General features: G+C 60.7%; 51 protein-coding genes. 11 read left to right on the plus strand and 40 right to left on the minus strand.

Going from position 1 to position 55,594, the window contains the following annotated elements:
* Positions 1-77: 77 nt before the first annotated feature.
* From cspE to DYL61_RS21940, 36 genes are all read right to left on the minus strand, one after another.
* Positions 78-287 carry a transcription antiterminator/RNA stability regulator CspE gene (gene cspE, locus DYL61_RS21765; RefSeq protein WP_135310041.1) on the minus strand — a complete coding sequence of 70 codons (210 nt, stop codon included), beginning with the start codon at positions 285-287 and terminating at the stop codon, positions 78-80.
* A 121-nt stretch (positions 288-408) separates the two neighbouring features.
* Positions 409-1,545: a flagellar biosynthesis protein FlhB gene (gene flhB / locus DYL61_RS21770; protein WP_135310042.1), complete on the minus strand. Its 1,137-nt coding sequence runs from the start codon at positions 1,543-1,545 to the stop codon at positions 409-411.
* Between the two features lie 3 nt (positions 1,546-1,548).
* On the minus strand, positions 1,549-2,334 hold the full coding sequence (gene fliR / locus DYL61_RS21775) for a flagellar biosynthetic protein FliR (protein WP_105694874.1): 786 nt from the start codon (positions 2,332-2,334) through the stop codon (positions 1,549-1,551).
* Positions 2,335-2,338: 4 nt separating this feature from the next.
* Positions 2,339-2,608 carry a flagellar biosynthesis protein FliQ gene (fliQ, locus tag DYL61_RS21780; protein ID WP_003214552.1) on the minus strand — a complete coding sequence of 90 codons (270 nt, stop codon included), beginning with the start codon at positions 2,606-2,608 and terminating at the stop codon, positions 2,339-2,341.
* A 4-nt stretch (positions 2,609-2,612) separates the two neighbouring features.
* Positions 2,613-3,356, minus strand: a complete 744-nt coding sequence (gene fliP / locus DYL61_RS21785; RefSeq protein WP_105694873.1) for a flagellar type III secretion system pore protein FliP — start codon at positions 3,354-3,356, stop codon at positions 2,613-2,615.
* A complete protein-coding gene (fliO, locus tag DYL61_RS21790) occupies positions 3,356-3,787 on the minus strand; it encodes a flagellar biosynthetic protein FliO (protein WP_135310043.1) in 432 nt (143 codons plus the stop codon). Before fliO ends, fliP begins: the two co-directional genes overlap by 1 nt.
* 1 nt (position 3,788) lies before the next feature.
* Positions 3,789-4,256, minus strand: coding sequence for a flagellar motor switch protein FliN (gene fliN / locus DYL61_RS21795; protein ID WP_135310044.1), 468 nt, complete (start codon positions 4,254-4,256; stop codon positions 3,789-3,791).
* A 38-nt stretch (positions 4,257-4,294) separates the two neighbouring features.
* Complete coding sequence (gene fliM / locus DYL61_RS21800) at positions 4,295-5,263, minus strand: flagellar motor switch protein FliM (protein WP_029292532.1); 969 nt, start codon at positions 5,261-5,263, stop codon at positions 4,295-4,297.
* 9 nt (positions 5,264-5,272) lie between these two features.
* Positions 5,273-5,773 carry a flagellar basal body-associated protein FliL gene (gene fliL, locus DYL61_RS21805; protein ID WP_135310045.1) on the minus strand — a complete coding sequence of 167 codons (501 nt, stop codon included), beginning with the start codon at positions 5,771-5,773 and terminating at the stop codon, positions 5,273-5,275.
* A gap of 222 nt (positions 5,774-5,995) precedes the next feature.
* Positions 5,996-7,318: a flagellar hook-length control protein FliK gene (locus DYL61_RS21810; protein WP_135310046.1), complete on the minus strand. Its 1,323-nt coding sequence runs from the start codon at positions 7,316-7,318 to the stop codon at positions 5,996-5,998.
* 164 nt (positions 7,319-7,482) lie between these two features.
* Positions 7,483-7,827 (minus strand): Hpt domain-containing protein, encoded by a 345-nt coding sequence (locus tag DYL61_RS21815; RefSeq protein WP_135310047.1) that lies wholly within the window; start codon positions 7,825-7,827, stop codon positions 7,483-7,485.
* 30 nt (positions 7,828-7,857) lie between these two features.
* On the minus strand, positions 7,858-9,576 hold the full coding sequence (locus tag DYL61_RS21820; RefSeq protein ID WP_135310048.1) for an ATP-binding SpoIIE family protein phosphatase: 1,719 nt from the start codon (positions 9,574-9,576) through the stop codon (positions 7,858-7,860).
* Positions 9,573-9,878 (minus strand): STAS domain-containing protein, encoded by a 306-nt coding sequence (locus DYL61_RS21825; RefSeq protein WP_105694866.1) that lies wholly within the window; start codon positions 9,876-9,878, stop codon positions 9,573-9,575. Before DYL61_RS21825 ends, DYL61_RS21820 begins: the two co-directional genes overlap by 4 nt.
* 186 nt (positions 9,879-10,064) lie before the next feature.
* Positions 10,065-10,514: a flagellar export protein FliJ gene (gene fliJ / locus DYL61_RS21830; RefSeq protein ID WP_135310049.1), complete on the minus strand. Its 450-nt coding sequence runs from the start codon at positions 10,512-10,514 to the stop codon at positions 10,065-10,067.
* A gap of 3 nt (positions 10,515-10,517) precedes the next feature.
* Positions 10,518-11,876 (minus strand): flagellar protein export ATPase FliI, encoded by a 1,359-nt coding sequence (gene fliI, locus DYL61_RS21835; RefSeq protein ID WP_105694864.1) that lies wholly within the window; start codon positions 11,874-11,876, stop codon positions 10,518-10,520.
* Positions 11,866-12,630, minus strand: coding sequence for a flagellar assembly protein FliH (fliH, locus tag DYL61_RS21840; protein WP_135310050.1), 765 nt, complete (start codon positions 12,628-12,630; stop codon positions 11,866-11,868). Before fliH ends, fliI begins: the two co-directional genes overlap by 11 nt.
* 10 nt (positions 12,631-12,640) lie before the next feature.
* On the minus strand, positions 12,641-13,660 hold the full coding sequence (gene fliG, locus DYL61_RS21845) for a flagellar motor switch protein FliG (protein ID WP_010563975.1): 1,020 nt from the start codon (positions 13,658-13,660) through the stop codon (positions 12,641-12,643).
* On the minus strand, positions 13,653-15,428 hold the full coding sequence (gene fliF, locus DYL61_RS21850; RefSeq protein ID WP_105694862.1) for a flagellar basal-body MS-ring/collar protein FliF: 1,776 nt from the start codon (positions 15,426-15,428) through the stop codon (positions 13,653-13,655). Before fliF ends, fliG begins: the two co-directional genes overlap by 8 nt.
* A 16-nt stretch (positions 15,429-15,444) precedes the next feature.
* Positions 15,445-15,774 carry a flagellar hook-basal body complex protein FliE gene (gene fliE, locus DYL61_RS21855; protein ID WP_105694861.1) on the minus strand — a complete coding sequence of 110 codons (330 nt, stop codon included), beginning with the start codon at positions 15,772-15,774 and terminating at the stop codon, positions 15,445-15,447.
* Positions 15,775-15,906: 132 nt separating this feature from the next.
* On the minus strand, positions 15,907-17,283 hold the full coding sequence (locus DYL61_RS21860; protein WP_135310051.1) for a sigma-54-dependent transcriptional regulator: 1,377 nt from the start codon (positions 17,281-17,283) through the stop codon (positions 15,907-15,909).
* 6 nt (positions 17,284-17,289) lie between these two features.
* Complete coding sequence (locus DYL61_RS21865) at positions 17,290-18,501, minus strand: sensor histidine kinase (RefSeq protein ID WP_135310052.1); 1,212 nt, start codon at positions 18,499-18,501, stop codon at positions 17,290-17,292.
* Between the two features lie 110 nt (positions 18,502-18,611).
* Entirely contained in the window at positions 18,612-20,087 is a 1,476-nt protein-coding gene (locus DYL61_RS21870) for a sigma-54 dependent transcriptional regulator (protein ID WP_135310053.1), read from the minus strand.
* A gap of 170 nt (positions 20,088-20,257) precedes the next feature.
* Positions 20,258-20,554, minus strand: a complete 297-nt coding sequence (locus DYL61_RS21875) for a flagellar protein FliT (protein WP_135310054.1) — start codon at positions 20,552-20,554, stop codon at positions 20,258-20,260.
* A gap of 25 nt (positions 20,555-20,579) precedes the next feature.
* A complete protein-coding gene (fliS, locus tag DYL61_RS21880) occupies positions 20,580-20,969 on the minus strand; it encodes a flagellar export chaperone FliS (RefSeq protein WP_135310055.1) in 390 nt (129 codons plus the stop codon).
* 120 nt (positions 20,970-21,089) lie between these two features.
* Entirely contained in the window at positions 21,090-22,454 is a 1,365-nt protein-coding gene (fliD, locus tag DYL61_RS21885) for a flagellar filament capping protein FliD (protein ID WP_135310056.1), read from the minus strand.
* Positions 22,455-22,536: 82 nt separating this feature from the next.
* Complete coding sequence (locus DYL61_RS21890; protein ID WP_135310057.1) at positions 22,537-22,881, minus strand: flagellar protein FlaG; 345 nt, start codon at positions 22,879-22,881, stop codon at positions 22,537-22,539.
* Between the two features lie 72 nt (positions 22,882-22,953).
* Positions 22,954-24,693 carry a flagellin N-terminal helical domain-containing protein gene (locus tag DYL61_RS21895; protein WP_135310058.1) on the minus strand — a complete coding sequence of 580 codons (1,740 nt, stop codon included), beginning with the start codon at positions 24,691-24,693 and terminating at the stop codon, positions 22,954-22,956.
* A 266-nt stretch (positions 24,694-24,959) separates the two neighbouring features.
* A complete protein-coding gene (locus tag DYL61_RS21900) occupies positions 24,960-25,889 on the minus strand; it encodes a ketoacyl-ACP synthase III (RefSeq protein WP_105694853.1) in 930 nt (309 codons plus the stop codon).
* 278 nt (positions 25,890-26,167) lie between these two features.
* A complete protein-coding gene (locus DYL61_RS21905) occupies positions 26,168-27,751 on the minus strand; it encodes a flagellar hook-associated protein 3 (protein ID WP_135310059.1) in 1,584 nt (527 codons plus the stop codon).
* A 14-nt stretch (positions 27,752-27,765) separates the two neighbouring features.
* Positions 27,766-29,814 (minus strand): flagellar hook-associated protein FlgK, encoded by a 2,049-nt coding sequence (flgK, locus tag DYL61_RS21910; protein WP_135310060.1) that lies wholly within the window; start codon positions 29,812-29,814, stop codon positions 27,766-27,768.
* A 10-nt stretch (positions 29,815-29,824) separates the two neighbouring features.
* Entirely contained in the window at positions 29,825-31,090 is a 1,266-nt protein-coding gene (gene flgJ, locus DYL61_RS21915) for a flagellar assembly peptidoglycan hydrolase FlgJ (protein ID WP_135310061.1), read from the minus strand.
* Between the two features lie 4 nt (positions 31,091-31,094).
* Positions 31,095-32,183: a flagellar basal body P-ring protein FlgI gene (locus DYL61_RS21920; RefSeq protein WP_135310075.1), complete on the minus strand. Its 1,089-nt coding sequence runs from the start codon at positions 32,181-32,183 to the stop codon at positions 31,095-31,097.
* A gap of 27 nt (positions 32,184-32,210) precedes the next feature.
* Positions 32,211-32,906, minus strand: a complete 696-nt coding sequence (flgH, locus tag DYL61_RS21925) for a flagellar basal body L-ring protein FlgH (RefSeq protein WP_135310062.1) — start codon at positions 32,904-32,906, stop codon at positions 32,211-32,213.
* A 52-nt stretch (positions 32,907-32,958) separates the two neighbouring features.
* Entirely contained in the window at positions 32,959-33,744 is a 786-nt protein-coding gene (gene flgG, locus DYL61_RS21930) for a flagellar basal-body rod protein FlgG (protein WP_005790105.1), read from the minus strand.
* Positions 33,745-33,802: 58 nt separating this feature from the next.
* The gene (locus DYL61_RS21935; RefSeq protein ID WP_105694848.1) at positions 33,803-34,543 is read right to left on the minus strand and encodes a flagellar basal body rod protein FlgF; all 741 of its coding nucleotides are present in this window, start codon (positions 34,541-34,543) and stop codon (positions 33,803-33,805) included.
* A 329-nt stretch (positions 34,544-34,872) separates the two neighbouring features.
* Positions 34,873-36,435, minus strand: a complete 1,563-nt coding sequence (locus DYL61_RS21940) for a sigma-54-dependent transcriptional regulator (protein WP_105694847.1) — start codon at positions 36,433-36,435, stop codon at positions 34,873-34,875.
* A 257-nt stretch (positions 36,436-36,692) separates the two neighbouring features.
* On the opposite strand from DYL61_RS21940, the gene phhA reads away from it, so the two are divergent.
* From phhA to DYL61_RS21955, 3 genes are all read left to right on the plus strand, one after another.
* The gene (gene phhA / locus DYL61_RS21945; protein WP_135310063.1) at positions 36,693-37,484 is read left to right on the plus strand and encodes a phenylalanine 4-monooxygenase; all 792 of its coding nucleotides are present in this window, start codon (positions 36,693-36,695) and stop codon (positions 37,482-37,484) included.
* Between the two features lie 97 nt (positions 37,485-37,581).
* Positions 37,582-37,938, plus strand: a complete 357-nt coding sequence (locus DYL61_RS21950; RefSeq protein ID WP_105523117.1) for a 4a-hydroxytetrahydrobiopterin dehydratase — start codon at positions 37,582-37,584, stop codon at positions 37,936-37,938.
* A complete protein-coding gene (locus DYL61_RS21955) occupies positions 37,938-39,131 on the plus strand; it encodes an amino acid aminotransferase (RefSeq protein WP_135310064.1) in 1,194 nt (397 codons plus the stop codon). Before DYL61_RS21950 ends, DYL61_RS21955 begins: the two co-directional genes overlap by 1 nt.
* Before the next feature lie 124 nt (positions 39,132-39,255).
* On the opposite strand, the gene DYL61_RS21960 is transcribed toward DYL61_RS21955, so the two are convergent.
* Positions 39,256-40,065: a UDP-2,3-diacylglucosamine diphosphatase gene (locus DYL61_RS21960; RefSeq protein WP_135310065.1), complete on the minus strand. Its 810-nt coding sequence runs from the start codon at positions 40,063-40,065 to the stop codon at positions 39,256-39,258.
* A 137-nt stretch (positions 40,066-40,202) separates the two neighbouring features.
* Here DYL61_RS21960 and DYL61_RS21965 point away from each other — a divergent pair, with 137 nt between their 5' ends.
* The 4 genes from DYL61_RS21965 to DYL61_RS21980 all read left to right on the plus strand — a co-directional run bounded on the left by DYL61_RS21965 (position 40,203) and on the right by DYL61_RS21980 (position 45,219).
* Positions 40,203-40,952 carry a helix-turn-helix transcriptional regulator gene (locus DYL61_RS21965; RefSeq protein WP_135310066.1) on the plus strand — a complete coding sequence of 250 codons (750 nt, stop codon included), beginning with the start codon at positions 40,203-40,205 and terminating at the stop codon, positions 40,950-40,952.
* A gap of 99 nt (positions 40,953-41,051) precedes the next feature.
* Complete coding sequence (locus DYL61_RS21970; protein WP_135310067.1) at positions 41,052-41,936, plus strand: DMT family transporter; 885 nt, start codon at positions 41,052-41,054, stop codon at positions 41,934-41,936.
* Between the two features lie 133 nt (positions 41,937-42,069).
* Positions 42,070-44,778, plus strand: a complete 2,709-nt coding sequence (locus DYL61_RS21975; RefSeq protein WP_135310068.1) for a S8/S53 family peptidase — start codon at positions 42,070-42,072, stop codon at positions 44,776-44,778.
* 159 nt (positions 44,779-44,937) lie between these two features.
* Positions 44,938-45,219: a hypothetical protein gene (locus DYL61_RS21980; protein ID WP_105694841.1), complete on the plus strand. Its 282-nt coding sequence runs from the start codon at positions 44,938-44,940 to the stop codon at positions 45,217-45,219.
* Positions 45,220-45,256: 37 nt separating this feature from the next.
* On the opposite strand, the gene DYL61_RS21985 is transcribed toward DYL61_RS21980, so the two are convergent.
* A complete protein-coding gene (locus tag DYL61_RS21985) occupies positions 45,257-45,544 on the minus strand; it encodes an Rdx family protein (protein ID WP_135310069.1) in 288 nt (95 codons plus the stop codon).
* A gap of 84 nt (positions 45,545-45,628) precedes the next feature.
* Between DYL61_RS21985 and DYL61_RS21990 the strand changes: the two genes are divergently transcribed.
* Entirely contained in the window at positions 45,629-47,818 is a 2,190-nt protein-coding gene (locus tag DYL61_RS21990) for a patatin-like phospholipase family protein (RefSeq protein ID WP_135310070.1), read from the plus strand.
* Between the two features lie 89 nt (positions 47,819-47,907).
* On the opposite strand, the gene DYL61_RS21995 is transcribed toward DYL61_RS21990, so the two are convergent.
* Entirely contained in the window at positions 47,908-48,342 is a 435-nt protein-coding gene (locus tag DYL61_RS21995; RefSeq protein WP_105694838.1) for a MarR family transcriptional regulator, read from the minus strand.
* A 121-nt stretch (positions 48,343-48,463) separates the two neighbouring features.
* Complete coding sequence (gene recQ / locus DYL61_RS22000; protein WP_135310071.1) at positions 48,464-50,590, minus strand: DNA helicase RecQ; 2,127 nt, start codon at positions 50,588-50,590, stop codon at positions 48,464-48,466.
* Positions 50,591-50,855: 265 nt separating this feature from the next.
* Between recQ and DYL61_RS22005 the strand changes: the two genes are divergently transcribed.
* The 3 genes from DYL61_RS22005 to DYL61_RS22015 all read left to right on the plus strand — a co-directional run bounded on the left by DYL61_RS22005 (position 50,856) and on the right by DYL61_RS22015 (position 55,436).
* On the plus strand, positions 50,856-51,443 hold the full coding sequence (locus DYL61_RS22005; RefSeq protein ID WP_135310072.1) for a UPF0149 family protein: 588 nt from the start codon (positions 50,856-50,858) through the stop codon (positions 51,441-51,443).
* 20 nt (positions 51,444-51,463) lie between these two features.
* Positions 51,464-51,847, plus strand: coding sequence for a YbaN family protein (locus tag DYL61_RS22010; protein WP_135310073.1), 384 nt, complete (start codon positions 51,464-51,466; stop codon positions 51,845-51,847).
* 118 nt (positions 51,848-51,965) lie between these two features.
* Positions 51,966-55,436 (plus strand): hybrid sensor histidine kinase/response regulator, encoded by a 3,471-nt coding sequence (locus DYL61_RS22015; protein ID WP_135310074.1) that lies wholly within the window; start codon positions 51,966-51,968, stop codon positions 55,434-55,436.
* Positions 55,437-55,594: the final 158 nt, after the last annotated feature.

Consider the following 55,594-nt stretch of genomic DNA (forward strand, 5'->3'; position numbering starts at 1 on the left):
GAAAGCCGCTCATCTGCTGCTTCCTTAACTGACAGGCATTAGGACAAGCCCCCTCCCACACTTAGACCGTGCGCGGCTCAGATCACCCGCACATCATCGGCCTGAGGCCCCTTCTGACCTTCCTTGACCTCGTATTCCACCTGCTGCCCTTCTTCGAGGGTTTTAAAGCCATCACTCAGGATTGAGGAATAGTGGACAAAGATATCGGAGCCGCCCCCCTCCGGCGTGATAAACCCAAAGCCTTTTTCCGCGTTAAACCATTTAACCGTGCCCGCTGCCTTTGCCATCGCCTTACTCCCACTGCTCTTTTGCCTAGTCAAACGCAGCCGTGCACGGGCTGGCTACTGTCAAAGTTGACAGGTAGGGAGCGGTTTACGACGAGCGGTTATACGTTAAATGACTAGCCAATCAGGCGTCGCGGCGCAATTCCGGCGGAATCGGCAGGTCTTTGAGCGGATCCGGCCGCTTGCCCTTGCCCGCCCGGTATTGGCGAATCTGATAGACATACGCCAACACCTGGGCCACGGCCAGGTAAAGCCCGGCCGGGATTTCCTGGTCGAGTTCAGTGGAATAGAAGATCGACCGCGCCAACTCCGGCGACTCCAACAGCAGGATGTCGTTGGCCACCGCAATCTCACGGATTTTCAACGCGGTAAAGTCACTGCCCTTGGCCAGCAACATCGGCGCGCCGCCCTTCTCCGGGTCGTACTTGAGGGCCACGGCGTAGTGGGTCGGGTTGGTGATGACCACGTCGGCGTCGGGCACCGAGGCCATCATCTTGCGCTGGGACATTTCCCGCTGCAGTTGGCGAATGCGTTGCTTGACCTCGGGGCGACCTTCCTGGTCCTTGTGTTCGTCGCGCACTTCCTGCTTGGTCATCAGCAGTTTCTTGTGGCTTTCCCACAGCTGGATCGGTGCATCGATGGCCGCGATGATGATCAGCCCGAGGGCCATCCACAGCGCGCTCCAGCCCACCACCTGCACGCTGTGGATGATCGCCGACTCCAGCGGTTCATGGGCGATGCGCAACAGGTCATCAATGTCCGACGTCAATACCACCAGCGCCACGACCAGAATCAGGATGAACTTGGCCAAGGCCTTGAGCAGCTCTATCAACGCCTTGGCCGAGAACATGCGCTTGAGCCCCGCACCCGGGTTCATCCGGCTGAACTTGGGCGCCATGCTGCCGGCGGCAAACAGCCAGCCGCCCAAGGCCACCGGGCCGATCAGCGCAGCCAGCAGCAAGGTGATCAACACCGGCTGCACCGCCAGGATCGCGATTTTGCCCGAGTGCAGCAGGTACTGGCCCATGGCGCCGGGGCTGAGCAGCACTTCGCGGGGCAAGGTGAAGTTGAGCTTCATCAGCTCCATCAGATCCAGCGCCAGGCCACCGCCATAGATCAGCAAGGCGCCCGCTCCGGCCATCATAGTGGCGAAGGTGTTGAGCTCTTTGGAGCGCGCAATCTCGCCCTTTTCCCTGGAGTCCTTTTTACGTTTCTCCGTGGGGTCTTCTGTTTTGTCCTGACCACTCTCGCTTTCGGCCATGGCTTAGCGCGCCCGTGCCAGATCACGTAAGAACTGCAAGGCGTCGGTCGCCAGCGGTTGATACTGATTGAGAATGTCGGCCAGGCCGATCCAGAAAATCCCCATGCCCAACACCAGGGTCAAGGGGAAGCCGATGGAGAAGATGTTCAACTGCGGCGCCGCACGGGTCATCACGCCAAACGCGATATTGACCACCAGCAGCGCGGTGATCGCCGGCAGCACCAGCAACAGCGACGCGCCCAATACCCAACCGAGGCGTCCGACCATTTCCCAGAAGTGATTGACCACCAGCCCCGAGCCCACCGGCAAGGTGGTGAAGCTCTCGGTCAGCACTTCGAACGCCACCAAGTGGCCGTTCATGGCCAGGAACAGCAAGGTCACCAGCATCGTCAGGAACTGCCCGATCACCGCCGCCGACACGCCGTTGGTAGGGTCGACCATGGACGCGAAGCCCATGCCCATCTGGATCGAGATGATTTGCCCGGCAATCACGAACGCCTGGAAAAACAACGTGAGGGAAAACCCCAGCATGGCGCCGATCAGGATCTGCTCGGCAATCAGCAGCAGCGCACTCAGGTCGATGGCATTGACCGGCGGCATCGGTGGCAACCCTGGCACGATCACCACGGTAATCGCCACTGCGAAATACAGGCGCACGCGGCGTGGCACCAGGGTCGTGCCGAACACCGGCATGGCCATCAGCATCGCCGTCACGCGAAACAGCGGCAAGATGAAAGACGCCACCCAGGTGCTGATCTGGACGTCGGTCAAGGCCAACAAAGACTGCATCGGGTCAGCCGATCAACTGCGGAATACTGCCGTACAACTGCAGGATGTATTCCATGAAGGTTTGCACCAGCCACGGGCCGGCGACGATCAGGGTGATCAGCATCACCAGCAGACGTGGCAGGAAGCTCAAGGTCTGTTCGTTGATCTGGGTCGCGGCCTGGAACATCGCCACCAGCAGGCCGACCAACAGGCTCGGCACCACCAACACGGCGACCATCATGGTGGTCAGCCACAGCGCTTCACGGAACAGGTCGACGGCGACTTCTGGCGTCATGGCGCTATACCCCTCCGAAACTGCCGGCCAGCGTGCCGATAATCAGCGCCCAGCCGTCCACCAGCACAAACAGCATGATCTTGAACGGCAACGAAATAATCAGCGGCGACAGCATCATCATACCCATGGCCATCAGCACGCTCGCCACCACCAGGTCGATGATCAGGAACGGGATAAAGATCATGAAGCCGATCTGGAATGCAGTCTTCAATTCCGAAGTGACGAACGCCGGCACCAGGATGGTCAGCGGCGCCTGATCCGGGGTGGCGATGTCGGTGCGCTTGGACAAACGCATAAACAACTCAAGGTCGCTGGAGCGGGTTTGTGACAGCATGAAATCCTTGATCGGGCCCTGAGCCTTGTCGATGGCGTCCTGGGCCGTGAGTTTTTCCGCCAGGTACGGTTGCAGGGCTTGCTGGTTCACCTTGTCGAACACCGGCGCCATGATGAACAGCGTCAGGAACAGCGCCATGCCGGTGAGGATCTGGTTCGACGGCGTCTGCTGCAGGCCCAGGGCCTGGCGCAGGATCGAGAACACAATGATGATCCGCGTAAAGCTGGTCATCAGCATGACGAACGCCGGGATAAAGCTCAGCGCGGTCATGATCAGCAGGATCTGCAGGCTGACCGAGTACTCCTGCGCGCCCGCCGCATTGGTGCCCAAGGTGATCGCCGGGATCGACAACGGGTCGGCGGCCATCGCCAGCGGCGCGGCCAGCAACAGCATGAGCGTCAATAAAACGCGCATTACTTCTTATCCTTCTGATCCTTGCCCAGCAACTCCATCAGGCGCTGGGCGAATTCTGGCGTGGCGGGTTGGGACGAATCCACATTCACCGGGGTCTTGAGCACATGCAGCGGGGTGATACGCCCCGGCGTCAGGCCCAGCAGGATCTGTTCCTCACCCACCTGCACCAGCACCAGCCGATCACGTGGGCCGAGGGCGCGGGAGCCGACCAGCTCGATCACCTGGCCATTGCCCGGGCCGACGCGCTGCACGCGGCGCATCACCCAGGCCAGCACGAAGATCAAGCCGACCACCAGCAACAGGCCCAGCACCAACTGCGTCAGTTGCCCGCCGAGGCTCGCCGGGGCGGCGGCCGTCGCCTGCGCCACGGGCTCCGCCGCCAGAACGTCCAATGGCAGCGTCGCCAACAGTCCTACCATCAGCCGTTTCATATCAGCGCAACTTCTTGATGCGTTCGCTCGGGCTGATCACGTCGGTCAGGCGGATGCCGAACTTCTCGTTGACCACCACCACTTCGCCGTGGGCAATCAGGGTGCCGTTGACCAACACGTCCAGCGGCTCACCGGCCAGGCGATCCAACTCGATCACCGACCCCTGGTTGAGTTGCAGCAGGTTGCGGATGTTGATTTCGGTGCTGCCCACTTCCATGGAGATCGATACCGGAATGTCGAGGATCACATCCAGGTTCGGGCCGTCGAGGCTTACCGGGTCGGTGTTCTTCGGCATGCTGCCGAATTCTTCCATCGGCAGGCGGTTGCCCGCCGGCGCGGTGGCGGCGTCAGCGGCCAGCAGCGCGTCGATATCGTCCTGGCCAGCATCGCCGGTTTCTTCCAGGGCAGCCGCCCATTCGTCAGCCAGGGCCTGGTCTTCGGCGGAAGTGTTTTCGTGTTCGGTAGCCATTACATGTCCTCGGCGAAGCAAACATTCATAAATAGGGATTAGCGGCGGTTGATCGGCTCAACCACTTGCAGCGCCAGGTTGCCCTTGTGGGAACCCAGCTTGACCTTGAACGACGGCACGCCGTTGGCGCGCATGATCAGTTCGTCCGGCAATTCCACCGGGATCACATCCCCCGGCTGCATGTGCAGGATGTCCCGCAGGCGCAATTGGCGACGGGCCACGGTGGCACTCAGCGGTACATCGACGTCCAGCAGGTCTTCGCGAAGGGCCTTGACCCAGCGCTCGTCCTGGTCGTCGAGGTCGGACTGGAAACCGGCGTCGAGCATTTCGCGCACCGGCTCGATCATCGAATACGGCATGGTCACGTGCAGGTCGCCGCCGCCGCCGTCGAGTTCGATGTGGAAGGTGGACACCACGATGGCTTCGCTGGGGCCGACGATGTTGGCCATGGCCGGGTTCACTTCCGAGTTGATGTACTCGAAGTTGACTTCCATGATCGCCTGCCAGGCTTCCTTCAAGTCGATGAAGGCTTGCTCCAGCACCATGCGCACCACCCGCAGCTCGGTAGGCGTGAACTCACGGCCTTCGATCTTGGCGTGACGGCCGTCGCCGCCGAAGAAGTTGTCCACCAGCTTGAACACCAACTTGGCGTCGAGGATGAACAACGCAGTGCCGCGCAGCGGCTTGATCTTGACCAGGTTGAGGCTGGTGGGCACGTAGAGCGAGTGCACGTATTCACCGAACTTCATCACCTGCACGCCGCCCACCGCCACGTCCGCCGAGCGGCGCAGCATGTTGAACATGCTGATACGGGTATAACGGGCGAAACGCTCGTTGATCATCTCCAGGGTCGGCATGCGCCCACGGACGATGCGATCCTGGCTGGTCAGGTCATAACTTTTGACGCTGCCGGGTTCGGCAGCCATTTCGGTCTGTACCAGACCGTCGTCGACGCCGTGGAGCAACGCGTCGATTTCATCCTGGGACAGCAGGTCTTGCACGGCCATGTCGTGTTCCTACTGCAATACGAAATTAGTGAAGAGCGCCTGCTCGACCACGACTTTGCCAAGCTCTTTCTGGGCCACTTCCTGCACGCTGGCAGTGACCTTCTGGCGCAGCATTTCCTGGCCCACCGGGGTGGCCAGGGTGTCGAAGCTCTGCCCGGAGAACAGCATCACCAGGTTGTTGCGGATCACTGGCATGTGCACCTTGAGGGCCTCCAGGTCCGACGGGTTACGCGCCAGCAAGGTGATGCTCACCTGCAGGTAGCGTTGACGACCGTTTTGATTGAAGTTGGCGACAAAGGCCGGAAGCATCGGTTCGAAGATTGCCGGTTGCTTGACGTTAGTGGCGGTTTCGGCGGCGGGGGCCGATTTGCTGGCACTGCTGTGCATGATGTACCAAGTGCCACCCACCGAGGCGCCGATGGCCAGGAGCAGGCCTACGACTATCAACAGGATAAGCTTGAGCTTGCCTTTGCCTGCGGGTGCTTTTGCTGCGTCGTCGCTCTTCGCCATGCCAATAATCCGTCACTATTCGGGGATTCATAGATCTACGGAAAGGCAAGAGCAAGTGTTATGCCAGAGTTGTCTGGCAATCGGAGACTATGGGGCAACACAAATCAAATGTGGGAGGGGGCTTGCCCCCGATAGCGGTGGGTCAGTCAAGAAATTTGCTGCTGACACACCGCCATCGGGGGCAAGCCCCCTCCCACATTTTGTCCTGGGCCAGGCTTAGGGTCAGGCGTAGTAGTCGACGGCGCTGGAGCCGATCACAGTAGATGTCACTGGTGCGACCGCTTCAGCGACCTCGACATGGGAACCACTGTCGCTATCCCCGCCACGCCCAGCATTACCACGCACACCTTGTGTCTGCGCCTGCTGCTGTTGCTGCTCCTGGCCACGGGACTGGTCTGACACATTCACATCCACCTGCCCCATACCCTGCTGGGCGAACATTTCCCGCAAGCGACCCGACTGGCTTTCCAGCGCTTCACGCACCACCGGGTGGGCGCTCATGAAATTGACCTGGGCCTGTTGGTCGGCGGTCATGTTGACCTTGATATCCAGGCGACCCAATTCAGCGGGTTGCAACTGGATCTCCGCCGACTTGAGGTTGGCGCTGGACAGGTACATCACGCGGTTGACGATTTCGTCGGTCCAGCCGCTCTGGTGCATGGCCAGTGGCGTGTTGGTCACCGGCGGCAAGGCATTGGCGGTCTTCGGCGTGGCGGCCTGGGTCAGCGCGGCCAGGCGGTTGGCGAAGTCATCCACGCGCGTGTCGCTGCTGGCGTTCTTCAAGTCCTTGAGGCCGTCTTCGATCAGTCCGCTGAAAGCTTTGTCGCCGCCATCGGTGCTGTCCTTGGTGGCCTGCTGGTCGACCATATTGGCCAGGCCAGCGGCGAAATTCTGCGCGGCGGTCGGCTGATCCAGGGCCGGCGGCGGTGCGCTCTTGACCGGGGCCTGGCTGCTGGCCGACACGTGACCACCCTGCTCCATGGCCAGGCGCACGGTGGGCATGGCATCCAGCGGGTCGGCTTCGGGATCGAAGGCTGGCGTGGCTTCGTCGGTTGCAGCAACCGGCGCGGTGGCGACTGGCTGGGCCTTGTCATCCTTGGCAACTGGGGCTGGCGTCGGGGTTTCCACCGGAACCGGCACGGCCACCGGGGTGACGGCGGCAATGATCGCCGGATCCACGACAGGATCAGTCGGCGGCTGTTGCGCCAGGGTCGGGTCGACGGGAGCGTCGTCGTCCTTGTTGGCGCTGTCGTCGGGCTTGGCAGGCAAGGTATTGCCGCTATCGGCAACCGCTGGCTTGTTGGCGGCAGGCTTGTCGTCACTGGCAGCCGGTTTGGCGCTGGTGTCGGCGGGCTTGTCACGCGAGGGTTTGGCCGTGCTTTCGTCAGTCTTGACCGAGGGTTTTGGACCCTGGTTGGCGAACACCTGAGCGAAGCCAGGGCCCTTGTCCCGTGGGTCCGCAGCCGCCACCGGTTGATTGGCGGCGGGCGCTTGAGGCTTGGCCGCGGGGGCAGCCTGAAGGAGCGAATTCGGGGCGACTGGCATAGGTAAAGGTCTCCACTGCATGGGGATCGGGGATGCAGTAACTGGAGGTAGAGCAAGAGTTGGGCCAGGTTTTTGGGGGATTGCGCTTTCTACATGTATGAGAGCCCCCTCCCACATTTGATCTCTGAACGACCCACCTGACCGGTCTGCTCTAAGGCGCGAGCTCAAACCCCAAACCGCTGCCGCTCCAACTCATACATCGGCCGAACCACCGCAAACTCCCGATCAATCTGATCCACCAACGCCCCAAGGTCCGCCGCAGCCTCAACCGACTCAGCCTCGAGCCGCTGACACAACTGCGCCAACCGCACCGCCCCAAGGTTGCCACTGCTGCCCTTGAAACTATGGGCAATCCGCCCCAGCGCCTGGGCATCGTCCCGCGCCTTGCGCAGCGCTTCGACGCGCTTTTGCGAATCATCGAGAAAGGTATCGAGCAACTTGGGATACTCGCCTTCCATGACCTCCTGCAAACCCGACAACACTTGCGGGTCCAGATGAATATCAACCACTTGCTCGCTCCTTGATCAAGAATCGGCGGATTATGCCAGAGCCTCCCAGCAAAACTCCACGCAGACACTGCGCCCGCCGTCGGACCAGCCTACCGCGCTGCTCAGCTGACGTACCAGGCTCAAGCCTCGACCTGACAGGCGGTCGATATCCACAGGCCGCGCCAGCATTTTTTCCACGTCAAACCCCGCGCCGCTGTCTTCAATGTGCAGGATCATCTTGCCGCCCGCCGCCATGGGCACCACCTCCACATGCACGCGGATGTAGCCGCTGTCCAACTGCGCCAGCCGCTCATTACGTTGGCGGTAATACTCGGCAAACCCGTGGGCATCACGCTTGAGCCGCGAATCCAGGCCCAGCACGCCATGTTCCAACGCATTGGAATACAACTCGGCCATGACGCTATAAAGCGCCCCGCTCTGGCCGCGCAGCCCGTGGATCTCCAGCAGCAATTGCAGCAGGTATGGCAAGGGGTTGTAGCACTTGAGCGTCTCGGCGCGAAACTCGAAACTCACCGCCCAATCCACCGGCGACGATTGGCCGCTGTCGGCATACACCGGCCCCGACGAATGCAAGGACAGGTCCGACGCCAGCGTGATCTCCACCATGCTCACGTCATCCCGCGCTTCACCACGAAACGCGGCCAGGGCCTGCTCGATGTCTTCGAACAACCGGTCGGGCTCTCGATTGGCGGCAAATACCTGCTGCAAGCGTGCGGCGCCGAACAACTGGTCATTGCCGTCGGCAGTATCCAGCACCCCGTCAGACAGCAGGAACACCCGGTCGCCCAGCGCCATCGGCCACACGTCGGTGCGGTCATCAAATGCCTCGGCCGACAACACGCCCAACGGCAAATGCCGCGACACCAACGGCGTGCGCTTGCCGCTGGCGACCTCATGCACATAGCCGTCGGGCATGCCGCCGTTCCACACCTCGACCACCCGCCGCTGCGCACTCAGGCACAACAATGTCGCGCAACAGAACATGTCCACCGGCAGGATGCGCTTGAGCTTGGCGTTCATCTCCCGCAGGGTCTGCGCCAAACCGTAGCCCTTCGCAGTCATGCCGTAGAACACTTCGGCCAGGGGCATCGCCCCCACCGCCGCCGGCAAGCCGTGACCGGTGAAATCGCCAAGCAACACATGCATGTCGCCGGACGGCGTGTAGGCCGCCAGCAGCAGGTCACCGTTGAACAGCGCGTAGGGCGATTGCAGGTAGCGGATATTCGGCGCGGCGTTGATACAACCGGAGTGCGCCACCTTGTCGAACACCGCCTTGGCCACCCGCTGCTCATGCAGCAGGTAGTCGTGATGCCTGGCGATCAGGTCGCGCTGCTGCAATACCGTCGCTTGCAGGCGACGCAGGCGGTCCATGGCGTTGATCTTCGCCGCGAGAATCAGTTGGTTGTAGGGCTTGGGCAGGAAGTCATCACCACCGGCATCCAGGCACTGGGCTAGGGCTTCGCTCTCGCGCAGGGAGGTGAGGAAGATGATCGGCACCAGCGCCTCCCCCGCCAATTGCTTGATGCGTCGCGCGGCCTCAAAACCGTCCATCACCGGCATCAACGCATCCATTAATACCAATTGCGGCCGCTCGCGGGTGAACACCTCCACGGCTTGCGCGCCGTTGGTGGCAGTCAGTACCTGGTGGCCCTGGCGCCGCACGATGGTCGACAAAAGCAACAGGTCGGCGGCGCTGTCTTCGGCGATCAGGATGGTCAGCGACTCAGGAATGGGGGCCAGGCCGCTCAACTGATGTCGAACAGTTTGTCGAAGTTGGAGATACCGAGGATCTTGCGCACATCGGAGTTGCTGTTGATCACGCGGATATCGGCGTCGTCACCGCCGGCGTGATCGCGCAGCAGCAAGAGCATGCCGAGGGCGGAGCTGTCGAGGTAGGTGGCTTCTTTCAAGTCCACGACGATGGCGTCGGGCTTGGGGTAGATGCGTTCGTAGACTTCACGAAAATGCTGGTGACTGCTGAAATCAAACCGGCCCTTGATGGCGATGGTCAATTTTTTCCCGTCCGGGGACACTTCAGGAACGACTGACATGCGACTGCTTCCTTGTCATTGGCAATGACACAAGGTTTAGCAGGTGAACCGAATGCGGGCAACACCACAAATCAAATGTGGGAGGGGGCTTGCCCCGGATGGCAGTGTGTCAGTCACTGCATTCGTAGCTGACCCACCGCTATCGGGGGCAAGCCCCCTCCCACATTTTTAGTACTGCCAAGGCTGTTAGTACTGCGATTGGCGTGGAAGACGCTGGGACAACTCATCCATCAACTTCTGCTCACGCTTATCCTCAACCGCCCGCGCTTCATCGATATAGCGCTGCACCAACTTGCGCAAGCCTTCGACCCGTGCAAACGCCGCCTGCCAGCTCTCCCGCGCGCGATCAAGGTTGGTCTGGTGCCACGCCAGGCTCTGGCGCTGCTGATCCACCGCCGTCTCAAGCTGGTTGAGAAAGCCCTGGTAACCCATCAGCCATTGCCCCGACACGCCTTGAGTGCCGCGCTCGATCCATTGCTGCTGATACTCTCCGCGAAAGCGCTCCAGGTCGCCCAGCTTGCTCTCGGCCAACCGCACCTGGCCCTGGAAATAACCCAGGCGCTGCACCGCGGTCTTTTCGGCTTTCTCGGCCATGTCGACCACCGGCGCCAGGCGTGAAGAACGGGTACTGGCCATGGCTTAGCCCCCCGGGGCCGGGGCGAAGATCGAACCCAGGTGCGCTTCGCTTTCGCCCATGCTGATCTTGTCGTTAAGCCCCTGGCGCAGGTAGGTCACCAGTTGCGGTTGCAGGGCAATCGCCAGGTCGGTCTCGCGATCACCGCCGGCCACATAAGCGCCCACGCTGATCAAGTCGCGACTCTGCTGATACCGCGACCACAATTGCTTGAACTGCTGCGCACGGGCCATATGTTGCGGCGTAACCACCGACGGCATCACCCGGCTGATGGACGCTTCGATATCGATGGCCGGGTAATGCCCCTCTTCGGCCAGGCGCCGCGACAGCACGATGTGACCGTCGAGCACGCCCCGCGCCGAGTCGGCAATCGGGTCTTGCTGGTCATCGCCTTCGGACAGCACGGTGTAGAACGCGGTGATCGAACCACCACCGGCCTCGGCATTACCGGCGCGCTCCACCAACTTCGGCAGTTTGGCGAACACCGACGGCGGATAACCTTTGGTGGCTGGCGGCTCGCCGATGGCCAGGGCGATTTCCCGCTGGGCCTGGGCGAAACGGGTCAACGAATCCATCAGCAACAGAACGTTCTTGCCCTTGTCGCGAAAATATTCGGCGATGCGCGTGCAGTACATCGCGGCGCGCAAACGCATCAAGGGCGCGTCATCCGCGGGGGATGCGACGACCACCGAGCGCTTGAGGCCTTCTTCGCCGAGGCTGTGCTCGATAAATTCCTTCACCTCACGGCCCCGCTCGCCGATCAGCCCCACCACGATAATGTCGGCCTCGGTAAAGCGCGTCATCATGCCCAGCAACACCGACTTACCCACGCCGGTACCGGCAAACAGGCCCAGACGCTGGCCACGGCCCACCGTCAATAATCCGTTGATGCTGCGAATGCCCACGTCCAGCGGCACGCTGATGGGGTTACGGTTGAGAGGGTTGATGGTGGGGCCGTCCATCGGCACCCAATCTTCGGCCTTCATGCCGCCCTTACCGTCCAGCGCACGACCGGCGCCATCCAGCACACGACCGAGCATGCTCATGCCCATGGGCAAGCGGCCGGTGTCGGCCAACGGCACTACGCGGGCACCGGGGGCGATACCCGCCAGGCTGCCCACGGGCATCAGGAAAATCTTGCTGCCGGAAAAGCCCATCACTTCGGCTTCGACCTGCACCGGGTGATAGCTGTCGTCGTTGATCACCATGCAGCGGCTGCCCATGGCAGCGCGCAGGCCTTCGGCTTCGAGGGTCAGGCCGACCATGCGCAACAGGCGCCCTTCGAGGATCGGCTGGCCCGGCAACTCGGTGGCCTCGGCGTAGCTGCCCAGGCGCTTGGCGAAGCTGGTGCGATCAAGGCGCATCGGGGGCGTCCAGGTCCACGCTCAGGTCAGGCTCGGCGGGGTTCAACACCTGTTCGTGAGCCTGGTCCAGCAACTTGGCCATGATCTGGCTGATGCGGGTTTCCACGGTGGCATCGATGCGGCTGTGTTCGGTCTCGACGCGGCAACCACCAGGCTGCAACGCGGCGTCCTCGACGATGCGCCAGGTTTCTTCATGGCGCTCGCGCAGGGCTTTGACCTGTTCGAAATCCTGCGGATTGATGTACAGCCGCACATTGCCGACGCCCAGGGGCAGCAGCTTGAGGGCCTCGCGCATCACGCTTTCGATATGGCTGGAGTCCAGCACCAGTTCACGCTGGATCACCTGGCGGGCGATGTGCTCCACCAGGCCAACCATGGCTTTTTCGAGTTGCGAATCCTGCTCGGCAATCGGGTCGAATAAGCCGCGCATCAGCCGCTCCAGGCTACCCAGCTTTACGCCAAGCGCCGCCTCAGCTTCCTGGCGCACCTTGAGGGTAGAGCTGCGAAACCCGTCCTTTTCACCAGCGGCAAAGCCTTCGTTGTAGGCCTCCTGACGGATGGCCTCCACCTCTTCCAGGGTCAGTGGCTGGACTTCTTCCAGCGGCACTTCTTCGGATTCCACCGGCAACTCTTCCACCGGCTCAGGCTCGGGCTCCGGCACATGGGGGTCGAAGCTGGGCAACGACCAGATGTCGAACCCGCCGACATCCCGTGCGCGAATCAGATCGCTGGGCGCCTCATCTTTGTTCGACATGCCAGGCGCCTTAGATCATTTCTTCGCCGCCCTTCCCGCCGAGAACGATTTCTCCGGCTTCGGCCATACGGCGGGCAATGGTGAGGATTTCTTTCTGCGCGGTTTCCACGTCGCTGACGCGTACCGGGCCCTTGGCTTCGAGGTCGTCGCGCAACAGCTCGGAAGCACGTTTGGACATGTTCTTGAAGATCTTCTCCTTGACGCCTTCGTCGGAACCCTTGAGGGCCAACACCAGCACGTCGGACGAGACTTCGCGCAGCAACGCCTGGATGCCACGGTCGTCGACATCGGAGAGGTTGTTGAACACGAACATCAGGTCTTCGATCTGGCCGGACAGGGTGTCGTCGATCTCGCGGATCGAGTCCATCAACTGGCCTTCGACCGAGCTGTCGAGGAAGTTCATGATGTCGGCCGCACGCTTGATACCACCCAAAGTGGTGCGCGAAGCGTTGGAGTTGCCGGAGAACTGCTTCTCCAGGATCGTGTTGAGTTCTTTCAGCGCCGCCGGCTGCACGGTGTTCAGCGACGACACGCGCAGGATGATGTCCAGGCGCACTTTATGGTCGAAGTGGCCGAGTACTTCACCGGCCTGGTCCGGGTCGAGGTAGGCCACCACGATGGCCTGGATCTGCGGGTGTTCGTAGCGGATCACGTCGGCAACGGCGCGCGGTTCCATCCACTTGAGGCTGTCCAGGCCGCTGGTGTTGCCACCCAACAGGATGCGGTCGATCAGGCCGTTGGCCTTGTCTTCGCCCAGGGCCGAGGTGAGCATCTTGCGGATGTAGCTGTCGGAGCCGACGCCCAGGCTGGTCTGGTCGCCGACGATCTCGACGAACTCGCTCATCACCTGTTCGACTTGCTCACGGTGCACATTGCGCATCTGCGCCATGGCCACGCCGACGCGCTGGACCTCTTTAGGGCCCATATGGCGCAGCACTTGGGCGGCGTCGGTTTCACCGAGGGACAGCAGCAAGACTGCGGCTTTATCGACCTTGGTGAGCTTGGCAACAGCGGCTCGATTATCACTCATCTGCGTTGATCCACTCTTTCACGACCTGGGCCACACGGCCCGGGTCTTCTGCCACCAGACTCTTGATTGCGTTCAGCTGAGCGTCGTAACCCTCGCTCGGGCTTGGCAACAGGATGCTTTGCGGGCCGCCGAGGCTCACGCGGTCGTTGGCCAGTTCGCCGTCCAGGCCGCCCATGCCACCCAACTCGACGTCGCCACCGGCCAGGGCCAGCTGTTTCTTGCCATTGCCGGTGATGTTGTTGAGCACCGGACGCAGCACGCCGAACACCAGCACCAGGATGAACAACACCCCCAGCACTTGCTTGACGATGTCCCAGAACCACGGCTGGGTGTAGAACGCCGCTTCGGCGATCACTTCGCCACGCTCGGCGGAGAACGGCATGTTGATCACGCTGACACTGTCGCCACGGCTGGCGTCAAAACCGACGGCGTCCTGCACCAAGCGGGTGAAGCGCGCCAATTCGTCGGCGCTCCATGGGGCACGGGTAATGGCGCCGTCCGCAGGGTTGACCTTGACCTGGTCATCGACCACCACCGACACCGACAGGCGATTGACGCGGCCTTGTTGCTGCTTGGTGTGGCTGATGGAACGGTCGAGCTCGAAGTTCTTGGTGGACTGGTTACGCTTGTCCGACGGGTACGGCGCGAGCATGGGCTGGCCGGTGGCCGGGTCCATGATCTGCTGACCATTGGCGTCCAGCAGCGGCTGGCCTGGCTGGATCGCGCCCGCAGTAGCGGCAGCGCCACCGGTGGTTTGCGGCGCCGTGGCCGGGGCTGGCGGCTGGTTGCTCAGGGCGCCCGGCACACCTTGCGGACCATTGCTGGCGGTGCGCTGTTCGTTGGTCGACTGCTCACTGCGCAAGGCCGGCTGGTCGGGGTTGAACTGCTCGGAAGTCGACTCGACCGCGCTGAAATCCACATCGGCGGAGACTTCGGCCTTGTAGCGGTCGTTGCCCAGTACCGGTTGCAGGATGTTGTGCACACGCTGGGTCAGCATGCTTTCCATGCGGCGGCTGTAGTCGAACTGCTTGCCGGCCTGGGTCAGCGCCGAGTTCTCGGCCATGTCGGACAGCAGGTTGCCCTTCTGGTCCACCACGGTAATTTGCGACTTGCTCAACTCGGGGACGCTGGTCGCCACCAGATTGACGATGGCCAGGACCTGGCCAGGCTCCAGGGAGCGGCCGGCAAACAGTTCCACCAATACCGAAGCGCTGGGTTTGCGTTCATCACGTACAAACACCGAGCTTTTCGGAATGGCCAGGTGCACGCGGGCGCCCTTGACGTTGTTCAGGCTGGAGATGGTGCGGGCCAACTCGCCTTCCAGGCCACGACGGTAGCGGGTGGCTTCCATGAACTGGGAAGTGCCCAGGCCCTGGTCCTTGTCGAGGATTTCAAAACCGATGTTGCTGTCGGACGGCGTCACGCCAGCCGCTGCGAGCTTCATGCGCGCACGGGCCACGTCGTCGGCCTTGACCAGCAAGGCGCCGGAGTTGGGCTCTACGGTGTAGGCGATATCGGCGGCCGCCAGGGTTTCCATGATCTGCTTGGAATCCATGCCCGCCAGGCTGCCGTACAGCGGCCGGTAATCGGGTTGCTGCGACCACAACACCACGGCAAAACCAATCGCCACGCTGGCCGCCAGGCCGACCATCAGGCCCACCTGACGCAACATGGTCATTTCGGAGAGATTTTCCAGGAACGACAGGCCAAACAGCGGCGGCTTGCCGTCTGCCTTGGCGGGTGCGTTGTCCACGACTGCTTCTGCCATGACTTAAATCTCGTCCTTAAACCGGCATCTGCATGATGTCTTGGTAAGCCTGAACCAGCTTGTTACGCACCTGGGTCAAGGCCTGGAAGGAGACGCTGGCCTTTTGCGAGGCGACCATCACGTCGGTGAGGTCCACGCCGCTCTTGCCGATTTCGAAGGCGTTGGCCAACTGACTGGAGGCTTGCTGGGTATCACTGACTTTATTGATCGCCGAACCCAGCATGTCGGCAAAACTGCTTTGGCCCAATTCCGGCGCTGGCGCGACGGATTTCGGTTGTGCCATGGCTTCCATTTGCATGGAGCGCATATCCAACATCAACCGATTGAACTCAATACCCTGGCTCATGACCTTCTCTCTCCGACAACCCGCATGTTTTTTGACGCTACGCCGCAATTACCCAGGGAGGTAGCAACAAGGGTGCCAGCTCTGTATCAATCCGTAAGAAAAGGCGACAAACTTTGTCGTTCTCGATACCGATCAGGTAGCGAACAGATACGCTTCCACGTCCATGCCGGCATCGCGCATCTGCGCCAGCTTGTAGCGCAGGGTGCGTGGGCTTATCCCCAAGCGCTCGGCGGCCTCTTTACGGCGGCCACGTTCAGCGCGCAGGGTGTCGATGATCATCTGGAATTCACGGCGACGCAGGTCGTCGCCCAAGGCACCGGCCGATTCCGCCTCGGCCACCACCGGCGCAGGCGCCAAGGCGGGGAGTGGCGCGGCGCCGCTGCCCATGGCCAGGCAGAAATCCTGGGGCTGGATCAAACCGCCCTGCTGCAAAATCAGCGCGCGCTGAATGGCGTTGTCTAATTCCCGCACATTGCCCGGCCACGGATAGCCGATCAGACAGGCCTGGGCCTCGGCCGACAGGCGCGCCTGGGCGTGCTTCATTTTTTTGACGTGGTTGTTCAGCAGGCGCTCGGCCAGCGGGATGATGTCCGCCGGGCGCTCACGCAATGGACGCCAGGCCAGCGGGAATACCGACAACCGATAGAACAAATCTTCACGGAAGCGCCCCGCCGCCACTTCACCCGCCAGATCGCGGTTGGTAGTGGCGACCACGCGGATATCCAGCTGGATCGGCTTGCGCGCGCCAACACGTTCTACTTCACGCTCTTGCAGCACCCGCAGCAGCTTGGCTTGCAGGCCCAGGGGCATTTCGGAAATTTCGTCGAGCAGGATGGTGCCGCCGTCGGCCTGTTCGAACTTGCCGGCCTGGGCCGCGATGGCGCCGGTGAACGAGCCTTTTTCATGCCCGAACAGGGTGGCTTCGAGCATGTTGTCGGGGATCGCCGCGCAGTTGATCGCAATAAACGGTTGCTTGGCGCGGCTCGATTGCTGGTGGATATAGCGCGCCAGCACCTCCTTGCCGGTGCCGGACTCGCCGGAAATCAACACGGTGGAATCGCTGCGCGCCACGCGGGCGGCCAGCTCCAGCAATTGCGCACTGGCCGGCTCGAAGGCAATCGGGCCTTCGCCTTCGACTGCCGGGAGCACGCCCAGGGCATGCCGCGCCACCAGTTCGATCAAGGCTTTTGGCTCAAAGGGTTTGACCAGGTAGTCCGCCGCGCCCTGGCGCATGGCGTCGACCGCCCGCTCCACCGCACCATGGGCGGTCATCAACAGCACCGGCAACTGCGGCTGGCGTGCACGCAGCAAGCCGAGCAACTGGTGCCCGTCCATGCCCGGCATATTCACGTCGCTGACCACCAGGCTGAATGACTCTTGCTCGACCGCTTCCAAGGCCTCCTCGGCAGAACCCACCGCCCGGTAATCATGGCCCGCCAACAGCAGCGTGTCGGCCAATGCTTCACGCAGCGCGCGGTCGTCTTCTACCAATAAAACCTTGATTGCCATGTTCGTTTACTCCGCGCTTGCCGCGCCTGAAAACAGCGGCAAGGTCATCAATGCACAGGTGCCACGCCCCAAGCGGGAATGCAGCTGCAATTCTCCCTGATGGGCACGCGCCACGGCCTTGACCACGGTCAGGCCCAGGCCGGTTCCGTTGGTCTTGGTGGTGAAAAAAGGTTCGCCCAGGCGCTGCAACACCGCCGGCTCAATCCCGCTGCCGCTGTCGCTGATGCACAGGCGCAGGGTTTGCCCACGGCTGTACAGGTGCACCTTGAGCCGCGCGCCGGGCCCGCTGGCCTGGGTGGCGTTTTCGATCAGGTTGAGCAAGGCGCCCACCAACGTGTCGCGGTTGCACAGCAGTTCGCCGAGGTGGCTGTCGCACTGCCAGCGCACTTGGGATTCTTGAATATGCGTGGCGGCCGCCGCTTGCAGGGCCTGCATCAGTTCGGAAGGCGTGATGCGGTCGGTCAGCGGCAATTCGCCACGGGCAAACACCAACATGTCGCGCACTTGGTGCTCCAGTTCATGCAGGCGCTCCTTGAGGCGACCGGCGAAGCGCTGCTGCGTCGATGCCGGCAATTGCTCATCAGTCAAATGACTGGCGTAGATCAACGCCGCCGACAGCGGCGTTCGGATTTGATGCGCCAAAGAAGCGACCATCCTGCCCAGGGACGACAAACGTTCATGCCGCGCCAACTGGTCTTGCAAGTGACGGGTTTCAGTCAGGTCGTTGAGCAACACCAACTGGCCGGGCTCGGCGTCCAGGGAACGGGTGGCGATGGACAGGCGGCGCCCGTCCTTGAGGGAGATTTCATGACCGTCGTCTTCACGCGGCGCAAAGCAGCGGGTGATGACGTGGCGCCACAGCTCGCCTTCCAGCGGCAGGCCGAGCATGTCGCAGGCTGCCGGGTTTGCCTCACGCACGCGGCCTTGATCATCAATGACGATCACGCCACCGGGCAACAGCGACAGCAGGTTTTGCAGACGGTTGGCCAGGCGCTCTTTCTCCGCCAGCTCTTCCATACGCTGGGCACTGACCACGGCCAGTTCGCCTTTAAGCTCGGAGACCCGGGCTTCCAGCAGGCTGTAGGAGTCAGTGAGTTGGCTCGACATCTGGTTGAACAGCGAAAAGGCCTGTTCCAGGCCGTGACGGCTCAGCTGTTCTGCAGTCGGGACAGGTCCCTGGGTATCAGGGACCGAAGATAGTTGGGCGGCGTGGGGCATCATGCTCTCTCGCTTGGCTGACCGTCAGTTAAACGGAACGTTGCGAGGGCTGTAGCAATACCCGTGCCGAAAAAAAACCGCTGATTAATCAGCGGCTTGAAAAACAGGCGTCAATCATCCGCCTGTTCATCACCTTCTTTGCGGCTCATGCCGTACTTGCGCATCTTCTCCACCAGGGTGGTGCGACGAATACGCAGGCGCTCGGCGGCACGGGCGACGATGCCGTTGGCGTCGTCCAATGCCTGTTGGATCAGGCCTTGTTCCAGGTTGCCGAGGTAGTCCTTCAGGTCCAGGCCTTCGGGCGGCAGCATGGCGGTGGAACCGAAGTCCGGCGTGTGGCCGTTGATCGCAACGCGCTCTTCCATGTCGCTGCGCAGGCTGTCCACCAGTTGCTCGTCTTCGTCATCGACGTAGCGGAATTTCTTCGGCAACTCGACCACGCCGATCACCCCGTACGGGTGCATGATCGCCATGCGCTCCACCAGGTTGGCCAGCTCGCGGACGTTGCCCGGCCAGCCGTGACGGCACAGGGACATGATCGCGGCGGAGTTGAAGCGGATCGAGCCGCGCTTTTCGTGTTCCATGCGCGAGATCAGTTCGTTCATCAGCAACGGGATGTCTTCCACGCGCTCACGCAGCGGAGCCATCTCGATAGGGAATACGTTGAGGCGGTAGTACAGGTCTTCGCGGAAGCTGCCGACCTCGATCATGCTTTCGAGGTTCTTGTGGGTGGCCGCGATGATGCGCACGTCGACGCTCTGGGTCTTGTTGCTGCCCACACGCTCGAAGGTGCGCTCCTGCAATACGCGCAGCAGCTTGACCTGCATCGGCAGCGGCATGTCGCCGATTTCGTCGAGGAACAGGGTGCCGCCGTTGGCCAACTCAAAACGCCCGGCACGGCTGGTGATCGCCCCGGTAAAGGCGCCCTTCTCGTGACCAAACAGTTCGCTTTCCAGCAGCTCTGCCGGGATCGCCCCGCAGTTGACCGGCACAAAAGGCCCGTCGCGGCGCTTGGAGTGGTAATGCAGGTTGCGCGCGACCACTTCCTTGCCGGTGCCGGACTCGCCAAGGATCAGCACACTGGCGTCGGTATCGGCCACCTGCTGCATCATCTGGCGCACGTGCTGGATTGCACGGCTGGTGCCGACGAGGCTGCGGAACAGGTTGGGTTCGCGGTGACGACCGCGCTCGCGGGCCTGGTCGTACATCTCGCGATAGACCTGGGCGCGGTGCAGGGAGTCGAGCAATTTGCTGTAGCTGGGCGGCATTTCCAGGGTGGACAGCACCCGGCGGCGCTGGTCTTCCGGCAGGTCGATAGAAGAAATATCGCCCATTAGCAAAACCGGAAGGAACTCATCCCAGGTGGACAGTGTCTTTAACAAGCCCAAAACAGCGCCAGGAGCGTTTACGGTCCCGATCAGCACACAAATGATTTCACGGCTCGACGACAATGAGCTGACCGCCTGCTGCCAATCATGGCTGCCGCAGGGCAGATTTTCTTCGCCAAGAAAATTCAAAATCACCGCTAAATCGCGGCGGCGAACGCTATCGTCATCAATCAGCAGAATTTTGGTTTCACGCCACATGCAATAGCAACTTCCCTAGTAAAACTTCCTGCCCCAGAGTGAGGGCAATCGAGACGCCTGTAAGACTTTGTACCTTACTAGACGTCTGAAATCTGAAAACAGCACTAGTTAAGTCAAAAATGCTGGCACAGTCAAATATATGACGCACCGTTCGGACCAACTGGGGCTATTCAGCCGAACAGATGGTAAACCTTTGACGCATTTTTCGCTTGGTTGATCTGCGACATCTCTTCGAAAATCGCCTGTCTTTCGCCGGTCGTCACCTCAAGCAATTGCTGATAAACCGCCAGCAGGCTTTCCAGCTTCTCGCGCAGCGCATCTTCGTCCACCGGCGGCTCGCTGAGCACTTCATCGATCGCCGCACGACAACCCATATCCAGCTCGCCGACGGCATCCCAATTGCGATCCGCCAACGCACCTATCAGGGCTTCGCGGGCGTCATCGATGCGTTGCAGTGCTTGGCTCATGATGTGTACCTCAAGGCGGTGCGCCTTATTGTGGAGCGATGGCATCCCAGCCACTTTTCACAGTAATCAGCAGGCGTGCGACTTCGTCGATGATTTCCGGATCGTTGCTGGCGTTGGCTTGGGCCAATCGCGTGTTCATGTACTCGTAGAGGCTGTCCAACTGCTGGATAGCGGCCGGGTCTTCAGCCTTCTCTTCATCCAGCCCCTGGCGCAGGCCGGTGATGATGTCGATCGCCTTGGTGATCAGCACGCACTTCTGCGCGATATCACCACGAGACATCGCACCCTTGGCCTGTGCCAGGCGATCAAGACCACCCTCCAACAGCATCTGGATCAGGCGATGAGGGCTGGCCTCGGACACTTGAGCGTGGGAATTGACCTTCTGGTACTGGCGAAGGGCTCTCATCGGATTCATCTTGCTACCTCGTTAAAACGCCGCTGGCGAGTAGGTTTGCGCTTACCAGTTTCTCGACCGCAGCGCCAAAAACTTTAACGTCTATGAAAGCCAGGGAGGGGCGGATCACCGCCCTGCCCCTTAGGTCGACTTCGGATTGTTCAGCGAGTTGAGCGTGGTCATGATGCTGGAGCTGCTCGCGTTGATCTTGGCAATCAAGGTATCCATGGCGGTGTATTTGGCGCTCAGCGAGAGCTGCAACGCGTCCATACGACGATCCAGATCCGCTTGCTGGGTGGTCAGGTCGCTGAACTTGGTATTCAGGTCCGTAACCCGCGATGCGAGCGTACCGGTGGTCCCGACATAACTGTCCGTGGCTTTGTTCATGCGCGAGATCAGACCGCTGTCACCGGTGAACAGCTTGGCAATATCGGTCGGGTTCTTGGCGACTGCCGCGTCCCACTGTTTATCGTCCAAGGTCAGCAGTCCGGTTTTCTGATCAGTGGTAATGCCCATTTGCGACAGGCTGCTGATCGCACCGCTACCGGAGCCATTGACCAACTCACTGCGCAACGACGACACCAGGTCACGCATCGACGCATCACCGGTCAATGCACCGGCCGTGGTGGTCGCTTGGTCGCCGGTGGCGGTAACCTTGGTCTGCGCGTTGATGGCGGTCATCAGCGTGTTGTAGGCGCTGACGAAGGACTGCACCGACGTCTTCAACGTCGCCGGGTTGCTGGCCACAGTGATGGTGGTCGACTTGTTGGCTTCCGTCGGCGCAACCAGTTCCAGGCTCACACCGCTGATTGCAGACGTGACGGTGTTACTGGTGGACTCCATCGCAATACCGTCGATGGAGTACTTGGCATTCTGCGCAGCCGGGCCTGCCGTGTAGCTGGCCGCCAGATCAGAATCGCCGCTCAAGGTGATATCTGTGCCGACACCACTGGTAGTGGAGCCGATTACCAGGCGCGCACCACTGGCGTCACTCAGGACGTTGGCGCTGATACCCTGGGCCGACAGCTGGGTATTGATAGACTCTCGCACCTGTTGCAGGGTCGAACCACCCGTGATGATCACGTTGTAGCTCTTGCCCGACTGGTTGATGGTCAGCGTCTGGTTCTCTTCACCAGGGTTGGCTACGGCAGCCGCACCGGTAAACAATTTGCTGGTGACCTTCGAGGAGGTGGCCAGGCTATCCACTACCAGGGTGTATTTGCCACTGGAAGCGCCATCGCCGAGGGTAGCCTTGACGGTCTTGTCATCGGAGGTGGTGGCAGCCAGGCCGTTGAACGAAGCGGCGCTGTTCAACTTGGTGATCGCCGTCCGATAGGCTTCAAGCGCGCTCTTGACCGAGCCAACAGCCGACAGCTGAGTGGTGGCATCGGCTTGCGCCTTGGTGATCTGGGACTGCTTGGGGGCTTTTTCAGCCGCCACCAGCGCCTTCACAATACCTTGGGTATCGTAGCCCGAGCCCGGGCCGGTAATCGTTGAACTCGCCATTTGTTCTTCTCCTGTCCTGTGGCTGCCGCTTTCTTGGCGCAGTGTCGCCTATCCGGCAATCAGAAACATGTTTCGTGCCAACTCAAGCCTTGCTGTCAAACAACAGGCTGCCGGCTTTGCTCAGGTCCTGCGCCAATTTCAGCGCAGTCTCGGATGGAATCTGTCGAATCACTTCACCGCTGTCGGTGGCGATCACTTTGACCACGACACGACCGGTGGAGTCGTCGATTGAAAAGTCCAGGTTTCGCTGGGAAGCCTGCACGAACTCACGCATATCGGTGACTGCTTTTTCCAGCGCCATGCGCTGCGGCTCTGCAGTGGAGCCAGTGGTCGTCTCGTTTGCTGTGCTGACTTGCGTCGCAGCCGCGACAGAAGCCTGCGTGGTGCCAGCCGGGTAAGACGCGTTCAGCTTAATGCTCATGTCCATGTCGTCACCTCAAAACTGAAAAAACGGAAGGGCACGTAGACGCACCCTCCCGTTATCTAACCGCTACCGATATTACTGAAGCAGTTTCAGTACAGCGGAGCCCAGCTGGTTAGCCTGGGACAGGATCGCGGTGGATGCTTGTTGCAGGGTTTGTTGCTTGGTCAGTTCAGCGGCTTCGGAAGCGAAGTCGGCGTCCTGTACGCGGCTACGGGCTGCGGTGGAGTTTTCAGTGATGCTTTGCAGGTTGGCCACGGTGCTGTCGAAACGGTTCTGAACCGCACCCAACTGGGAACGCTGGCTGTCTACTTGTTGGATCGCACCTTCCAGAGCCTGGATGGTTTGCTGAGCGCTGGCAGCGTTCAGGATGCTCAGGTCGGCAACGGTGGTGTCCATTTTGGTAGCGGTGGTCGGCGCGGCAGCGGCAGCGGTCAGACCCAGGGTCGCCAAGCCAGTACCTGCACTGCCATCAGCAACAGTGATGTCCTTGGTGGAGAACAGGTTCAGGGTGTTGTCAGCGTTTTTGCTGGCAGTTACACCAGTGCTGGCGCTGTTGATGGACGAAACGATGTCTGCCATTGTCGAACCAGCGGTGAACTTAACTTCGGTGCCGTTCAGGCTGACCGAGGTAGCAGCAGCGAGCTTGGCTTCGGTAGTACCAGCCGACAGCCCCAGTTTAGCCAGTGCACCGGCACCACCGTTGGCAGCAACACCAGTACCGTTACCCAGCTTGATTGCCTTGCCATCAGCCGAAGCCAGTTCCAGACGACCGTCAGCGGATACAGAAGCAGTAACGCCGAACTTGTTGGTGGTGTTGGAGGTGTTGATTTTGCCAGCGATAGCGGCCAAGTCGTCACCAACAGCGAATGCAACGTTGGTGCCGTTGACGTTGATTTCAGCAGCAGCAGTCAGCTTGCCTGGAACGGCAGGAGTAGTAGTGGTTACACCACCAGAAGCAGTAGCAGTGCCCAGGCCGGAAGTAGTGGTACCAGTGATGGCGATCGCGGAGTTCGAAGTCAGTACGATCGAAGTACCGGTTTTGCTAGCGGTAACACCAGTGATACCAGCGCCATTGATGGCAGTGATGGTAGCGTCAATGTCCGCGCCGTTAGCAACGTTTACGTCGGTGCCATTGATTTTGAACGTTTCAGCACCGGTAGGAGCAGCGTAAGCAGCACCAGTCTGAACAAACGGAGTGGTGGTCGAAGTTGCTGGAGTGCCGCCTGGCAGAACAACAGCGTTACCAGTTACGGAAGCCGACAGAGTGGTAGTAGTACCATCCAGCTTGGCTTCGCTGTAAGTCCCCTTCAGGCCGGTAGCGCTCAGGTCGCTCATGCCGAAAGAGATAGTCTGGTTAGCGTCAGAACCGATCTGGAAAGCAACGTTCTGGAACGAACCGTCCAGCAGGTTACGACCACCGAAGGTAGTGGTTTGGGCGATACGGGTCAGCTCACCGGATTTAGCGGTGAATTCTTGTTGCAGGGAAGCACGGTCAGCGTCGCTTTTATCACCGTTCGCGGACTGCAGAGCCAGTTCACGCAGACGTTGCAGAATGTTGGTCGACTCTTGCATCGCGCCTTCAGCGGTCTGGGCGATGGAAGTACCGTTGTTGGCGTTGGCGATGGCAACGGTCATGCCTTTAACCTGAGAGGTCAGACGGTTGGCGATCTGCATGCCAGCGGCGTCGTCTTTGGCGCTGTTGATTTTCAGGCCGGAAGACAGGCGAGTCATCGAGGTGCTCAGAGCATCACCGGCTTTGTTCAGGTTTTTCTGAACGGACAGGGAAGTGATGTTGGTGTTTACTGTTAAAGCCATGACGAAATCCTCGTGGGGTTGTTTACTGCGGCTTCCGGCCCTGGCAACCGCCGGGTGTGGCCTAGAGAACCTTCGTAATAGTTATCGTCGTGTGTGCCGGTTGCTTGAGGATTTTTTTTGATTTTTTTAATGGCGCCGTGCCACCCCTTGCAATTCAAGGGCTTACGCAGAGGCCAAACCCCGGTTTCATTGGATTTTCTGGCGCCAAATAAAAAACGCCGATGATCTCTCGATCATCGGCGTTTTTTATGCAGGCTATTAAAGCGTCACGGGCGATAGAGAATCGCTGAACCCCACGACAGCCCCACACCAAAACCGCTAATGGCCACACGCTTCCACGTAGCGTCCATCACGTGTTTTTCCAGCAGCAACGGAATGCTCGACGACACGGTGTTGCCGGTCTCGACCATGTCCTTGATGAACTTGTCCACGGGTGCATCTTCAAAACGACGCGCCACGGCGTCGACAATCGCCGCGCTGCCCTGGTGGATGCAGAACGCATCGATCTCGTCAGCCTTGAGCTCGGACTCGTTGAGCAACTCGTGCAAATGTGCCGGCACTTTAAGCAGCGCAAAGTTGAACACCTGGCGGCCGTTCATAAAGAACACACCATCGCTTACCTTGAGGTGCGGCGCGCCGGAACCGTCGGTGCCGAACTTGGACTTGCCCAGTTGCCAGGTCGCGTCTTCGCCCATCCAGGTCGCCGTGGCGGCATCACCGAACAGCATGGTGGTGTTGCGGTCTTCCGGGTCGACGATCTTCGAGTACGGGTCGGCGGTGATGAGCAGGCCGTTTTTCAGGCCGGCGGCTTCCATGAAGCCCTTCATCGCGTAGATGCCGTAGACGTAGCCGGAGCAGCCCAGGGAGATATCGAACGCCGCCACGTGGGTCGGCAGGCCCAGTTTGTCCTGGACGATGGCGGCAGTGTGGGGCAAACCCTCTTCGTCACCGTTCTGGGTGACGACGATCAGCGCGTCGATGGACTCGCGCTTCAATTCCGGGTTATTGGCAAACAAAGCGTTGACCGCCTCGACACACAGATCGGAGGTTTCCTGCGCGGCTTCCTTGCGCGGCAGGAACGCCGAACCGATCTTGCCAATGATGAATTCTTCATCCTTGGCGAATTTGGCACCCTGGGCGTAGTTATCGATCCCGTCGGCCGGCACGTAACTGGCGATGCTTTTTATGCCAATCATTGTGGCTTCCCAATACTAAATAGCTGGAGATCACCCCGCGAACCGGTTCGCCGAGTGCTGACAATAAAAGGGGAAAACCCCGAAAAAATCTCGCTGAAAGCCGCCCCGTAAAGACCCTGCGACGACTTATCCTTTTCACACGATACAGTGAAGATGCGCTTTATGACTCGCAGGTCACCTAATTGTGTGTGGTTTATGCAAAACCTTCAAACAATTAAGCCCCGGAAATGACAACGGCCCAGCCTGTTTCCAGGCTGGGCCGCTTGAGGTCTCGCCGATTACATCTTGTTGAACAGGCTCAACTGGGAGATTTTCACGAACGCCAGTTGCGAGGCTTGCAGCATGGTTTGTTGCAGACTCAGGTTGATCGAGGCTTCCGCCAGATCGATATTGCCCAAGTCGTTCATGGTCGAGTCATTGGCGATGCCCAGACTGGAGTTTTGATCAGCCTGTGTATCCAAAGCCTTACCACGCGCGCCGATTGAACCGCGCACCTGGTCGATCTGGATTTTGGAGTTGGCCAGGTTGCCGATGGACCGAGCGACCACGTCCTTGAGCTCCTTCTGCGCGGCAGGGTTGCCGTCTGCCGGTGTCTCAAGGACTTTGCGCAGGTGGCTCAGGGTGTCGAGGACGTTTTCGTTCTTGCTGCTGGTGGCGCCGATCGTGAAGGAATCACCTTCTGCCGGATCGGAAGTCACGCCATATTCAACGCCTGCGACCGTAATCGAGGTAGCACCTGTGGCCAGGGTATCACTGGCGATGGCCTTGCTGTCCGCCGTGTACGGCTGCGCGTAGACGTTATACGCTCCGCCCGCACCGAACTTGACGACAACGCCGGAGTTGGGAAAGGTGCTGGCGTAGGCCGCCTGGTCAGTCACCGCACCACCGGTCAGTTGCGCCGTACTCGCGTTGCTGGGTGTACGCGAAACGCTGAAGGCGTCCGGCTTGAGCGCCAGGGTGAACTCGCGATCCTTCACCAGATCATCCGATGGCGTGCCAGGCAGCACGCCTTCGCCCAGGTTGAAACCGATATCGAACTTGACCCCGCGCAGATTGACGGTCGAAGCGCCTTCCTTGGTGGCGTCAAAGGTACCGTTGCCCTGAATCTCGGAGGTGACGTCCTTACCGGTGCTGTCGGTCACGGTGTACTGGGTGCTGCTGATGAATTTCAGCGAATACGGCTGGCCGCTGGCAAAGCTGCTGGTGGTACCGGCAGTAATCAGCCCGGCGGACACTGTGACCTTGTAATCATCGACGTCAGGCGGGGTGAGTACGCGCGTTGTTTGAGTGCGCCCTGTATTGCCCGAACCTTCGAGGATGGTTTTCGCGGTATCACCCATCGACATCGACAGGTTTTCGGCCACCCTCAAGGTTAAAGGTGTCTCATCCCCTTGGTAGGTGTAGGTGCCATCGTTGTTCAGGGAGTAAGGCGGTGTGTCCGTCTTGCTGCCGGAGAACATGTAGTTACCATTGGCATCCTTGGTGTTGAGCAACGCCAGCACTTGATCCTGGATCGCGCCAATGGTGTCGGCATGCGCCTTGCGGTCGGCATCACTGATGCCGATGTTACCGGCAGCCAAGGCCACTTCACTGGCCTTTTGCAATGCATCCTGGATACCGCTCAGCACGCTCTCTTCAGAAGCGAACGCGTTTTTCAACGTGGAAATATTGCCATTGGACTGAGCCAGCATATCTTTCTGCTGCTGCAGCATCAGCAAACGCGCCGCCGCCACCGGATCATCCCCTGCCGTTTGCACACGCACGCCGGAGGTGGTCTGTTCCTGGGCCTTGATCAGGCTGGAATAGTTCGATTGATACTTGGCAGTACTGGATTCGAAATATTGCTGTGTAGAAATACGCATCGTCCCAGACTCCCTTAAAGGCTATTGATCAGTGTGCTGAAGGTTTCTTGCGCGGCCTTGATGATCTGCGACGACGCGGTGTAGTACTGCTGGAACTTGATCATGTCGCCCGCTTCGTCATCCAGGTTGACCCCGGACACCGAGCCGAGCGCTTCTTTGTTGGCGGCCAGCAGCGCACCGGTCGCTGCAACATCAACGCCGGACTGACTGGCCTTGGCGCCCACTTGGGAGACCAGGCGGCTGTTGGCCCCAACCAGGCTTACGCCGGTATTGCCATCCCCCAGGCCAACCGTGGCTTTGGTCTGCAAGTCGAGCAACTGCTGGGCATTACGCCCGTCGGACTTGCCGCCGCTGTTAAACGAAAACGTGGTGCTGTCACCGCCGGCCGGCGAACCATTGACGGTGGTGTCGAAGCTGAACCCGGAGCCCGGAATAGGCGTCCCCGTGGCGTCCAGTTCGGGCACATTGATGGTCACTTTATTGCCCTGCCCCGGAACGATGGTGCCGGTGCCGATCGACTTACCCTGGGCGTTGCTGATCGTGTACGACTGCGTACCGTCAGCCGCTGGCGCAGAAAACACCATTTTCACGGGCATCAGACCTTCGATATCCGCCCGTAGCTTGGCCGAGTCGGCGCCGCCATGGATGTCCACCGGGTTGGTCAGGGACGGCTGGGTAAACGTGCCAGTGCCGGTGTTGGTCTTGCTGCTGTCACCGGCCAACGCACCGGCAAAGGCCAGCTTGTTGGCATCCACCAAGTCCACACCAATAGCACTGGCGCCGTTGGCGGTAGGGCTGACCTTGAAGCTGTCGCCAAAGCCCATCGGCCCTTTGCCATCGAGCGACAGGGTCACACCGTCGAACGAGGGCGGCGCGGTGGTGGAAGTGATATCAAAGTTGCCCATGGCTTTGCCATCCGAACGCACCACCGTGATGATGTTCGGGTTGGTCTTGTCGGTGAAGGTGACCTTGTAGTCATAGGTGGTCAGCTTGCTGCTGTCGTCGATCGTCACGTTCAGGTTGCCGGAGCCCGCGCTGTTACCCGACGCCCCTTGGCTGCGCGAGGCGATGGCGATGGCGCTGTTGACGTCCTTGAACAACGAGGTGCCGAAATCACCATTCAGGTCCAGGCCCTGGCCCAGTTGGTTGTTAATCGTGTCCGCCGTCGCAATGGCCAGGCGGCCCAGCTCATTGATGGCCGGCATCAACGCATCGCTGCGATAACGCAGGAGGCCGCCGATGCTGCCACCGCTGATCACCGAACCCAAGTCCAGACTGGTGTTGTTCACATTCAGCTGGATGGTGTATTGGCTGTTATCGGTGCTGCTCGGTACGGCCGAGATCGTGTTGGAAATACCCCCTTCCACCAGCGGTTGACCCGTACCGGTAGTCACGGTGAATTGACCATTTTTTTCAGTAGCGGTGACGCCAATCAGCTCATTGAGCGAGCGCACGGCCTCGTTGCGCGAGTCCAGCAGGTTGGCCGGCGCGGAGCTCGCCGAGCCCTGAGCCTGGACAATCTGCTTGTTGAGGGCAGCAATCGAGGAGGTCAGTTGATTGACCTGATCACTCATGGTGCTCAACTGGCTATTGATGGTTTCTTTCTGCTGGGTCAGCTGTGTCGAAATCGAATTGAAACGACTGCTCAGGGTCTGGGCATTGGCCACCAGCAGTTGCCGGGCAGACAGGTCACTCGGGTTGGAGGACGCGGTCTGCAAGGTGGCAAAGAACGCGCTGAGCGCCGACGACATGCCGGTGGTCTTGTCCGACAAGAGCTTGTCCACGGCGCCGATCTGGCCCTGATAGGTATTGGCGTCGGCACTCAACGACGTGCTGTTCTGGTACGCCGTGTCCAGGTACTCGTTGTACACCCGACGCACATCCGCCAGGGTGGTGCCACTGCCGATGAATACGCCGCCAAACTGATTCGACGCGCTGGCGGTCTGACTGCTCTGCTGGCGCGAGTACCCTGGGGTATTAACGTTGGCAATGTTGTTACTCAAGACCGACAACGATCCTTGAGCGGCGTTAAGCCCCGACATCCCGATACTGAGCAAACTCATGGTTCAGACCTTATAAATGTGTGGTTGCGCCAGCGGCAGCGTAGTTCTGGTAACTGTTCATGGTTTTTGCGATCTGCGAAATCTTGCTGGCATAGTCCGGGTCAGTTGCGTAACCGGCTTTTTGCAACTCGCGTACAAACTGTTCCGGGTTGTCGGCCGATTTCACAACTTCTTTATAGCGATCATTGCTTTGCAGCAATGTCACCAGGTCGTGGAAGCTGTCCTGGTAGGAGCTGTAGGAACGGAACTGCGCCGTTTCCTTGACCATCGCTCCATCACGGAACTCGCTGGTGATTGCACGCGCTTGACCGCCCTGCCAGCTCTGGCCGGCCTTGATGCCGAACAGGTTGTGGCTGCTGCTGCCGTCTTCGGCGCGCATCACCGATTTGCCCCAGCCGGTTTCCAACGCAGCTTGGGCCACCAGGTATTTCGGATCGACACCAATGCGTGCGGCGGCGGCCTTGGCCATCGGCAACATGGTGGCGACAAATTCATCCTGTGAGCTGAACGCTTTTTTCGCCGGTGCCAACGGTGGCTGGGCCACAGCGCGGCCATACACCTGCATGCGGTCATTGCGTACGGCAACGCTGCGGGCGGTGCTGTTGACCACGTTGTCTTCGGCAGCGCTGTTACGCAGTGGCGCAGACTTGGCAACGGTGGTGGCATCGGTGCTCGGCACGATGCCCGCCAGCAGGCGGTCGGTCAGCTTGCTCGGCAACGAAATACGGCGCTGGTTCATCAGCTCCATATCATTGGCATGGGCGCTGGCGCCTTCGGGCACTGCCACGCGGTAGGCCCACAGCGGACGCTGGCCATTGGAGCGGCCCAGCGGACCTTCGGCCTGGGTGCCGGCGGCAATTTCCGTCGGCACTGCAACCTTCTTCTCAGGCTCAGCCGCCGCCGGCCCCTGCAAGGTGGCGGCCTGGGCCTCCACCGGCTTGTTCTTCTGCATCTGGCGCATCAGCACGTCGGCCAGGCCGATACCACCGCCTTCGCGGGACATCGAGACCGCCAGTTGCTGGTCGTACATTTCCTGGTACTGCTTGGCCGCCGGCGTGTTCATCGGGTTGTCTTTGCCCAGCGCCTCGGTGGCCGAGCGCATCGACTTGAGCATCTCGCTCAAGAACAACGATTCGAACTCCTGCGCGACCTTGCGCATGTTGCCTTCGCTGTTCTTGTCGTCGCCGACCTTGAGCTGGTTAAGCCGGTTCAAGTCGGAGTAAGACCCCGAGTCCGCCGTGCTGCTGATACCGCTCTTGCGCATATCCATGGCCATGGCCTCAGATCACGATCAGGTCGGCTTGCAAGGCGCCGGCCTGTTTCAGCGCTTCAAGGATCGCCATCAAGTCGCCGGGCGCTGCGCCCACCTGGTTCACCGCGCGGACAATTTCATCCAGGGTGGTGCCGGGGCCGAATTTGAACATCGGCTTGGCTTCTTGTTGAGCGTTGACTTTGGAACGTGGCACCACCGCCGTCTGACCGTTGGAGAACGCCCCCGGCTGGCTGACGATCGGGTCTTCGGTGATGGTCACGGTCAGGCTGCCGTGGGTCACCGCCGCGGGCGAGACCTTGACGTTCTGGCCGATCACAATGGTGCCGGTGCGCGAGTTGATGATGACTTTGGCCACGGCCTGGCCCGGGTCGACTTCAAGGTTTTCCAGGATCGACAGGTAGTCCACGCGCTGGCTGGGGTCCAGCGGTGCAGTGACGCGGATCGAACCACCGTCGATGGCCTGGGCCACGCCAGGGCCGAGCATGTCGTTGATCTTGTCGACCACGCGCTTGGCGGTGGTGAAGTCGGAACGGTTGAGGTTCAGGGTCAGGCTGTTGCCCTGGTTGAAACCGCTCGGCACGGTGCGTTCAACCGTGGCGCCACCCGGGATACGCCCGGCGGATGGCACGTTGACGGTGATCTTTGAACCGTCGCGACCTTCGGCGTCAAAACCGCCCACCACCAGGTTGCCCTGGGCGATGGCGTAGACGTTGCCGTCGATACCTTTAAGCGGTGTCATCAACAAGGTGCCGCCGCGCAGGCTTTTCGAGTTACCGATGGACGACACGGTGATGTCCACCACCTGGCCCGGTTTGGAGAACGCCGGCAAGTCGGCGCTGATCGATACCGCCGCCACGTTTTTCAGCTGCACGTTGCCCGAACCCGCCGGCACCTTGATGCCGAACTGCGAGAGCATGTTGTTGAAGGTCTGCAGGGTGAACGGGGTCTGGGTGGTCTGGTCACCCGTGCCGTTGAGCCCCACCACCAGGCCATAGCCGATCAACTGGTTGGAACGCACGCCGGAGATGCTGGCGATGTCTTTCAGGCGCTCGGCCTGGGCGACGGCGCTCAAGGACAGCAAGAGTGCCGCTGCCATCAGCTGTTTGAGTTTCAAAGTGGCCACCTAGAAAGGGAACAGCGGGCTAAGGAAGAAACGGTCGAACCAGCCCGGCTGGCTCGCATCAGCAAACGAACCCGTACCCGAGTAGGTGATGCGTGCATCGGCAATGCGCGTGGACGGCACGGTGTTGTCGGTGGCGATGTCATCGGCGCGAACCATGCCGGCGATGCGCACCAGTTCGTCACCGGTGTTGAGGGTCATCCACTTCTCACCGCGTACGGCGATGATGCCGTTGGGCAGCACATCGGCCACGGTCACGGTGATCGAGCCGGTCAAGGTGTTGCCTTGCGCCGCCGCACTCTTGCCGTTGGTGGCACGGTCGCCGCTGTAGCCCACGTCCAGGCTCAGGTCGCCGCTGCCCAGCGGGTTATTGGTGTTGGGCACGCCGCCGAACAGCGAGGTCAGGCCGATCCCGGTCTTGCTGGTCTTGCCGATCTGCGAGTTGGCGTTCTTGCTGGCCTGGGTCTTCTCGTTCAGGGTGATGGTGATGATGTCACCGACCCGGAACGCCTTGCGGTCGCTGTACAGGTTCTGTTCGAAACCGGCCTGGTAGATCGAGCCATTGTTGGCCGCCGCCGGCAACGGTGTGCGTGGCAACACCGGCGCGTAGTACGGGTCATTGGGCTTTGGCGTCGGGGCGACACAGCCCGCGAGCACGGTGATCCCACTCAATGCCAAGACAGAAACAAAGCGATTCATGACCCTTACCTCACGGTGTTGCAGGCGCCTCATGAGCGCCCCATAGACTTGATTACAGATTCTGCGTAACGAACGAAAGCATCTGGTCGGCGGTGGAAATCACCTTGGAGTTCATCTCGTAGGCGCGCTGAGTGGTGATCATGTTGACCATCTCTTCAACGGTGCTCACGTTGGAGGTTTCCAGGGTGCTTTGCAGCGTGGTGCCGAAACCGTTCAGGCCTGGGGTGCCGATTTGCGGCGCGCCGCTCGAAGCGGTTTCCAGGAACAGGTTGTTGCCCATCGCCTGCAGGCCGGCCGGGTTGATGAAGTCGGCGGTTTGCAGGTTGCCGATCACTTGGGACGCCGGGTTACCGGCCACGGTGATCGACACGGTGCCGTCGTTGCCGACGGTGAAGGTCTTGGCATCGGCTGGAACCACTACAGCCGGCTCCAGGGCGAAACCGTTGGCAGTGACGATCTGGCCGTTGGAGTCCAGGTGGAAGGTACCGTCACGGGTGTAGGACGTGGTGCCATCCGGTTGCAGGATCTGGAAGAAGCCACGGCCGTTGATGGCCATGTCCAGCGGCTGGCCGGTTTGCTGCAGGTTACCGGCGCTGAAGTTCTTCTGGGTGCCGACGATCTGTACACCGGTACCCAATTGCAGGCCCGACGGCAGTTCGCTGTCCTGGGTCGACTGGGCGCCCGGCTGCTTCTTGATCTGATAGAGCAAGTCCTGGAACTCGGCGCGGTCACGTTTGAAACCCGTGGTCGATACGTTGGCCAAGTTGTTGGAAATGGTGGTCAGGTTGGTGTCCTGGGCGGACAGACCGGTTTTGGCAACCCATAGAGCCGGAAGCATGCTGTTCTCCTTCGTGCGCCTGTTTGTTGGCGCTGCGCCGCAAAATTAGTTAATGGGATCAGCTCATCTGCATGACGCGGGTCATGGCCTGATCGTCTTCTTTAGCGCTGTTCATCATCTTGATGTGCAGCTCGAATTGTTTGGAGAGCGCCAGCACCGCGGTCATTTCTTCCACGGCATTGACGTTGCTCGCCTGCAGGAAACCCGAGGTCAGCGTAACGTTCGCGTCAGCCTGGGCCGGCTGGCCATCCTTGGTGTGGATGGTGCCATCCAGGCCTTTATTCATATTCTTGAGGTCGGGCTGGACCAGCTTGATACGGTCCACTTCCGCCATCACCCGCGGGCCTTCGCCCATGGCGCGGATGCTGATGGTGCCGTCGGAGCCCACTTCGATTTTCTGCTGGGGCGGCACGGCAATCGGACCGCCATTGCCCATGATCGGCATGCCGTTGCCGGCCCGCAGTACGCCCAGTGCATCGACGTTCATGCTGGCGCTGCGCACGTAGGCTTCGCTGCCGTCCGGAGTCTGCACGGCCATCCAGCCGTTGCCGTTGACGGCCACGTCCAGGTCACGACCGGTCTCGATCATCGCGCCGGGGGTGAAGTCGGTGGCCGGACGTTCGGTCATGGCAAACGCCCGCGCCGGAAAGCTGTCGCCGAACACCGGCATCGAACGCGCCTGCTCCAGGTCACGTTGAAAGCCGTTGGTGGAAATGTTCGCCAGGTTGTTGGCATGGGCCTTCTGCGCCAGAGCATTCTGGCTGGCGCCGGTCATTGCCACATAAAGGTACTTGTCCACGCTCTTTCCTCTTTCTGACGGACGCTTGCCGCCCACCGCTGTACTGAGGAGGCTTAAGCAATTTGCGAACCAACTTTTGGAATTGAGGTAAAGACCAAGCAGAGCAAGGGTTTGCGGGCAGGTGACAGGAAATGGGCGCGGAGTAAGAGTCGAAAAAACGGCGGACTACTGCCGCTGGCGGCAAACACCGGTCTTACCAGCGACAGAGATCAAATGTGGGAGGGGGCTTGCCCCCGATGGCAGTGTGTCAGGCAGTACATCTGTAGCTGAAAGACCGCTATCGGGGGCAAGCCCCCTCCCACAGTTTTAACCCAGTTGCGTCATGGGAGTTATTTGTCGGTCTTGAGAATTTCGTAATCGCGAAGTTTGTTGGCGATGGTGGTGTGAGACACCCCCAGCCGCTTACCCAACTGCCGACTACTCGGATGCTCGGCATACAAACTCTCCAACACCGCCTTCTCAAACCGCCCGACAATCGCCTCCAACCCGCCCTCCAGGGAAAAATCCCCCAGGGGCTGACGCACGCCATAGTCCGGCAAACGAATATGCTCGGCCTTGACCGTGCCGCCCTCGCACAACGACACGGCCTGGAACAATACGTTTTCCAACTGCCGCACATTGCCCGGCCAGTGGTAGTGGCTCAGGCGCTCCATCGCCGCCGGCGCCAGCTTGGGCAACGGGCAGCCAATCTGGCGACTGGCCTGGTCGAGAAAGTGCTCAACCAACGGCGCCAATCCGTCGAGGCATTCGCGCAGTGGCGGGATGTGCAGGGACAACACGTTGAGCCGGTGATAAAGGTCCTGGCGGAATTCGCCTCGGGCGCACAGTTCGGACAAGTCCACCTGGGTCGCGCAAATGACCCGCACATCCAGGTACACCTCTTCATCGCTGCCGACACGCCGGAAGCACCCGTCCTGCAAAAAGCGCAGCAACTTCACCTGCAAGCGCGCGCTCATTTCCCCCACACCATCGAGAAACAACGTACCGCCCGCCGTCAGCTCCAGCAGCCCCAGCTTGCCTTCGGCGCGTGCGCCTTCAAAGGCGCCGGGGCCGTAGCCGAACAGCTCGGTCTCGGCCATCGACTCCGGCAAACCCGCACAGTTAAGCGCCATCAGCGGCGATTGCCCGCGTGGACTGGCCAGGTGGCAGGCCCGCGCCAGCAACTCTTTGCCGGTGCCGGTTTCGCCTTCTATTAATAGCGGCGCATCCAGCGGCGCCATGCGCCGGGCTTCGCGGACCACCGCCGCCATCACCCTGGAGCTTTGAAAGATGCTGTCAAACCCGCGCAGTTCCTGCTTGCGCACGTTGTAGATACGCTCACCCACGCGGTCGGCGCGGTGCAGGGTCAGCACGGCACCGGCCATGGCTTCGCTGTCGTCGTGCTCGGAGGATTGCAGCGGCGCGATGTCCGCCAGGAATACGTCACCCTTGACCTTGACCCGCAGGCCGTTGATCCGCGATTTACTGGCACGCACCAGTTCCGGCAAATCGAAATCCTCGGCGTAGCGCGACAACGGAATCCCCGGCACCTCGTCGACCCGCACTCCAAGCAACTGCGCTGCCGCGCGGTTGGCGGCGACGATGGAACCGCCCATGTCGATGGACAGCACCGGAAACTCCAGGGCGCCAAGCAGGGCATTGAGCTCCATGTGCCGACGCTCGCTGGGCATCAGCCCTACCCTTTTCACGCCAAACACCCCGGCAATCGCCTCGAACTGTGGGCGCAACGCCTGGAACTGCATATTCACCAGGTTCGGACAGAACAGGTAGATCGCGTTGCCATGCTCGCCGCCGACCTCGCCCTTGGCGACGTTGACGCCGTACTCCACCAGCAGGTTGAGGATGTCCCGCAGGATGCCGATGCGGTTCTGGCAGTGCACTTTGATACGCATGAAAAAGCCCAAAAGGTGGGTAGGCGCCGCGTCTTTTTGCCGCTGGGCGCAGATAGTCGTCAAGATTATGTGACAGCTTATGACACTTTCCCAGCCCAACACAGCGACAGGCACCACAAGCGTAACGAATAGTTTACGAAATTCAGTACATTTTCCTACGCGCCGTGGTTGGAGCGGGATGGAATCTACCGTCCGCCGGGTTATCAATAGGTTCATCGCAGGACATAACAAGAACGAATGCCTAGCAGGAGAGCCGTATGAAACAGACGCAATACGTGGCCCGCGAGCCCGATGCGCAAGGTTTTATCCACTACACGCCGGAAGAACACGCGGTGTGGAACACCCTGATCACGCGCCAGCTGAAAGTGCTTGAAGGTCGCGCCTGCCAGGAATACCTGGACGGCATCGACAAGCTCGGCCTGCCCCATGACCGTATCCCGCAGCTTGGCGAGATCAACAACGTGCTGGCCGAAACCACCGGCTGGCAAGTCGCCCGCGTGCCGGCGCTGATCCCTTTCCAGACCTTTTTCGAATTGCTCGCCAGCAAGCAGTTTCCGGTGGCGACCTTTATTCGTACCCGCGAGGAGCTGGACTACCTGCAAGAGCCGGACATCTTCCACGAGATCTTTGGCCACTGCCCGCTGCTGACCAACCCCTGGTTCGCCGAATTCACCCACACCTACGGCAAGCTCGGCCTGGCGGCCACCAAGGAGCAACGGGTGTACCTGGCGCGCCTGTACTGGATGACCATCGAGTTCGGCTTGGTGGACACCGCCGAAGGCCGGCGCATCTACGGTGGCGGGATTTTGTCGTCGCCCAAGGAAACCGTGTACAGCCTGTCGTCCGAGCCCGAACACCAGGCCTTCGACCCATTGGAAGCGATGCGCACGCCGTACCGCATCGACATCCTGCAACCGCTGTACTTCGTACTGCCCAACCTCAAGCGCCTGTTTGAAGTGGCCCAGGAAGACATCATGGGCATGGTCGAGCAAGGCATGCAGCTGGGCCTGCACGCTCCAAAGTTTCCGCCGAAACCCAAGGCCGCCTAAACCTCGATTTTTAAGGCCAGGTGAGTCTGTTCCCTGGCCCCGCGTTGCTTTAGGGTGACGCCACTGACCTTCAACTTTTCGAATTCAGGACACCCCCATGACCACCTTGAACCAAGCCCACTGCGAAGCCTGCCGCGCCGACGCCCCGCAAGTCAGCGATGAAGAGTTGCCGGTATTGATCAAGCAGATCCCCGACTGGAACATCGAAGTGCGCGACGGCGTGATGCAGCTGGAAAAGGTATTCCTGTTCAAGAACTTCAAGTTCGCCCTGGCCTTTACCAACGCCATGGGTGAAATCTCCGAAGCCGAAGGCCATCACCCCGGCCTGCTGACCGAATGGGGCAAGGTCACCGTGACCTGGTGGAGCCACTCCATCAAGGGCCTGCACCGCAACGACTTCATCATGGCCGCACGCACCGACGACGTGGCCAAGGACGCCGAGGGCCGCAAGTAATGCATTTTGATGCGATTGGCCGCGTGCCTGGTGACCCGATCCTCGGGCTGATGGACTTGTATGCCCAGGACAGCAACCCGAACAAATTCGACCTGGGCGTGGGCGTCTATAAGGACGACCAGGGCCTGACGCCGATTCCCCATTCGGTCAAGCTGGCCGAACAGCGCCTGGTGGACACGCAAACCACCAAGACTTACATCGGCGGTCACGGCAATGCAGCCTTTGGCACGCTGATCAGCGAGCTGGTGCTGGGGGCCGACTCCGCCTTGATCCGCAAACGTCGTGCCGGTGCCACTCAAACGCCGGGCGGTACTGGCGCGCTGCGGCTGAGTGCGGACTTTATCGCCCACAGCCTGCCGGGCCGTGGCGTGTGGCTGAGCAACCCGACCTGGCCGATCCACGAAAGCATCTTCGCCAAGGCCGGGCTCAAGGTCAGTCACTACCCGTACGTGGGCGCCGACAACCGCCTGGATGTGGCAGCGATGTTGGCGACGCTCGCTACCGTCCCGCACGGCGACGTGGTGCTGCTGCACGCCTGCTGCCACAACCCGACTGGCTTCGACCTGTCCCAGGATGACTGGCGCCAAGTGCTGCACATTGTGCGCGAGCGCCAACTGCTGCCGCTGATTGACTTCGCTTACCAGGGCTTTGGCGATGGGCTGGAACAGGACGCCTGGGCCGTACGGCTGTTCGCCAGCGAATTGCCGGAAGTGTTGGTCACCAGCTCCTGCTCGAAGAACTTCGGCCTGTACAGCGACCGTGTCGGTGCGCTGATCGTGTGCGCAGCCGATGCCGAAAAGCTGACGGATGTGCGCAGCCAACTGGCGAATATCGCCCGTAACCTGTGGTCGACCCCGCCGGATCATGGTGCAGCGGTGGTGGCGACGATCCTGGGTGATGCTGAGCTGAAAACCCTGTGGAGCGGCGAAGTCGAAGCCATGCGTTCGCGGATTGCGCACTTGCGCTCCGGGTTGGTGGAGGCCTTGGCGCCCCATGGATTGGCCGAGCGGTTTGCGCATATCGGCGCGCAGCGTGGGATGTTTTCCTATACAGGACTGAGTGCCGAGCAGGTGAAGCAGCTGCGCGAGAAACACAGTGTGTATATGGTGAATTCGGGGCGGGCGAATGTGGCGGGGATTGATGCGACGCGATTGGCATTGTTGGCAGCTGCAATCGCCGAAGTCTCCAGCTGACGAAACCGAGTTGAAAATGTGGGAGGGGGCTTGCCCCCGATAGCAGAGTGTCAGCCAATAAACATGTAGCTGACCCACCGCTATCGGGGGCAAGCCCCCTCCCACATTTGAACTGGGTTGAACTTTAGACTGTGGCCATCTCGGCTTTGAGCCGGGCTTCCTTGGCCTGGGCATCAGCCAGGCGATACAGCTCGATACTGCCATCCCAATGCTCGATCAAAGCCGTGCACGACTCCACCCAATCCCCACAATTGAGGTAGTCCACCTCGCCCACCTTGCGAATCTCTGCATGGTGAATATGCCCACACACCACCCCGTGCAATTCACGCTTGGTCACTTCGTGGGCGATGGCTTCTTCGAAATCGCTGATAAAGCTCACCGCCGTTTTCACCTTGTGCTTCAAGTACGCCGACAGCGACCAATAGCCATAGCCATACCGCGCCCGCCAATGATTCAGCCAGCGGTTCAGCGTGAGCGTGAATTCGTAGGCCGAGTCGCCCAGGAACGCCAGCCAACGGTGGTAGCGGGTAATCACGTCGAACTGGTCACCATGAATCACCAGCAAGTGGCGACCATCGGCAGTCACATGCACCGCCTCGTCCACCAACTGGATATTGCCCAGGATCAGTTTGGAGTAGCGACGCAGGAATTCATCGTGGTTGCCGGTGACGTAGATCACCTCAGTGCCACGCTTGGCCATGGTCAGCAGGCGGCGGATCACGTTGGTGTGGGCCTGGGGCCAATACATGCCGCCGCGCAGTTTCCAGCCGTCGATGATGTCACCAACCAAGTAAACCTTGTCGGCGTGGTAGCCCTTGAGGAACTGCGATAGATGCTCGGCCTGGCAATCCCGGGTGCCCAGGTGCACGTCGGAAATCCACAGGGTACGCACCCGTTGCTTGCGGCTGGGCTTGGTGAACTCGGCACTGGTCATGGGCATCCCTCGACGCTGTTTTCGCGAGCTTGCGCCCTGGCGATTAATAGCCCATGACAACTGTGCGTCAGTCTGATGACAGCACCCGCTCGCCGCAAAGCGTTGTAGACTGCCGGCTTGCTGCCCTGGAGACCGCGATGGGACCTGCCCTCACGCTACGCCACTACCTAGAAGCGCCCATTGCCCACAGCCACGAGCATGCGCAGTTGGTGTTCGGCTTGTCCGGGCATCTGGACCTGGAGGTAGATGGCCGCGGCAGCCAAGTGCGCGAAAGCAGTGTGATGGTGCTGCCCTTCTCTGCCCATCACGCGTGCGGCAGTCGCGATGGCAGCCGCTGCCTGGTGCTCGATGTGCCCACCGAACACTGGCTGCTGCAATCCTTGGGCGAGCATGCCGACGCCAGCCTCCGCCTGCTCGATCAACCGGCGCGACTGGCGCTGGATTCACGGCAACACCAACTGGTGCAATGGTTAGCCCACAGCCCAGTAGATGACCCGCTGATCGTGCAGCAAGGCGCGGTGTTGCTGCTGGCCAGCCTCAATCATGCCCAGGCCCAACCCGCGCCAGGTCGGCGCCTGCCCTACGCGGCCTTCAATGCCCATATCGAGCGTCACGCGGCGCATCCGCTGCAAGTCGCCGATCTTGCGCGCCTTGCCGACCTTTCCGAGGCACGCCTGCATGCACGCTTCATGGCCGAGTGCGGGCAGACGCCGATGGAGTATGTTCGCCGTCGGCGCTTGCAGATGGCGCTGGATCTGCTGCGCAGCACAGCGTTACCCATCGGTGAGATTGCGGACCGCGTCGGCTATACCTCGCAAAGTGCGTTTGCGGCGGCGATGCTGCGGGAATTTGGCGCCTCCCCGGGCGTTTTGCGACGCAGCGCGTAGCAAGAGTCTGGCGATAAACCGTGCGAGACTCACGACAGACATCCCCACGGCCGAGCCACTAGACTGCACCTCTGTCACCCGTTTGTTTCAAGGACCGCAATGACTCCCCGCTCAGCCCTCGGCGCCCTGCATATCGGCGCATTGATGTTTGGCCTCACTGGCGTATTCGGCAAACTGGCGGCGGCTTCGCCGGCCATTATCGTGTTCGGCCGTGCCGCGTTTGCCGTGGTTGCCCTGGCGGTGTTTGCACGCTTCGCCAGCAATGCGCCCTGGAAAAAACTCGAGAGGCGCGACTGGCGCCGCCTGCTGGTCAGCGGCGTATTGTTGGCGGCGCATTGGGTGACGTTCTTCATCGCGGTGAAAGTGGGCGGCGTGGCGGTCGCAACGTTGGGCTTTACCGCGTTTCCGGCGTTTACCGTGATCCTCGAAGGGGTGATCTTCCGCGAGCGCATCCGCGCCAATGAAGTATTGCTGGTGGCCCTGGTCAGCGTTGGCCTGGTGTTGGTCACCCCGGACTTCAACCTCGCCAGCGAAGCCACCGGCGGGTTGCTGTGGGGCATCGTTTCGGGGTTGTTGTTCTCCCTGCTGTCGCTGAACAACCGCGCCAGTTCCGGGCGAATTCCGGCGGTGCAGGCCGCGCTGTGTCAGAACGTGGTGGTCGCCGCGCTCCTGCTGCCGGTGGCGGCGCCGGGGCTGGCGGATGTGCGCGCCATCGACTGGCTGTGGATCGGCTTGCTGGGGGTGTTCTGCACGGGCCTGGCCCACAGCCTGTTTGTCGCCAGCCTGGCCGTGATCAAGGCACGCACCGCCTCGGTGGTGTTCGCCATGGAGCCGGTCTACGGCATCACCGTGGCGTGGCTGCTGTTCGCCGAAACGCCGACCCTGCGCATGCTGCTGGGGGGGGCGCTGATCATTGTTGCGATCGTGCTGTCGGGGCTGATGGGCAGTGCCAGCCAGGCCAAACAACCCGCTGCGACGGCCTGATCTATACTCTGGCGATCCGCAACAGTCTGTCGTCGTTTACCGGATAACGACTTCTCGACGACAGTCTTGGTCCATTTTGTAGTTGCCGCAGTGCGAGTGGTCATTCCATTCACGTAACCTGCAGGTGATACAAATGCACAAGGTCATACGTAATTTCACGATGACGCTGCTGATGTGCTCCATTGGCAACGCATACGCTGCCCAGGAGCACAATATTATCGTTGAGCTGGGTCAGGGACTGCCCCAACTGCAACAGAGTGCCAACAGCGACTACCAGCAAAAGAACCAATTGGAAGCCCTGGCACAAGCCATTCCAGAAGTACGTCAGACACTCGCGAAACTCGCTAAGAACACGCCTGAGGAAAACCGCGAACAGGCCAGATATGGCCTGTACCGGCAGTTTTTTGTCGATGGTAAAAACCTATCCACCGAGCAACGAGAGCAGGTACTCAAAAGCCTGCGGGCTAACCCGTTGATCAAAACGGCAGAAGTGCACACCACCGAAGACGCACCAAGGGTGAATCGCAGCCTGCCGGTGAATGTCAGCCGTAGCACCCCATCCCAACGACCGGCGTATCTGCTCGCCGCCACGCCTGGCAATGGCTACCGACTGGGTGGGATTAATTCAGATGCAGTGAACAATCTGCCGGGGGCCCAAGGCAATTTCGCGCGGGTCGTGATCCTCACTGACAGCTCCTGGGATATGAGCCATGCAAGCCTTGCGCAGCAATCTTTTCATCCATTGCGCCCTCGAGAACGACTTGCTTGCGGGCTCTACTGGGATGTAGGCCGCAGTGGAACGCAAGCGGCGGGGATCATTGCCGATAAAAACCTTGGCATCGTGCCTGCTGCACAGCTCATGGCCGCACCGTCTTCCTGGCGCGGCGGGATTTACTTCGACGACCTCAATGCAGCGAACTTGAAGGCCGGAGATGTAGTCGTCATTGATACCGCCACCAACGAAAATGCACCGTACTTTTACCCCCGCGATACCTGTCGCGGCGGTACGGTATGCACGCTACCCCTGGCATTGGCGGCGGGTGACGAAAACGTATTGTCCAGCTACATGCGTAACATCGAATACCTGACCGAGCAAAAAGGTGTCCACGTTGTGATCAATGCCGGCGGTGGTACCAAGCAATTGGCCGAGAGCTGGGCAAGCCAGTTTCCAGGCCGCTATCTGCCGATCAACCTGGACAACCCCGCTTTGCAGGGCAACTTCGACCGCAGCCGAAATGACGATGGCAGCATTCTCGTTGGCAGTATCAATCCCCGGACCGGCACTGCCGAAGGTGCCAATTATGGGAGTCGGATCGATGTCTCGACCTGGGGAACATCCATAAAGATGGCCGATTACCAGCCTGGGGTAAAAAACCTCTACACACGCTACGACGCAGACAATCCCCTCGATTACAGGCTGTCCACGTGGATTATTGCTGGGGCTGTCGCGAAGATTCAGAGCATTGCCTTTGCAAAAGGACTTGGCCCCGTGCCGCCCAGAATCATGCGGCAATTGCTGGTCGACACCGGACATGACTTGGTCAACGCCACTCCCGGTATAGCGCGTGGCAAGCAGCCGGACGTAAAGGCGGCGGTGGATAAAATGCTGGCCGCATACGCCAATGGGTTTCCACCCGAACCGGCGACCCCGACCATCAAACGCATTGTGGGCGTCGGGTTCGCTGCAGGCGATAGAGGCTCGTCGTTCGGCGGAGCCCGAAGCAATACCACGGTAACGTATACCCCCGTACTGAATGCGGCAGCGAAAGACGTCATCTTTGACTGGAAAGTCGCCCCCCCCTTGATCATCCGCAACGTAAACCCTGAAACCGGCGAACTGAAAGTGGACGTGCCGGCAGGCGTCGGGACTTACTGGCACCAACCGCCTCCGCGTACCACATCGGTCACGCTCACCACTCACGAGAAAAATGGCATAACCGACACACTGTCACGCAGCAGCTCAATCGTGGGCGTCTACACCTCAGACAAGACCTATGCAGCGACCTGGGACGTGCCCGATGCCATTGACGCTGGGCAGCCGACTTCGTTCACAGTGACACCCAAACCCAGTGGCGGCTCGGGGTATCAAATCCGCTGGCTGGCAGCAGATCTGTTCCCAGGCGTACAGGAGAAAACCGGCACTAATGCGCCTTACACCATTGGAGTGACCGCGCCACCGGTGACCGAAGACACACACATCAAGGTCGAAGCGGGCGGTACCCTACAAGGGTCCGCAGCGCCGATAGGCACGGGTTTTTTCCTGTCCAAAACTGTCCTCGTTCGGGCAAAACCGCTGGAGGTTCAACCGCTGACGGGCACGCTGACGGTGCCTGCATCCGTCGTTGGCGGCAAAGAGGTGCTGTTCAGCACGGACGTGAAAGATGTCAATGGTGGCGGGTTGAGCTATAAGTGGACACCGCCCCCTAGCTTCATCGGTGCTACCGACCGCGCGGTGTTCAGTGGCTTCGCTCCCAGCGTCAGCCAGGATATGGCGGGTCAGGTGGAAGTGTTGGTCTCGGACACCAAAGGCCAGCAACTGCGATTGTCACAACCCGTTAACGTAACGGCCAATCTGCCGAGCGTCAGCATCCTCGGCCCGAACGCCGTCGCCTCCGGTCAGACCGTCACCTTGACCGCGCAAGTCAGCAATCCCCCGCCTGGAACACTGCGCTACAGCTGGAGAATGGCACCAGGGTTTACAGGCACCCCCAGCAACAGCCCGAGCTTGACGTTGACTGCACCACAGGTCACTCAGCCCACTACCGCCGTGATTTCGGTAAGTGCTGGCGTTGGCATGAACCAGGCAACGGCGTCGATCACACTGACCATCGCACCACGTTAATAGACTGCGCCTCAGGCCGCTTCGGCGGCCTGATCTATACTCTGGCCATCCGCAACAGTCTGTCGTCGTTAACGGATAAGGACTTCTCGACGACAGCCATGACGTTTGAAGTTGCTGCAAGCGAGTGGTCATTCCATAACGCAATGCAGGAGTTTCATCATGGAAATGCTCATCGGTTTACTGGTTCAGATCATCAGCGGCGCCGTCGGCGGCAACCTGGCCGGCATGACCAAACAAAGCCTGGGTACGGGGCTCAATACCCTTCTCGGTGGCGTCGGCGGGTTAGTGCTGGGCCAGATTGTCTCGGCGCTCACCGGCACCGCTGGCGGCGAAGCACTGGATGTGGCGGCGGTCGGCAGCAATATCGTCGGCGGTGGCGTCGGTGGCCTGGTGCTGACGTGGGTTATCGGGTTCATCAAGCAAAAGATGGCGGCCAAGTAGGGAGGCACCGGTCACCGTCTTGCTGTGACGGTGACCCTCACTGCGTGCGGTCGTTGTGCCCCAGGTCGCGCTGTGGGTCGATCTGGTCGCGCACGCGTTGCTTGAGTACCTTGGCTTCGGGGAAACCACCGTCGGCCTTACGCTCCCAAATCTGCACGCCATCACAGGTAATGCGAAATGCTCCACCGGTGGCCGGCTCCAGCGACACTTTGCCCAGGTCATCGGAGAATGTACTCAGCAGCTCTTGGGCCAGCCAAGCCGCGCGCAGCAGCCACTGGCACTGGGTGCAATAGGTGATAACGATCTCGGGTTTGCTCACGGACATAATTTGACAGGCTCCTGGCGTAACGGGCTCGGCGGATCGGGTGGCTATAATACCGGCCTTTATCGCCCAGCCTCGAGATTCATGATGCGCCGCCTGTTGTCCTGCCTGCTGTTGTGCCTGCTTCCCCTCCTCGCCCAAGCCGTCGAAAGCCCACGCCCGAAAATTGGCCTGGTACTGTCCGGCGGCGCAGCGCGTGGCCTGTCCCATATCGGCGTGCTCAAGGCCCTGGAGGAGCAAGGCATTCAGATCGACGCGATTGCCGGCACCAGCATGGGCGCGGTGATTGGCGGGCTGTACGCGTCGGGCTACAAGATCGATGAGTTGGAAAAACTCGCGCTGAGTATCGACTGGCAACAGGCATTGTCCGATGCGCCACCCCGTGAAGACGTGCCGTTCCGGCGCAAGCAGGATGACCGGGATTTCCTGGTCAAACAGAAACTCAGCTTTCGTGACGACGGCAGCCTCGGCCTGCCACTGGGCGTGATCCAGGGTCAAAACCTCGCGCTGTTGCTGGAAAGCATGTTTGCCCACTCCAGCAACACGCGTAACTTCGATAAGTTGCCCATTCCCTTCCGCGCCGTGGCCACCGATATCACCACCGGAGAAAAGGTGGTGTTCAGTAAGGGCCATCTTCCACAAGTGATCCGCGCAAGCATGTCGATCCCCGCCGTGTTTGCCCCGGTGGAGCTGGACGGACGACTGCTGGTGGACGGCGGCATGACCGATAACATCCCGCTGGATGTGGCGCGGGAGATGGGCGTGGATATCGCCATCGTCGTCGATATCGGCACTCCACTGCGTTCACGCAAACAGCTGGCAACGGTGGTAGACGTACTTAACCAGTCCATCACCCTGATGACCCGGCGCAATTCCGAAGAACAACTCAAGGCCCTGCATCCCAAGGATGTTTTGATCCAACCGCCCCTCTCCGCCTTTGGCGTGACCGACTTCGGCCGCGCCAAGGACATGATCGACGCCGGCTACCGCGCCACCCGCGCCCTCGACCTGCGCCTTGCCCACCTGCGCCCTGCCGACCCCATCGACCCGCAACTGGTCGCTGCCCGAACCCCGGGCGAACGCACGCCAGTGATCACCGCGATCAACGTGGAAAACGATTCGAAAGTCAGCGACGACGTGATCCGCTACTACATCCGCCAGCCCCTCGGCGAGCCGCTGAACCTGGGGCGCCTGCAAACCGACATGGGCACCTTGTACGGCCTGGATTACTTCGAGCAGGTGCAATACCGCGTGGTGAAAAAAGGCCAGGACAATACCCTGGTCATCAGCGCGCGCGGCAAACGCAGTGGCACCGACTACCTGCGCCTGGGTCTGAACCTGTCGGACGATATGCGCGGCGACAGCGCGTTCAACCTGGGTGCCAGCTACCGCATGAACGGCATCAACCGCCTCGGCGCCGAATGGCTGACACGGGTGCAGATTGGTGATCGACAAGAGCTGTACAGCGAGTTCTACCAGCCGATGGATACCGGCTCACGCTACTTCGTCGCGCCGTACATCAGCGCCCAGGCGCAGAACGTCGAGTTGATCCTGGATAACGATCCTGTTTCCGAATACCGCCTGGAACGCTACGGTTTCGGCTTGAACGTAGGACGCCAGATCGACAACAGCGGCGAGATCCGCTTCGGCGTCGGCGAGGCTTGGGGCAAGGCCGATGTGCGCATCGGCGACCGTGACCTGCCAAGCGTGAGTTTCAGCGAAGGGTTCTATGAGTTGAAGTACTCCTTCGATTCCCTGGACAACGTGTACTTTCCCCACACCGGCGAGGATATCGGCCTGGCCTACCGGGAATTCGAACCGGGGCTGGGTTCGGACCAACGCTATCGCCAATGGGAGTTCAAGCTGGACAAGGCCATGAGCAATGGCCCGGATACCTTGGTGCTGGGCGGCCGTTACGGGCGCACACTGGATAAGTCCGACGTGGTGATTTCCAGCTTCCTGCTGGGTGGCGCGCGGCAATTGTCGGGCTTTCGCGAGGATGCGATCTCGGGGCAGAACATCAGCTTGATGCGGGCGGTGTATTACCGTCGGCTGACGCCGCGTTCGTATCTGCCGCTGGACTTCCCGCTGTATCTGGGGGCGTCACTGGAACGGGGTCGGGCGTGGAACAACGACAATGAATTCGACAGTGGGTATATCAATGCGGCGAGTATCTTCCTGGGGTTCGATACGCCGTTGGGGCCGCTGAACTTCAGCTATGGGTTCAATGATGATAATCAGAAGGCGGTGTACCTGAACCTGGGCCAAACGTTCTAGAAAGCCGAACGCAAAACCAAATGTGGGAGGGGCGGTGCGACGATTCGACTTGCCCCCTCCCACATTTTGATCGTCATTGAATTAGGGATTCAGGACTTTTCTAGGTTTGCCAGGATGTGCCCATGCACCCGCATGCACACCTTCATATCCTCTTCATCCACGCCTACAAACAGCTCATGGCGCAATGCCGTGGCGATGGTCTCGATCTGGTCAATCAGCGGCCGAGCGCTATCACACAACAAAATACGCTTGGCCCGACGGTCTTCCACCACGGCCTGGCGTTGCACCAGGCCCTGGCCTTCCAAACTGTCCAGCAGCCGAGCCAGCGTGGGGCCTTCGACCCCGACGCTTTGCGCCAGCTCACGCTGGGTAGGTGCTTCTTCGAAACGCGCCAGGTGCAACAGCACCAGCCAGCGCGCCTGGGACAAGCCCAGTCCCGCCAAACGGCGATCCAGCTCGGCGCGCCAACCTCGGGACATTTGCGCCAACTGCATGCCAAAGCGGTGTTGATCGGTTAACGACATAAAAAACTCATGGTTTAGACTGAAAATAAAGTGTGGCTAATTATTAGTCAGCTAAGCATGAGCCATGCCAGTAGGCAAGAGTTGCTATGTACTGATTCGTTACATTGTCGTAATTGCCGCACTAAATTTCGAATTCCGACTGCAAAGCGGCCCGTACGCAGTACAAAACGCCCTCGGGAACACGTCCGGTAAACAGGGGCGCGATCTCCGCGACCGCTGGCAATTCGCCTTCTCCGTCGAGAAACGCATCCTGGATTTCGCCGAGCAGATCCTCAGGCAGATCAAGCGCCTGCTCCAACGACAATTGTTGTTTACCGATGGACTCGGCCAACAAGGTGTAGACGTTCTTCTCGGAGCATTGCAACTGGCCGGCGATCTGGATCGGGGTCATGCCCGCGCGTGCCAGGCTGATCAGCTCGTGGCGAATATCCGCAACTTCTTTCGGCGCTTCGGCCTGGCCGCCGAGCACTTCGAGGAAGGCCTGGCCGTAACGCTCCAGCTTGCGTGCACCCACGCCGCTGACCCGCGCCATTTCGGCCATGGTGGTGGGCTGCTCGCGCAACATCTCCAGCAACGTCGAGTCGGGGAAAATAACGTAAGGCGGCACGCTGTGTTCCTGGGCCAGATGACGTCGCAGGGTGCGCAAGGCTTCCCACTGCTCACGCTCCTCAAAGCGCACCAGTTGGCTGGCCTGGCTGGTACTGCTCTTGGCGGTGGTCTGCGGCTTGAGGTCGCGGCGCAACTCCAGGCTTACTTCGCCCTTGAGCAACGGCCGGCAACTGTCGTTCAAGCGCAAGCCGCCGTAACCCTCGATGTCGATGTCCACCAGGCCACGGGCAACCATCTGCCGGAACAACGAACGCCACTCGCCTTCGGCGCGGGCCTTGCCGACACCATAGACCGAGAGTTTTTCGTGGCCGAAGCTGCGGATTTTTTCGTTGTCCTTGCCCAGCAATACATCCACCAAATGACCGACACCATAGCGTTGGCCGGTGCGATAAATCGCGGACAAACCCTGGCGCGCCGACTCGGTGGCGTCCCAGGTCTGCACACCGTCGACGCAAATATCGCAATGGCCGCAGGGCTCGGGCATGTCTTCGTCGAAATACGCCAGCAAGGTTTGGCGGCGGCAGCGTGTTTCTTCGCACAGCGAGAGCATGGCGTCGAGCTTGTGCTGTTCCAGGCGCTTGTGACGCTCGTCGCCTTCCGAGTTCTGCAACATCTGCTTGAGCATCACCACGTCCTGCAGGCCGTAGACCATCCACGCATCCGCCGGCAGGCCATCACGGCCCGCACGGCCGGTTTCCTGGTAGTACGCCTCGAGGGACTTGGGCAAATCCATATGGGCGACGAAGCGCACGTTGGATTTGTCGATACCCATGCCGAACGCGATGGTGGCCACCATGATCAGGCCTTCCTCGTTGAGGAAGCGTTTCTGGTGCGCCGAACGCGTTTCGTTGGGCAGGCCCGCGTGGTATGGCAGCGCCGGGTAACCCTGCTCACAGAGGAACGCGGCCACTTCATCGACTTTCTTGCGCGACAGGCAATAAACGATGCCCGCATCACTGCGCCGCTCCGACAGGAACGCCAGCAACTGCTTGCGCGGCTGCTCCTTGGGCACGATGCGGTAGAAGATATTCGGCCGGTCGAAGCTCGACAGGAAACGCTCGGCGTTCTGCAAATGCAGGCGCTCGACGATTTCTTCACGGGTACGTTTGTCGGCGGTGGCGGTCAGGGCAATACGCGGCACGTCAGGAAACAATTCGGCCAATTGGCCCAGTTGCAGGTATTCGCGGCGGAAATCGTGGCCCCACTGTGAAACGCAGTGAGCCTCGTCGATGGCAAACAGGGCAATTTCCAGGCTCTGCAGGAAGGCCAGCATGCGCGGCTGTACCAAACGCTCTGGCGCCAGGTAGAGCATCTTCACTTCACCGCGCTTGATCCGCGCGGCCAGGTCGCGCTGCTGCTCGGCGCTGAGGGTGGAGTTCAACGAGGCCGCTGCGACACCCAGCTCTTCAAGCGTGGCGACCTGATCGTCCATCAAGGCGATCAACGGTGATACCACCACGGCCAAGCCGTTGCGCAACAATGCCGGCACCTGGAAACACAACGATTTGCCGCCGCCGGTAGGCATCAGGACCAGGGCATCTCCACCACTGGCCACGCGCTCAATGATCGCACCCTGGCGGCCACGAAAACTGTCGTAGCCGAAGATGTCCTTGAGGACGCGTTGAGCCTGCTCGAGCATGTATAACTCCAAAATAGTGCCGAAATCCCTCACTACAGGCTGGCCGAAAAAATACGCGCTCACGGGAAATAATCCGTAAGCGAAGTTTTCGCGGGCTGGCGCTTGGCCTGTAAGGGCATCACAAAACGCGGCAGTATACCCGAGCGACATCCACCAAAGGGCGCCACTGACGAATAGCGACCGCCATCTAAAATGCCGTGCGGCTGGCCTGTGCGCTCAAGAAGGCCTAGAATTCAGCATCGTTTATTCCCAAGGTAGTCCTTCAATGTCCTTCGCTGAGCAACTAACCCGCCTGCAAGCCTTCCTCGACGCCGATGAGCTGCATGACGAGGCGCTGGACTACGTGGCCGCCCACGGCTACCTGACCGCCCTGTCCATCTGCTCCGAGCCCGTACCTGACCGTGAGTGGATCGACGCGCTGTTCGCCGAAGAGCCTCACTACACCGACGCTGCCCAGCGTGAAGAAATCGAATCCACCCTGCTGGCCCTCAAGGCCCACATCGGTCGCCAACTGGCCTCCGACGAGGAATTCGAGCTGCCATGCGAGCTGGACCTGGGCGAAGATCCGGACGACTCCGAGCTGCGCGGCTGGTGCATCGGCTTTATGGAAGGCGTGTTCCTGCGCGAAGCCGCCTGGTTCGAAACCGCCGAGGAAGAGGTCAGCGAAATGCTGCTGCCGATCATGGTCGGTTCGGGCCTGTTCGACGACCAGCCGGAGTTCTCCGACATTGCCGCCGACGCCAACCTGATGGACGACATGATCGTCCAGATCCCGGAAGCCCTGACCGCGCTGTACCTGCTGTGCAACGCACCCGACGAAAAACCGGCGATCCTCAAGCCACGTCACCACTGAGTCGCTTGCCCGTGACACCCATGGGCAACCGCTCGCTGCTCCTGCGTTACGTACTGCTGGCCATCGGCTGGCTGAGCGTAGCGTTGGGGGTGATCGGCATTTTCCTACCGGTGCTGCCAACCACGCCCTTTCTGCTCCTGGCCGCCGCCTGCTTCGCCCGAAGCTCCCCGCGCTTCTACCACTGGCTGGTGCAACACCCACGCCTGGGGCCGTGGATTCGCGACTATCTCGATGGCAATGGCATCCCGCTCAAAGGCAAGGTCTACGCCATCGGCTTGATGTGGCTGAGCATCGGCCTGTCCTGCTACCTCGTCCCCCTGCCCTGGGCACGCGGCTTCATGCTGACCAGCGCCTTGCTGGTGACGGTCTACATCTTGCGCCAGAAAACCCTGCCGCCCCGCTGAAAGCCCCTGCGACATTACCCCTCACAAGACCTTGGTCGACACTGACTAACCCCAAGCATCATGCGAGACTGTCCAACCGGGCCTGGAATGCCTGGGTGTTCTTATGCTCGGAGTTACCATGACGCTGTCCAGCGGGCTGATCGCCGCCGTTGCCCTGGCCTATATGGCCATTATGTTTGCCATTGCCTTTTACGGTGACCGCCGCCATGCGCCGTTGCCGCCGCGTATGCGTGCCTGGGTGTATAGCCTGTCGCTGGCGGTCTACTGCACCAGCTGGACGTTTTTCGGTGCTGTAGGCCAGGCCGCCGAGCAATTGTGGGCATTTTTACCGATCTACCTGGGACCGGTGCTGTTGCTGGTGCTGGCACCCTGGGTGCTGCAGAAGATGATTCTGATCAGCAAGCAGGAAAACATTACCTCCATCGCCGACTTTATCGCTGCGCGCTACGGCAAATCCCAGTCCCTGGCGGTGGTGGTGGCCTTGATCTGCCTGGTGGGCGTGCTGCCCTATATCGCCCTGCAACTCAAAGGCATTGTGCTTGGGGTGAATCTGCTGATTGGCTCCGGCCCTGACACTACCGGCACCCGGGCGCAAGACACGGCGCTGATCGTGTCGCTGGTGCTGGCGCTGTTCACCATTGTGTTTGGTACGCGCAACCTCGATGCCACCGAGCACCACCGTGGCATGGTGCTGGCGATTGCATTTGAGTCCCTGGTCAAGCTGTTTGCGTTTCTGGCGGTCGGCGCCTTTGTGACGTATGGCCTGTACGACGGCTTCGGCGACCTGTTCAGCCAAGCCATGCTTGCGCCACGCCTGGACGAATACTGGAAAGAAACCGTCAACTGGCCCTCGATGGTGGTACAGACCGGCGTCGCCATGATGGCGATCATCTGCCTGCCCCGGCAGTTCCATGTGACGGTAGTAGAGAACATCGACCCACAGGACCTGCGCCTGGCCAAGTGGGTGTTTCCCGCCTATCTGATTCTCGCTGCGCTGTTCGTGATCCCGATTGCCCTCGGCGGCAAGATGCTGTTGCCCGCGTCCGTGCTCCCCGACTCCTATGTGATCAGCCTGCCCATGGCCGAAGCGCACCCGGCGCTCGCGGTGCTGGCGTTTATCGGCGGCGCCTCGGCGGCCACCGGCATGGTGATTGTGGCGAGCATCGCGTTGTCGACCATGGTCTCCAACGACATGTTGCTGCCTTGGTTGCTGCGTCGTTCCAGCGCCGAGCGACCATTTGAAGTGTTCCGTCACTGGATGCTGTCGGTGCGCCGGGTCAGCATTGTGATCATCCTGCTGCTGGCCTACGTGAGTTATCGGCTGCTTGGTTCCACCGCAAGCCTGGCGACCATCGGCCAAATTGCCTTTGCCGCCGTCACCCAACTGGCACCCGCCATGCTTGGCGCGCTGTACTGGAAACAGGCCAACCGGCGCGGCGTGTTTGCCGGCTTGGCGGCGGGGACGTTCCTGTGGTTCTACACCTTGGTCCTACCGGTTACCGCGAAAAGCCTGGGATGGTCCCTCAGCCTTTTCCCAGGGCTGACGTGGATGCATTCCCACCCACTCGGTTTGTCTGTCACCTCGCTCACCCTGGGCACCGTGTTTTCCCTGGCGGGTAACTTCACGCTGTTTGTGTGGGTGTCGATGCTTTCGCGCACACGGGTGTCCGAACACTGGCAGGCCGGGCGCTTTATCGGCCAGGAAATCAGCCAGCGCGCCAACGCCCGCTCCATGTTGTCGGTACAGATCAGCGACCTGCTCAGCCTGGCGGCGCGTTTTGTCGGTGAAGAACGCGCCCAACAGAGTTTTATCCGCTTCGCCTATCGCCAGGGCAAAGGCTTCAACCCCAACCAGAATGCTGACAACGATTGGATCGCCCACACCGAACGGTTGCTGGCCGGTGTACTCGGTGCATCGTCGACGCGGGCTGTAGTAAAAGCCGCGATTGAAGGTCGGGAAATGCAGTTGGAGGACGTCGTACGGATCGCCGACGAAGCGTCCGAGGTCTTGCAGTTCAATCGAGCGTTGCTGCAAGGTGCGATTGAAAACATCACCCAAGGCATCAGCGTGGTGGACCAGTCCCTCAAGTTGGTGGCGTGGAACCGGCGCTATCTGGAGCTGTTCAACTACCCCGAAGGCTTGATCAGCGTGGGGCGGCCGATTGCCGACATCATTCGCTACAACGCCGAGCGCGGCCTGTGCGGGCCGGGAGAGGCCGAAGTGCACGTGGCGCGACGCCTGCACTGGATGCGCCAGGGCCGTGCGCATACCTCCGAACGTTTGTTCCCCAACGGTCGTGTAATCGAGCTGATCGGCAACCCGATGCCCGGCGGCGGCTTTGTCATGAGCTTCACCGACATCACCGCGTTCCGCGAGGCCGAGCAGGCGCTCACCGAGGCCAATGAAGGCCTGGAGCAACGGGTGGTCGAACGCACCCATGAACTGTCGCAGCTCAATGTGGCGCTGACCGATGCCAAGGGCGTGGCCGAATCCGCCAGCCAGTCGAAGACGCGCTTCCTCGCGGCTGTCAGCCACGACCTGATGCAACCGCTGAACGCCGCACGCTTGTTCTCCGCCGCCCTCTCCCATCAGAACGATGGGTTGTCGAACGAAGCCCGGCAACTGGTGCAGCACCTGGACAGTTCGTTGCGCTCCGCCGAAGACCTGATCAGCGATCTGCTGGATATCTCACGCCTGGAAAACGGCAAGATCAACCCGCAGCGTCAGCCTTTTGTACTCAATGAGCTGTTCGACACCCTGGGCGCAGAATTCAAGGCGCTGGCCCAGGAACAAGGCCTGGGTTTCCGACTGCGCGGCAGTCGCTTGCGCGTCGACAGTGACATCAAGTTGCTCCGACGGATTTTGCAGAATTTTCTGACAAACGCGTTCCGTTATGCCGACGGCCCGGTACTGCTGGGCGTACGCCGACGCAAAGGCGAGCTGTGCCTGGAAGTGTGGGACCGTGGCCCCGGCATTCCACCGGATAAGCAGAAAGTCATCTTTGAAGAGTTCAAACGCCTCGACAGCCACCAGACCCGCGCCGAAAAAGGCCTGGGGCTGGGCCTGGCGATTGCCGACGGCCTGTGCCGCGTATTGGGCCATCGCTTGAGCGTGCGCTCATGGCCGGGCAAGGGCAGCGTATTCAGCGTGTGTGTGCCATTGGCACGCAACCAGGCCAGTCCACGGGTGCAGGCGCCACAGGAAAACGGCTTGCCGCTGAGTGGCGCCCAGGTACTGTGCGTGGATAACGAAGAAAGCATCCTGATCGGCATGCGCAGCTTGCTGAGTCGCTGGGGCTGCGAAGTGTGGACCGCCACCGACCAAGCGCAATGTGCAGCGTTGCTGGCCGAGGGTGTGCGCCCGCAACTGGCGTTGGTGGATTACCACCTGGACCATGGCGAAACCGGCACCGAATTGATGAAGTGGTTACGGGCGCAATTGGCGGAGCCGATTCCTGGGGTGGTCATCAGCGCTGATGGGAGGCCGGAGATGGTGGCCGAGGTGCATGCGGCGGGGTTGGATTATTTGGCCAAGCCGGTGAAGCCTGCGGCGTTGCGGGCGTTGCTGAGTCGGCATCTCCCCCTATAACCCGGATGCACGCAAGCCAAAATGTGGGAGGGGCGGTGCGACGATTCGACTTGCTCCCGATGAGGGAGTGTCAGTCAGCCCATCTTCAGCTGACCCACTGCCATCGGGGGCAAGCCCTAATGCCAGTCAGTTAAGGAAACAGCAGATGAGCGACTTTC

The sequence above is a fragment of the Pseudomonas nabeulensis genome (assembly GCF_004682045.1).
Taxonomy (GTDB): Bacteria; Pseudomonadota; Gammaproteobacteria; order Pseudomonadales; family Pseudomonadaceae; genus Aquipseudomonas; species Aquipseudomonas nabeulensis.

Bases quoted from the DNA above. Each gene is read 5' to 3' on its own strand.
- fliE (WP_105694861.1), bottom strand. From the start codon at position 15,774: ATGAGCCAGGGTATTGAGTTCAATCGGTTGATGTTGGATATGCGCTCC.
- DYL61_RS21900 (WP_105694853.1), bottom strand. From the start codon at position 25,889: ATGATTGGCATAAAAAGCATCGCCAGTTACGTGCCGGCCGACGGGATC.
- flgJ (WP_135310061.1), bottom strand. From the start codon at position 31,090: ATGGCCATGGATATGCGCAAGAGCGGTATCAGCAGCACGGCGGACTCG.
- DYL61_RS21985 (WP_135310069.1), bottom strand. From the start codon at position 45,544: ATGTCCGTGAGCAAACCCGAGATCGTTATCACCTATTGCACCCAGTGC.
- DYL61_RS21825 (WP_105694866.1), bottom strand. From the start codon at position 9,878: ATGTCAGTCGTTCCTGAAGTGTCCCCGGACGGGAAAAAATTGACCATC.
- DYL61_RS22015 (WP_135310074.1), top strand. From the start codon at position 51,966: ATGACGCTGTCCAGCGGGCTGATCGCCGCCGTTGCCCTGGCCTATATG.
- fliS (WP_135310055.1), bottom strand. From the start codon at position 20,969: ATGAATCCGATGAGAGCCCTTCGCCAGTACCAGAAGGTCAATTCCCAC.
- phhA (WP_135310063.1), top strand. From the start codon at position 36,693: ATGAAACAGACGCAATACGTGGCCCGCGAGCCCGATGCGCAAGGTTTT.
- recQ (WP_135310071.1), bottom strand. From the start codon at position 50,590: ATGCTCGAGCAGGCTCAACGCGTCCTCAAGGACATCTTCGGCTACGAC.
- DYL61_RS21950 (WP_105523117.1), top strand. From the start codon at position 37,582: ATGACCACCTTGAACCAAGCCCACTGCGAAGCCTGCCGCGCCGACGCC.
- fliP (WP_105694873.1), bottom strand. From the start codon at position 3,356: ATGCGCGTTTTATTGACGCTCATGCTGTTGCTGGCCGCGCCGCTGGCG.
- DYL61_RS21970 (WP_135310067.1), top strand. From the start codon at position 41,052: ATGACTCCCCGCTCAGCCCTCGGCGCCCTGCATATCGGCGCATTGATG.
- fliM (WP_029292532.1), bottom strand. From the start codon at position 5,263: ATGGCCGTGCAAGACCTGCTGTCCCAGGATGAAATCGACGCGTTGCTC.
- fliJ (WP_135310049.1), bottom strand. From the start codon at position 10,514: ATGGCCAGTACCCGTTCTTCACGCCTGGCGCCGGTGGTCGACATGGCC.
- DYL61_RS22010 (WP_135310073.1), top strand. From the start codon at position 51,464: ATGGGCAACCGCTCGCTGCTCCTGCGTTACGTACTGCTGGCCATCGGC.
- fliI (WP_105694864.1), bottom strand. From the start codon at position 11,876: ATGCGCCTTGATCGCACCAGCTTCGCCAAGCGCCTGGGCAGCTACGCC.
- flgG (WP_005790105.1), bottom strand. From the start codon at position 33,744: ATGCTTCCGGCTCTATGGGTTGCCAAAACCGGTCTGTCCGCCCAGGAC.
- DYL61_RS21890 (WP_135310057.1), bottom strand. From the start codon at position 22,881: ATGGACATGAGCATTAAGCTGAACGCGTCTTACCCGGCTGGCACCACG.
- fliQ (WP_003214552.1), bottom strand. From the start codon at position 2,608: ATGACGCCAGAAGTCGCCGTCGACCTGTTCCGTGAAGCGCTGTGGCTG.
- DYL61_RS21865 (WP_135310052.1), bottom strand. From the start codon at position 18,501: ATGCCCCACGCCGCCCAACTATCTTCGGTCCCTGATACCCAGGGACCT.
- DYL61_RS21860 (WP_135310051.1), bottom strand. From the start codon at position 17,283: ATGGCAATCAAGGTTTTATTGGTAGAAGACGACCGCGCGCTGCGTGAA.
- fliD (WP_135310056.1), bottom strand. From the start codon at position 22,454: ATGGCGAGTTCAACGATTACCGGCCCGGGCTCGGGCTACGATACCCAA.
- DYL61_RS21905 (WP_135310059.1), bottom strand. From the start codon at position 27,751: ATGCGTATTTCTACACAGCAATATTTCGAATCCAGTACTGCCAAGTAT.
- flgH (WP_135310062.1), bottom strand. From the start codon at position 32,906: ATGAATCGCTTTGTTTCTGTCTTGGCATTGAGTGGGATCACCGTGCTC.
- DYL61_RS21870 (WP_135310053.1), bottom strand. From the start codon at position 20,087: ATGTGGCGTGAAACCAAAATTCTGCTGATTGATGACGATAGCGTTCGC.
- flgK (WP_135310060.1), bottom strand. From the start codon at position 29,814: ATGAGTTTGCTCAGTATCGGGATGTCGGGGCTTAACGCCGCTCAAGGA.
- fliH (WP_135310050.1), bottom strand. From the start codon at position 12,630: ATGTCGAACAAAGATGAGGCGCCCAGCGATCTGATTCGCGCACGGGAT.
- fliO (WP_135310043.1), bottom strand. From the start codon at position 3,787: ATGAAACGGCTGATGGTAGGACTGTTGGCGACGCTGCCATTGGACGTT.
- DYL61_RS21940 (WP_105694847.1), bottom strand. From the start codon at position 36,435: ATGCGTATCAAAGTGCACTGCCAGAACCGCATCGGCATCCTGCGGGAC.
- DYL61_RS21895 (WP_135310058.1), bottom strand. From the start codon at position 24,693: ATGGCTTTAACAGTAAACACCAACATCACTTCCCTGTCCGTTCAGAAA.
- DYL61_RS21995 (WP_105694838.1), bottom strand. From the start codon at position 48,342: ATGTCGTTAACCGATCAACACCGCTTTGGCATGCAGTTGGCGCAAATG.
- DYL61_RS21975 (WP_135310068.1), top strand. From the start codon at position 42,070: ATGCACAAGGTCATACGTAATTTCACGATGACGCTGCTGATGTGCTCC.
- fliF (WP_105694862.1), bottom strand. From the start codon at position 15,428: ATGGCAGAAGCAGTCGTGGACAACGCACCCGCCAAGGCAGACGGCAAG.
- fliR (WP_105694874.1), bottom strand. From the start codon at position 2,334: ATGCAGTCTTTGTTGGCCTTGACCGACGTCCAGATCAGCACCTGGGTG.
- fliG (WP_010563975.1), bottom strand. From the start codon at position 13,660: ATGAGTGATAATCGAGCCGCTGTTGCCAAGCTCACCAAGGTCGATAAA.
- fliL (WP_135310045.1), bottom strand. From the start codon at position 5,773: ATGGCGAAGAGCGACGACGCAGCAAAAGCACCCGCAGGCAAAGGCAAG.
- DYL61_RS21960 (WP_135310065.1), bottom strand. From the start codon at position 40,065: ATGACCAGTGCCGAGTTCACCAAGCCCAGCCGCAAGCAACGGGTGCGT.
- DYL61_RS21810 (WP_135310046.1), bottom strand. From the start codon at position 7,318: ATGCCAGTCGCCCCGAATTCGCTCCTTCAGGCTGCCCCCGCGGCCAAG.
- DYL61_RS21920 (WP_135310075.1), bottom strand. From the start codon at position 32,183: ATGGCAGCGGCACTCTTGCTGTCCTTGAGCGCCGTCGCCCAGGCCGAG.
- DYL61_RS21990 (WP_135310070.1), top strand. From the start codon at position 45,629: ATGCGCCGCCTGTTGTCCTGCCTGCTGTTGTGCCTGCTTCCCCTCCTC.
- cspE (WP_135310041.1), bottom strand. From the start codon at position 287: ATGGCAAAGGCAGCGGGCACGGTTAAATGGTTTAACGCGGAAAAAGGC.
- DYL61_RS21965 (WP_135310066.1), top strand. From the start codon at position 40,203: ATGGGACCTGCCCTCACGCTACGCCACTACCTAGAAGCGCCCATTGCC.
- DYL61_RS21980 (WP_105694841.1), top strand. From the start codon at position 44,938: ATGGAAATGCTCATCGGTTTACTGGTTCAGATCATCAGCGGCGCCGTC.
- flhB (WP_135310042.1), bottom strand. From the start codon at position 1,545: ATGGCCGAAAGCGAGAGTGGTCAGGACAAAACAGAAGACCCCACGGAG.
- DYL61_RS21875 (WP_135310054.1), bottom strand. From the start codon at position 20,554: ATGAGCCAAGCACTGCAACGCATCGATGACGCCCGCGAAGCCCTGATA.
- DYL61_RS22005 (WP_135310072.1), top strand. From the start codon at position 50,856: ATGTCCTTCGCTGAGCAACTAACCCGCCTGCAAGCCTTCCTCGACGCC.
- DYL61_RS21955 (WP_135310064.1), top strand. From the start codon at position 37,938: ATGCATTTTGATGCGATTGGCCGCGTGCCTGGTGACCCGATCCTCGGG.
- fliN (WP_135310044.1), bottom strand. From the start codon at position 4,256: ATGGCTACCGAACACGAAAACACTTCCGCCGAAGACCAGGCCCTGGCT.